Source organism: Peptoniphilus ovalis, from assembly GCF_018919265.1.
GTDB classification, from domain to species: Bacteria; Bacillota; Clostridia; order Tissierellales; family Peptoniphilaceae; genus Peptoniphilus_A; species Peptoniphilus_A ovalis.
In genome coordinates, this window is sequence record NZ_JAHLQO010000001.1 from 346,029 (window position 1) to 403,699 (window position 57,671).

The window sequence follows — 57,671 nt, forward strand, 5'->3', positions numbered from 1 at the left end:
AATAGAGATTTTACCTTTAGCATATTTGCTCCGGCTCTCTTTAGTATAGATGCAGCTTCAAAAGTTCTCACTCCAGTTTGGAAGGAGAAGTTTTTAGTATCTACTACTATACCACTCATAAGTGCATCTGCCTCAAAATGAGTTAGATTTAAATCATCTGACATATAAGTTAGCATCTCAGTGATTAGCTCACAAGTTGATGAAGCATAAGGTTCTACATAAGTTAGTACAGGATTTTCAACAAATTCCTTGCCACGTCTGTGGTGGTCAATTACTACAATTTGACTTGTCTCTTTTAAAAGTTCGGGACATTCAGTAAAGGAAGGTTTGTGGTTGTCCACGATAATTAAAAGAGATGAGTGCTTGATATTATTAATAGCAGTATCTTTTTTTACAACTCTTTTGTATAAATCTGGCTCTTCTTCTTGCATTCTCTCAATCAAATTATCAATTGATGGATTTGACTTTTCAAGAACTATATAACCTTCCTTGCCTCTATTTATTGTGGCTCGCAGACATCCTATGGCTGCACCAATGGCATCCATGTCAGGGTTTTTATGCCCCATAATATATACATCTTCAGATCTGTCAATTAATTGTCTTAAAGCTTCTCCAATGACTCTAGCCTTAACTTTGTTTCTCTTTTCAACGGCCTTTGACTTACCGCCAAAGAATTCGTAGTTGTCATCAACTTTTACAACGGCTTGGTCTCCACCACGACCTAGAGCAAGGTCAAGAGAAGACTCTGCCTCAACATAGGAATCTTTAAAATTAAGCCCATGAGATGAGACACCAATAGAAAGTGTGATAGGAATAGTATTTCCCTTGTTTAAATCTCTTAAATCATCTAAGATATCAAATCTCTTTTCCTTTATAGCAAGTAGAGCCTTGTAAGGCATGATTACAAGATATAATTCATCATCAGCCTTTCTTACAAGAGCGTCGTATTCCTCAAAGTATGATCTAATAGTTGAGTCAATCTCTGCAATTAAAAGAGGTCTAACTTCTTTTGGAGCAGAATCCATAGCTTCAGAGAAGTTGTCAACTTCAATCTTTGCAGTAATAGGTGATTCATCTAAATATTGTTTTTGTAGAGATGAATAAGCAGTGTTATCTACAAAGTATAGCAGCACATTTTTTTCGCTTTCAGTAGAATTTCCATCTACAACATTTGTGTAGACACTGAAATGTCTGCTGTTAATAGTGATTGGAATAGTGTTTTTGCCATCACTGTCGATAATTGTAGAAACCTCAACCTCATCAATTAAATTTTCTAAATCCTTCTCCATAACGCTATCTTCTGAGAAAAGATTGGCAAAAGGAGTGTTGTACCAAATTATCTTTGCCTTTTCATCTGTAACAACAAGTGGAAAGGGCATATCAAAGATGGCTTTTTTCGTAAGAGAATCAAATTTCTCATTTAAATTTTCAATATATTCTACTGTTTTCTTATTTTTATTTTTGATTTTGTCAAAAGTTATATAGAGAATATAGAGCATTACAAGAAGTGCAAGAACACCTACGATTGGCTCCATTACAATTAGGGCTATAACTATTAAAACTGCAAAAATAATATAAGGCAAGAAATCAGTATACTTATAATTATCTTTCATTTAAAACCTCAATTTATTTTTCTAAAATTAAACAATTCATCTAATCCACCTAGAACAATGACTAAAAGTTGAAGTGAAGAAATTGCAAGACATAGACCGATAAATACAAATTGTAAAAACCTCTTAATACCATGTCTAGTCATTAAAAACTTCAAAAGTCCAATTCCATTGGAAAACAATAAAAAATAAATAATATTTAATAAATTTATATTAAAAACTTGTGCCCATTCACCTAAAGTATCGCCTAAAAAGTAAGTAATAGCAAATGTAACAATTGATAATATAATAATTTCTCTAGGAATTTTTAAAAACTCAAGAGAAGATGGTTGCTTGATAAATTTACCACTTGCAAGAAGAGTTCTTCCCACAATTGTATAAGTGAAATAGCTCATTACCACAGATGTGATAATCATAACTGATGGCATAATTTGTAAAAATCTCTTGTAAAAGTATTCGGCAGTTTGTCTAAAAGCCATTATGTCAGTTTCACTCATACCTGCATCAGAAGCAATCTTTCCATAAAAGGAAGTAATACTATTAATAGTTTCTTGTGAGTTTAAAACATTGCTGTCAATACCAAAGGCAAGCATTAGCACAATTATAGATATAAAAAATATAACTGAAGTTGCCATAAAAGTTTGCGAAATTGATTTATTAGTTGTAATCATGTAGTGAAAAATTAAAATCAGTGGGCCAAAAATAGTAAAGACTATTATTGCATTAAGAGGACCAAAGACCATTCCTATTAAAGCTACAACTAAAATTAAAGTCGCCATAACTTGTATTATTCCCTTTTTCACAGCTTCAACGACAAACATTGAAGGGAAAAAGATATATATAAATGGAAAAATCATCCCTACAAAAGAAATCAGCATTGATCTTGTAAAGAGTTTAAAAAGTTCCATAAAATTTGTTTCTTTATTCAATAAATCAACTCCTCCGTTTATTTTATCATAGAATAAAGATTTGATAAAGATTTTAAACTATAAGTAGATTCTAATAAAAAAAGCCCACAGATTAAAACTGCGGGTTTTGATTACTTTTTATAAAATGCAAGTCCAAGTGCACCTGGTCCTGCGTGAGTTCCTATAACTGAACCAATTTGCACATATTCAAGGTTTGCTCTATCTTTCCAAATATTTTCTGTAGCTTGAAGATATTTTTCAATCTTCGATGAATCATTTCCAGTGTAACCAATAACTATTGGTTTATCAAAGTCGACTCCATTTTTTTCAATTTCAGTAACTAATAAATTATTTGCGTTTTTTATTCCACGAGCTTTACCAAGTGGCACAAGTTCTCCATCTTTTATTGTCACTGCAACTTTTACTGATAAAAGCTTTCCAAAAAATGCTGAAGTTTTTGAAATTCTTCCACCTTTTAATAGGTATTCCAAAGTGTCAAGAAGTGCAATTACAACTAAGTTTTTCCTTTCTCTTGTAATTATTTCTTCTATCTCATCAAGTTTTTTTCCTTCATCAATTAATTTTTGAGCAATTTCTACAAGTGCACCCTCACCAATTGATGCAGTTTCTGAGTCAATTACTCTGATTTTATCTTCAAGTCCTTCTGCTGCAATTTTTGCAGAGTTGTAAGTTCCTGATAACTTTGAAGAAATTGTAATTACAATTGCTTCATCTCCTGCATTTATAATCTCTTTATATTTTTCTAAAAATGCATAGGGATTTGGTTGACTAGTAGTTGGAAATTCTCCAGCCTCTAGCTTTTCGTAAAATTCTTTTTTAGTAATGTCAACTGAATCTAAAAAATCATCTTCACCAAAATTTATGTGAAGGGGAACTCTTATTATATTGTCTTCTATATTTTTAATTACATCTGCAGTTGAGCCTGCAATTATTTTAATAGCCATAATACCTCGCTAAATTAATTAAATATTTTTATCTAATTATAATGTGATTATAAAAATATGTCAATTTATAGGATTTGCGAAATGTGTTAAAATTAAATTGATGAGGTGATATTATCAACAGATATTCAAAAATTGAGAACAAGACAAAAAGAGAAATTGTGCTTTTAAAGGCAAAGCCATGTAAATGGGGCAAGTGCACTTTTTGTGATTATATAGATGATAACGAAATTAATGAAGAAAAGATAAATAGAATAAATAGAGATGTGCTTTCAAATGTGACTGGAGAATTTGGAATTCTTGAAGTTATAGATTCGGCATCCGTTTTTGATTTGCCATTAGAAACTCTTGAAATGATAAAAAATGTAGTTGAAGAGAAAAATATTAAGAGATTATTTTTTGAGGCTCACTGGATTTATAGAAATAGACTTGATGAGATTAGAGATTATTTTAAAATTCCAATAACATTTAAAACTGGCATTGAAAGTTTTGACAATGATTTTAGAGAAAAGGTATTAAGAAAAGGTGCAAACTTCACAGATTATAGAGAAGTGAAAAAATATTTTGATTCTCCATGTGTTATGGTTGGAATTAAGGGTCAGACAAAAGAGATGATCGACAGAGATATGGAGATTATAAAAAATTTTTCTCACGCAACTGTAAATATTTTTGAAAATAATAGTACAGATATTAAAAGAGATGAGGAGTTAGTTAAGTGGTTTGTTGAGAAATATAGATATCTGGAAGATGATCCTAAGGTGGATATTTTGTTCGAGATTACTGATTTTGGGGTTGGGGAGTTAGATTAAAATTAAAAAAATAAGTTTTTATTTTGTCCGCATTGTGTTGATAATATATATTAGCTATTGAAGAAGCCAAAATAATTGCAAAGTATGATAGTGTCAAGGGTTTTGATAGCATAGAAGATTTTAGGAATTCTCTTGAAATATGAAATATAGAAAATGAGGACAGCCCTGAAGGGCAGCCCTCTTCAAAAAAAGTCCAGAGAAAAATTCCCATCAAAAAAGACGAGGGTTATTCCTCGCCTTTTCTATTTTCCATGTCAAATTATAACAATGCAGAAATTGTTTCTACAATTAATGGTGCTCCAGGTCCTACTGGCCATCCTAGTAGATACCAAATAGACATTAGAGCTGTCCAAGATACTAAGAAGCACATTGAATATGGAAGCATCATTGAAGTAAGTGTTCCAAGTCCTGCCTTCTTATCGTATTTTTGCATAAATACTACAATCATTGCAAAGTATGACATAAGTGGAGTTATGATATTTGTTGAAGAGTCACCAATTCTATAAGCTACTTGTGTAAGTGCTGGTGAAAGTCCAATTTCATACATCATTGGCACAAATATTGGAGCCATAATTGCCCATTTTGCAGACGCTGATCCCATAAATAGGTTTAAGAATGCTGCAAGTAGTATAAATAGTATTAACAGTGGAAGTCCCTCTAATTTAATAGATTGCAGGAATTCTGCTCCGTTTTTTGCTAAGATTAGTCCAAGATTTGTTTTTTCAAAGTATTTAACGAATTGTGCTGCAAAGAATGCTAGTACTAAATATCCGCCCATACCTTGCATTGCCTTAGTCATTGCTGCTACTAAGTCGTGAGAGTTGTTGATTTTACCAATTGTCTTACCATAAGCAAGCCCTGGAATTAAGAATAGTAGAAGCATTGCAGGGATAAGTCCGTGTCCTAGGAATTCTTTTAAAGTGTATGCATTTTTAGATTCTTCAAAACTTCTAAAAGGTGCATTTGCTGGGAACATTAAAGCAGCCATAATTGCTACAAATATTAATAATGCGATAAGTGCATTTCTAAGTCCCTTTCTTTCAAGGTCAGTTAGCGGAGTTTCATCTGGTTTATAAGATCCATTGTAAACTCCAAGGTTTTTCTCAACTATTTTTGTAGTTACAAGTGTACCAACAATTGTAATTAAAAATGTAGATACTGCTAAGAAGTACCAGTTACAAGTTGCTGCAAGGTGCATGTCAATACCACTAGCTTTCAAAGCTTCGTTTGTGATATTTGTAAGTAGTGGGTCAGTTGTACCAATTGCAAGGTTTGCTGAGAAACCACCACTAACACCTGCGAAAGCTGCCGCTATACCTGCTAGTGGGTGACGGCCTGCATTTGCAAAGATAAGTGCTCCTAATGGAACTACTACAAGATAACCAGCATCTGATGCTATATTTGACATAACTCCTGCAAATACTACTGCAGCAGTTAGTATATATGGTGGGACATTTGATAGAAGTCTTTTTAATGCTGCATTGAAAAGACCACTATTTTCAGCTACACCTACACCTAGCATAGCAACAAGTACAGTTCCAAGTGGAGCAAATCCTGTGAAGTTTTCTGTTGCAGAGTTAAATATGTAATTTAATCCTTCCCAGTTAAGTAGCGAAACTGCTTCCTTTGTAACTTCTTCTCCAGCCTTTGCGTCAAAGTATGTGGCACTGAGTCCTGCTTTTGCTGCAAAATAAGAAACTATAATTACAACGACAGATAAAATTGCAAAAATCATTGCAGGATGTGGTAGTGCATTACCAATTTTCTCGACACCTTTCAGAAAGCCGCCGACATCATTATTGTCTCTAACTTTCTTTTCTTTTGTCATAATTTTCCTCCTATAATAAATTTTACTTATAAAAAATATAAGTAAGACAAATATTTACAATTTAATAATATAGTAATAATGCTATTATATCAAGAGGAAAACAATTTTTTATAAAAATTTATCGTACTTTAAATGCATAAATTTTAGGATTTTATTAAAACAATTTGATTTAAAAATATTTCAAATAATTAATATAATTTATAAACAATAAAAAAATTTAATTTTAACAGTTTAAAGTATAAATTAATAAAGCAAAATATACCGATTTATGCTAAAATAGTCGAAAGGAGGTAAGTAGAGTGAAAGAATACGGTTCCTTTGAAATTTTAGGGCCTATTATGGTTGGGCCATCTTCGTCTCACACAGCAGGTGCTTGTAAGATAGCAAGAGTGGCAGCTAAAATTTGTCCTAAAAATTATAAAAAAGTTGAATTTTATTTACATGGATCCTTTGCATACACATACAAGGGCCATGGTACTGATAGAGCTCTTCTTGGGGGCATAATGGGTTTTGAAACTTATGATGATTCAATAAGATATGCATATGAAATTGCAAATGAAAAAAATATTAATTATGAATTTATACCAACTGATTTAGGTGAAAATTATCATCCAAATACTGTAAAAATTAATTTTATTTACGATGATTATTGTGAATATGTCATTGGTTCTTCAATTGGCGGTGGAAATATGATAATTGTGGATATCAACGGCATTGAAGTAGAATTTGACGGCAAATTCCCTACACTACTATTCCAATACCCTGAGCAAAAGGGAGTTATTGCCACAGTTTCTACAATACTTTCGGACAATGGATACAATATTGAGTCCATTAACACTAAAAAAGATGTGCTCACAAATATAGTCACACTAACTGTTGAACTTGACAGAAAATTAGATGAAGAAGTATCTAAAAGATTACTTGATAATCCTAGATACATGACATCTAAATATGTGGAGGTATAAATGTTTAATACAGCTAATGAAATTATAGAAACTTGTAATAAAGAAGACATTCATATTTATGACTTGGTTTTAAGAGATGAGCTGAAAAATTCTAAATTCACAGAAGTTGAGTTTAAAAATGAACTTAAAAAGATTTTAGATGTAATGAAAAAATCATCTCACAATACTTTAGAAAAAGAATATGAAACTGAATATAAAATGATAGATGGCTTTGCCAAAAAGCTTTACGACTATCAAAATGAAAAAGAGCCCATCACAAGCAAAGAACTTGTAAGGGCAATGGCTATGGCCTTTTCCACATCTGAGACCAATGCCAACATGGGCACAATTGCAGCAGCTCCAACTGCTGGAAGTTCTGGCATTATGCCAGCTGCTCTAATGGCAGTAAAAGACAAATACGGTCTAGATGATGATACTCTTATAAATGGACTATTAACATCCATAGGAATTGGGCAAATAATTGGTAAATATGCGACATTTGCCGGTGCCGAAGGCGGATGTCAAGCAGAATGCGGCTCTGCAAGTGCAATGGCAGCTGCAGCAGTTGTTGAGATGCTTGGCGGTTCTGCAGAAGAGGCACTGCATGCAGCAAGTATTACAATAATAAATGTAATGGGACTGGCTTGCGATCCAATTGCAGGTTTAGTTGAATATCCTTGTACATTTAGAAATGCCTCAGGCGTTATGAATTCTCTTATATCAGCTGATATGTCAATGGCTGGTATCAAATCCATTGTTCCCTTTGACGAAGTTTGTCAAGCAATGGGTGAAGTAGGACATCTACTCCACGAATCTATAAGAGAGACAGGCCTTGGAGGACTTGCTGGAACAAAAACTGGCCAAGAAATTAGAGCCAAGTTTTTGAATCTTAAGGAGGATTAATCAAATGAAAGAAAAGAAAAAAATTGGGCTTATTCCCAAGCTCATTATAGCAATTATATTAGGTACTCTTGTAGGACTTTATTTGCCAGATGTTTTCACAGTAATAGGAATTACTTTCTCTAAAATGTTTGGTGCATTCTTAAACTTCCTAATACCACTAATGATAATAGCATTTGTTGGTAAGGGTATCGCAGATTTATCAGAAGGTGCTGGAAAACTTTTAGGAGTTACAGTTCTTTTAGCTTATGCATCTACATTAGTAGCAGGTTCAGCTTCATATTTTATGTCAAATGCAATATTCCCTAGTTTTATAACAACTGATCTTGTTGACAGAATTCAAGCAGCAACATCTAATGAATTAAAGCCATTATTTGAAATACCTTTATCTGCATTTATAGATGTTACTGCAGCACTTGTACTTGCATTTATGCTTGGACTTTGCGTATCTATTTTAAGAAGTAAGGGCAGCGGAGAAATATTATACAAAGCTCTTGGCGAATTCTCAGAAGTAATTAATTTAGTGCTTGCAAAATTCGTTATACCAATTCTACCATTTTATATTTTTGGAAACTTTACAAATCTTGCAAAATCTGGTTCAGTATTTGCAATTCTTGGAATTTTCGGAAGAATTTTCGTATGTATAATTGGACTTCACTTAATTTATTTAACAATTTTATTTATAATAACTTGTACCTACGCAGGAAAGAATCCATTTAAATCAATTAGACTTGCAGTTCCAGCATATTTAACAGCAGTTGGAACTCAATCTTCAGCAGCTTCTATACCTGTAAATGTAAACTGTAACAAGAATATAGGAGTAACAAAACAAATCAGAGATTTCGTAATTCCTCTTTGTGCAACAGTTCACATGCCAGGTTCAATGATTACTATTACAGGTTGTGTTTATACATTACTTACAATGTTTGATATGCCACATTCTTATGGACTTATGATTAAGTTTATAGCAATTCTTGGTGTAGCAATGGTAGCAGCACCGGGAGCACCTGGTGGAGCAGTAATGAGTGCACTTCCATTCTTACCAGTTGTTGGAGTTGACCCAGCTAGTACAATGGCTACAATTCTAATAACTCTATATATTACACAAGATTCTTTTGGTACAGCGGCCAATGTAACTGGAGATAATGCAATTTCAGTTGCAGTTGAAAAAATCTATTACGATCACATTGTAAAAAGACCAAAACCAACAGAAGAATTTGAATAAAAATTAAAAGCATATTTACCCAAAAAAGCTATGTCATAAGGCATAGCTTTTTTGCGTTAAATTTAGTAAAAAAATATAAGAAACTTCAAAACATTGTAGAAATCATATATAATTAAATTGACCCAATATTTAGAGGTGAAAAATGAAAACAGTACTTATTACAGGATCTTCTAAGGGAATTGGAGCAGCAATTGCAAAGAAACTTTCAGAAGAAGACTACAGAATTATTATAAATTACAATAGCTCAAAAGAAGATGCTATAAATCTTCAAAATGAAATTAGAAGCAGAGGCAAAGACTGTCTTGCAATAAAGGCAGACATTACAAACTCTAAAGAAGTTCAAGAAATGTTTTTAAAAGTCAGCGAAAGATTTAGAGGAGTTGATATTTTAATAAACAATGCAGGAGTATCTTCTTATGGCTTATTTCAAGATATAGATGAACAGACTTGGGACAGAGTATTTGATGTAAATGTAAAGGGAGTTTACAACTGCATCCACGAAGCTCTGCCCTATATGCTAAAAAAACATGACGGGAAAATTTTAAATATGTCATCAATTTGGGGCATAGTTGGAGGCTCAATGGAAAGCCACTACTCCGCCACAAAGGGAGCAATAAATGCACTTACAAAGGCACTTGCACAGGAGCTAGGATACTCTGGAATTACAGTAAATGCCATAGCTCCAGGTGCAGTTGATAGCAATATGACAAATTCCATAGGAGAGAGCAATTTATGTATACTTCAAGATGAGATTCCCATGGGAAGACTGGCAACCAAGGAGGAAATTGCTGAACTTGTGTCCTTTATGATTTCAGAAAAAAATTCATATATGACAGGTCAGATAATTTCGCCTAATGGCGGAATGATTGTTTATTAGGAGGAAAAATGAAAAAGATACTATTGATTTACAATCCAAATGCTGGAGACGAAAAGGGAAACGAATTATTAGAAACTATTGAAAGAAAATTAAAAGAAAATTTTGAAGAAGTACTTATAAAAGAAACAAAAGATGCAGGCCATGCAACAGAACTTGCAAAAGAATACAAAGATATTGAGTCTATCGCAGTTTTTGGTGGAGATGGAACAATTAATGAAGTCTTGCTTGGAATGTATGAAGCAGACTCTCACGCAAAACTATTAATTATACCTGCAGGCACGGGAAATCTACTTGCAAAAAAATTAGACATTCCAGAAAATCCTGAAGAAGCACTAAATGCTTTTAGTTTTAATAAAACTAAGAAAATTGATTTGGGAAAATGTGGCGACAATGTATTTTCAATGTTTGCATCAATTGGAGCAATTCCAGAAGCAATCCACGAAGTAAGCTCTGAAGAAAAATCAAAACTTGGAGGACTTGCATATATTAAAAAATCTGTGGAAAAATTATTAGACTCACATAAATACGAGCTTGAAATAACTTCCGATGGAGGAGAATACTCAGGAGAAGTAGATCACTTAATGGTATGCCTTTCAAATAAAATTGGAAAATTAGAATTTACTAAAGAAAATAAAGATATGGACAATGGACTTGCCCATGTGTTAATCTTAACAGATGATTCTGTAAAAGATAGGCTAGAAGTATTAAGAGCATCAGTTGCAGGAGAAGTTGAAGACGTGGACAAAGTTGTAAACTTTAAAGCAAAGAAAATTTCCATTAAATCACTAGATGGCGATGTAAAAGTAGATATAGACGGAGATGAAGGACCTAAACTTCCAGTGGATATTGAAATAATAAATAAAGCTGTTGAAGTTTATATCCCAGACTTAAATGAGGTGTGAAATGACAAAAATTCTCTATGCTACAGATTATGTAGATAAAAAAACTACAGAAATAAAAGAAAAAATAGACAGCCTAAAAACTGTTCCTGAACTTGCAATTATTAGAGTTGGTGAAGACCCGGGAAGTCTTGCCTATGAAAAGGGGATTAATTCTACTGCAAAAAAGCTTGGAATTGAAGTTAACTCCTTTGTATTTGATAAAGATTCTAAGACAGAAGATTTAGTTAAAAAGATTAAAGAATTAAATGAAGATAAAAAAATCGGTGGCATCTTGGTGTTTAGACCACTTCCTGAAAATATAGACGAAGATGAAATTGCTCTTGCTATAGATGAGGATAAAGACATTGACTGTATGAATCCGATTAATATGGCAAAAGTATACAATGGAGAAGTCGATGGTTTCATTCCACTTGCACCTAAGGCAAGTGTAGAGCTTTTAAAATTTTATGGATATGAACTTAAAGGAGCTGACACTGTAATTATTAACCACTCAAATGTAGTGGGTAAGCCTCTTGCAATGATTTTATTAAAGGAGCTTGCAACTGTTACAATTTGCCATATTGGCACAGAAGATTTAAAAAAGCACACTCAAAATGCAGACATAGTTTTTACTGCAATGGGCAAGGCTGAATTTCTAGATGAAAATTATTTTAATGAAAATTCAACTGTAATTGATATTGGAACTTCTAAAAACAAAGAAGGCAAATACAGAGGAGACCTTGATGAAGAATCTGTAAATGGTAAAATTAAAGCTTTTTCTCCAGTGCCTAAAGGGATTGGAAGCATTACAAATTTACTACTTCTTGAAAATGTAATAAAAAATAAAAACTAATAAGCATAAAATCTCCACTCTATTGAGTCCAGGAGATTTTTTATTTATAATTGAATTGATTGGAAGTGAGACTTTGAAAAAACTAAATTACAAAGAAAAATTTATTCAAATGAATAAAGAAGCAAGAGCAACTTGGATTTTGTTTTTAATAATGCTTTTGTGGTGGATTTTTACAGGAATCTTTTTAAAGGATGTTGATATTAAAATTTTCTACATTCCACTTTGGGCATTTTTATCTACAATTGGCACAATGATTATCTCAACTATTGGGGTTATAATTCTTGTTAAAAAAGTTTTCGTAAATTTTGAACTTGATGAAGATGAAGAAGATTTTATTGAAGAAATGAGTAAAGACCATGAATAATTTTATAACCTTAATTCCTTTAATTGTTTTTATAATTTCAATGATGGGAATTGGATTTTATGTAAATAGAAAAAGACAACTTGATCATGGATTTTCCAAAGACTATTACATCGGTGGCAGAAGTCTTGGAGGATTTACTCTTGCAATGACTCTAATTGCAACTTATGGATCCGTATCAAGTTTTGTCGGCGGACCAGGAATGGCATGGAAAGTTGGATTTGGATGGGTTTATTACTCAAGTATTCAAATTGCTTGTGCCTATCTAGTGCTTGGAGTTTACGGCAAAAAGCTCGCACTTATTGCAAGAAAAATTGATGCAGTTACTATTCCAGATTTAATAAGGCACAGATACAACTCAAATTTTCTTGCCACAGTATCTGCGATTATAATAGTTATATTTTTTATAACTACAATGGTTGCACAGTTTATAGGTGGAGCAAAACTTTTTGAAGCAGCAACTGGTTATTCATATTTAATTGGTTTAATAATTTTTGGAGTTGCAACGATAATCTACACATCAGTTGGAGGATTTAAAGCAGTTGCAATTACAGACACTTGTTGTGCAGTTATTATGATTATTGGCACTTTAATTTTAGCGGCTGGAGTTTTAAATTATGGCGGCGGGCTAGAAAATATAATGAGTTTAATCGAGACAAATTATCCAAATCATCTTCAGCCACTCTCTCATGAAAGTTTAAATATCCCACTATTTATTGGCGGATGGTTTTTAGTAGGATTTTGTCTTCTTGGACTTCCACAGTCAGTTGTGAGATGTTTTTCTTATAAAGATACAAAATCAGTTCACAGAGCCATGATTTATGGAACATTTTGCCTTGGAATTATGGTAATTGGAATGCACATAATAGGAGTGCTTTCAACTGCAGTTATAACAGATACAAGCATTACAGATGTTGACAGTATTATGCCAATGACAATTATGAAGACACTTCCTAAATTTTTGGCAGGAATTGCAATTTGCGGACCACTTTCAGCATCAATGTCAACTGTGTCATCACTTTTAATAGCAGCATCTTCATCAATTGTAAAAGACATCTACCTTCACAAAAAAGAAAGCGAGAAAGATTATATAGACTATTCCAAAGTTTCAATATTTTCCACAATTGTTACATTTCTAATAGGAATAATTGTCTTTGTAATTGCAATAAAACCACCAAGTGTAATAGTTTGGATTAATCTTTTTGCCTTTGGCGGACTTGAAGCAGCATTTTTCTGGGTATTTTATTTTGGAATGTTTTGGAAAGGTGCAAATGAATTTGGAGCAAAGCTTTCAATGATTGGCGGAACAGTTTTGTATTTAGTTTTTGGAGCATTAAAAATAAATATACTTGGACTTCACAACATTGTATGGGCGATAATCTTTGGACTTGTCCTTTTTGTAGTAGGTTCAAAATTTGGCGAAAAACCAAGTAGAGAAATAATGAGAATATATTTTCCAGAAAAAATTTAGGAGAAAAAATGATTACAGACAGAGTATTTTTAGTAAAACCACATAAATTTCAGTTTAATGTAGAGACAGCAGCAGACAATGTATTTCAGTCAAATGATGGAGACTTTTCAGCAGATGAAATACAAAAAAGAGCAGCAGAAGAATTTGAAAATGCAGTAGCACTTTTAAGAGGTGAGGGAATTCACGTTGACGTGTTAGAAGATTTTGATGACACAACACCTGATTCAATCTTTCCAAACAATGTAATAGTAACATTTCCTGGAAAGATTATGATTTGTGAAATGTATTCAGACAATAGAAATCTCGAATATAATAAATTAAAGCCTCAGCTTGAAAAGATTGTAAATTATAAAAAAATAGAAAAATTTGACTTTAGAAATGATGAGAAAAAAGTCCTAGAAGGCACAGGAGCACTTGTACTAGATAGAGAAAATAAAATCGCCTATGCAACACTTTCAAAAAGATGTGACGAAGGTGAGCTTGATAAATTCTGCGAAACCTTTGGATTTAAAAAAGTAGCATTTAAATCAGAACAAGATAATAAGCCAGTCTATCACACAAATGTAATAATGACTTTGGCAGAGAAATTTGTAATGATTGCAGATGAGTTGATAGTTGAAGGTAGAGAAGAAGTTTTAGAAAGCTTAAGAGAAAGTGGAAAAGAAATAATTCACTTGACAGAAGAAGAAATCTTAAACTTTGCAGGAAATTCCATTGAGCTTAAGGGAAGAGATAAAAATATCTTGGTGATTTCAGAAATGGGACTTAATGCACTTAGTGAAGATAAAATAAAAACTATAGAAAAGTATGATAAAATCCTTGCAATTAATGTGGACACAATATCCCATTACGGCGGAGGAGCAATAAGATGCATGATTTGTGAGAATTTTTTATAAAACTAAATTAAATTTGATTTAGTTTCGGACTTTCCTTAGGATTGTCCGTTTTTTAAGAAATATAAGATTATTATTAATATTAAAATTATTTGAAGTATAAAAGTTATAAAAAAAGCCAGACTAATCTGGCTTTTACAAACTTTCATCTATTCCAAAATTTATTTCATAATCTTTTAACACTGTGTCTGTACTAAGTAGACTATATATTGCCTTTTCAGCCTCATCTTGTGCTTCTTCTAGCAGTCCATTTTGTACTGCTTTATTTTCAACTTCTTTTTTCTGATCTTTTGAGAAATTATTGTAATCTTCAATGTCTATTCTATTAAATATTGATTCTCTTTCGTCAAATACTTTTAGCGAGTTCTCATCTATTTCATGTGATAGGATTTCTGCTTTTGGTATTTTTATATCGATTTTCTTATCACTAACCGAAACATTTAATTTATCTAAATCAATACCCGCATGAATTGTACCATCATAAGATACTATAAACTTCTTTGATGTGAAGGGAACTTTGTATCCGTAAAATGTGTTTTGATTTTCAAATTGTCCCATATTTGTGTAGTGATACTTAAGAGTTGTAAGCTCTTTTGCACTTACGATTTTATTTTTTATAAGTGTTGAGCTAATTTCAGGTGTCATTTCTCTTGATTTATATATTGATCCAAATAAAAAGCTAAGAGCTAGTGCGATTATTATAATTATTCCAATTGTCAGGATTTTCTTTACTCTAGTCATTTTTTCCTCCTTTTCACATTTATTATACCCATAAACTTATTTATAAAAAGAAAAGGTAGAAAAAACCTTGTATCTATTGTATTTTTAAGATACTCTTTGATATAATACTCTAAAAGATTAGGAGGAAGATAATAAATGGATGACGGTGCCTTATGGGCTAAGCTCATATTGATTGCAGTACTTACAGGAGTCAATGCTTTTTTTGCGTCGGCGGAAATGGCTATGGTTTCAGTTAACAACAACAAGATTAAAGAACTAGCGGAAGATGGAGATAAAAGAGCTAAGACTCTTATCAATATCTCATCAGACCAAACAAGATTTTTATCAACTATTCAAGTTGCTATTACTCTTGCAGGATTCTTCTCATCTGGTTCTGCAGCGACAAGTATTTCACAGGTTTTTGGAGACTTTTTGAGAGGTTTTGGAATTCCTTATGGTAATACTATTTCTTTTATTTTGGTGACTTTTCTATTGTCATATATCACCCTTGTATTTGGTGAGCTTGTGCCAAAGAGAATTGCACTTCAAAATTCAGAAAAAGTTGCACTTGGTTCTAGTAAGGTAATTGCAGTTGCATCAAAACTTTTTTACCCTTTTGTAAAATTACTTTCTTTTTCAACAGCTCTTGTCCTAAAATTAATGGGCAAATATTCTGAAGATGTTGAAGAGAAAATTTCAGAAGAAGAATTAAAGAGTTATATTAAGGTTTCTACTCAGCAAGGCGTTATTAACTCAGCTGGAGAAGAAATGATTGTAAATATCATGGATTTTGACGACAAACTTGCTTTTGAAATAATGACTCCAAGAACTTCAATTTACATGATTGATTATGATGAGTTTAACACAGATACTGTGACAGAAATTCTTAAAAAAGGTTATTCAAGAATGCCAGTTTATAGAGAAAATACTGACAACATTCTTGGAACAGTTTACATCAAGGATCTTTTCGTTGAATATGCTAAAAATAATTACGAAAGCATTAATCTAGACAATTGTATTAAGTCGCCATACTATGTGCCAGAAACTAAAAAGATTGACATGCTTTTAAAGGAGCTTCAATCTACTAAGAATTATGTGGCAATATTAATTGACGAATACGGTGGTTTCTCAGGAATGGTTACAGTGGAAGATATTGTAGAAGAAATTGTTGGAGAAATCGAAGACGAATACGATGAAGAAAATAGTCAAATCGAAAAGGTAAAGGACAATGAATATATCTTAGATGGGTCAATGGATCTAGAAGATGTAAATGACGAATTAGGGGTATATCTTTACTCTGAAAATCACGAAACTGTCTCTGGTCTAATTATTGAAAAATTAGGATTTATTCCTGAAGAAAGTCAAAAGAAAAAATTAAGCATAAAGACTGCTGGTTGTATACTTACAGAACTTGCAGTTGCTGACAAGAGAATAATTAAGGCTAGTATAAAAATAATTCCTGAAGAACAGGAAGAAGCAAAAAAAGAATATAAAGAATTGAATTCTTAAGATATGGGACTGTCCAGTGGGCAGTCCTTAACTTTTATTTATTAAATATTATAATAATTATGAGGACATATAAGGTGGTTGCCCAATACTATTATTGGGAGGCGTTACAATGACAGATTTTGAAATATTATCACTTGTAATTAATATTTCTATCTTGATTGTAGCCATCCTAACGTTTAATAAAAAATACCAGAGAAAATATAAATTCTCTCTGGTATTTGGTCCAACTTTATGGGGTCACCACAACTGCGCGTGGTAGTTTTTAAGAAATTACCTTAAGGGCAGCCATCTTTAATGGTGTCCTCTTTATATTTATATTAGCATATAAAATTTTGAAATTCAATATAATTAATGACGTGTCCGACTCCTTTGAAAATACTCCCTATTGAAGCCCTAGCACGAAATTTTTAATTTCGTAGCAGGTCTCATGTCAGGAATCTCCAAGAAAACGACCAAAGGGAAGTTTGATTGGAAAGATTCTACGGCCGGTCGTATTTTCTGCAGTCGCTGGATAAGGTTCTTCATCAATTCAGGCTCCTTCCAGTCGCCTTCATTGTGAAGACCGCAAATCTCAAGGCTCGCCTTTCGATTTGCTACCATTAAAAAATGCCGAGATAACTCGGCGTTTTAAGGAAATTAATTAAAAAAGTGTATTAAATAATCTGATATTAGTTTAACATAATAAAATATTAACGTCAAGTTTATTTTTTTATTTATTATCTTTAATTAAATTAGATTTTTAATAATTTATTCTGATTAGTCTTGTGAGTCACAAAAATCATTTATCAATGAAAGAATAGTAACAAGATCACCTAACTTTTTAGAATTCTCAGACTTCAAATCTCCATTTTTTAAATCTTCTAAGTAATTTATATCAAGTTTAGTTAAATAGGAAATTAGTTGTAAGTTAACTTTTTTGTCTATAACTTTATTGAGCATATCTACATATTGTTCTGTTGGAGTTTCTGTATCAGGATAAGAATAATAATGAATAAGATTTAATATATCTAAAGTAATTTCTGAAGGAATTAAAATATTCATGTATTTTTTTCCATTAACATGAATAACCATTTCAAATTTTGAATTTTTTTCGTCCACATATTCCATAAAAGTTCCTCTTATTATAGTTAAAGCACAAAAGATATTTCAACGTTTGGATTGACATAATATTTCTTTCCAGTAATATCTTCAGCATATCCAGTAAGTCTTATTTTATAGCTTACACCTCTTCTCAAGTTGAATCTTCCTAATCCCAAAAAGTCAGAAACCGTACCCTTTCCTTTCTTTATGACGGAGTAGCCGCCTCTATAGAAACCAGTTGAATTAGTATAGACACTGAAATAACCATAAAAAGTATAACTAGTGGTAGTTTTTGGTTTTACAGCCCATTGAATGCTTCCGTTAGATTCCATAAAGTCTAGAGTAGTATAACCAGCATTTCCATAGAAACTAGCATAAGGTGTTATTTCGCTTTTGTTAGGATCATTATAAATCATTTCGAATAAATTTTGATTATTTGAACTCAAATTATCTTCATATGATGACGTGACAGGTTCTGCAGCAAATACATTTGAGATTAAAACTAAACTGACAATAGTGATAAATAAATACTTTTTAATATGTCTCATAAAAACACTTCCTTTCTTTATCTAAATAATAGCATAAATAAATGAATAAATTCAACAAAAATAAAATTCTAAAATAAATTAGCAGAAGACTTGCAAGAGTGCTAAATATATTGTATAATTAAATAGTCAAAGATAGTCAAAAATACCTTTGACCATTACCTGTCGAGGAGGAGAGATATTGAAATATAAAGATTATTATGAAACTCTTGGCGTTTCTAAGGATGCAGATGAAAAGGAGATAAAGAGCGCTTATAGAAAGCTTGCCAAAAAATATCACCCAGATCTACATCAAGGAGACGACGAGGCAGCTGAAAAGTTCAAAGAAATTTCAGAGGCTTACGAGGTTTTATCAGATAAGGACAAGAGACAAAAATACGATACCTTTGGATCAAATTATGATTTCAGTCAAGGATACGACTTTGACCCTTCTCAGTATGGTTACACTTACACTACTGGAGGAAGCGGAGCCGACTTCTCTGACTTTTTCGAAACTATTTTCGGATCATCTAGATCAGGTGGCGGATTCTCTGGTGGTTTTAATATAAATGATATTTTCGGAGATTTAGGTGGCAGAGGTCACAAAAGCTCTAAACAAAATAGAAATAAATTTGAATCAGAGCTATCTATCTCCATTGAAGAGGCCTATAAAGGCACTACAAAAAATGTAAACTTAACTTATAAATCTAAGGAAATTGAAATTCCTGTTAAAATTCCTAAGGGAATTACTAGAGGCAAAAAAGTTAAAGTCAATGGAGATAAATTCGGACTCTCTGGAGATGTCTTATTTAAAATTAATATTAGAGATGAAAAAAATCTAAAGTTAGATGGAATTGATATAGAGAAGACAGAAAATATTTATCCATGGGAAGCAGCTCTTGGAACTGAAAAGACTGTTGAAACCTTAAATGGAAAGATAAAGCTTAAAGTTCCTAAAAACTTTGTAGGAGGAAATAAAATGAGAATTCCTTCTCAAGGTTTCAGAGACTTAAAGGGAAATGTTGGCGACTTATACGTCACATTTAACATAATAAACCCTACGATTCTAAGTGATGAGCAAATTGAGCTTTATAAGAAATTAAATGAAATAAGTAAATGAGGTGTTTAAATGAATTTTGACAAATTTACTCAAAAATCCCTTGAAGCAGTACAAGGAGCATACAATGCTGCAAAGGAATATGGAAATCCTGAGGTAAAAGAAATTCACATAAACTATGCACTTTTAAATGACAATGAAGGACTTGTACCAAGGGTCTTAAATTATATGAATAAAAATCCAGAAATGATTAAGATGGATGTCTTAAAAGTTATTGAAAGACTTCCAAAACAATCTGGTGGAGAAGTTTATGCAGATAATTCCTACAGAGAATTGTTTGACAAAGCTGAAAAATTTAAAAATGAAATGCAAGATGAATATTTATCGGTTGAACATATTTATCTTGGATTACTTTCAATGAAGGGCACTGATTCATCTTCAATCTTTAATAAGCATGGTATTTCAAAAGATGAATTTTTAAATGCTCTTAAAAAAATTAGAGGAAATCAACACGTAACTACGGATAATCCCGAAGGAACTTATGATGCTCTAAAAAAATACGGACAAGATTTAACTGAGCTTGCAAGAGAAGGCAAGCTTGATCCAGTTATTGGTCGTGACGAAGAAGTTAGAAATGTAATTAGAATTCTTTCAAGAAGAACTAAGAACAACCCAGTTCTTATAGGACCTCCTGGAGTTGGTAAAACTGCAATAGCAGGCGGGCTAGCACAAAGAATTGTATCAGAAGATGTGCCTGAAGGACTTAAGAACAAGACAGTTTTCTCACTTGATATGGGTGCACTTATTGCAGGTGCTAAGTACAGAGGAGAATTCGAAGAAAGACTTAAAGCTGTTTTAAACGAAGTTACAAGTTCTAACGGAGATATAATTTTATTTATCGACGAAATTCACAATATCGTTGGTGCAGGTAAAACTGATGGAGCAATGGATGCTTCTAACCTTTTAAAACCAATGCTTGCTCGTGGAGAACTTCACGCAATTGGTGCTACAACTCTTGATGAATATAGAAAATATATTGAAAAAGATCCTGCACTTGAAAGAAGATTCCAAAAAGTTATGGTAAATGAACCAAATGTTGAAGACACAATTGCCATACTTCGTGGACTTAAAGATAAATACGAAATTTATCACGGAATTAGAATTTCTGACTCTGCAGTAATTGCGGCGGCAACTCTTTCAGATAGATATATTACAGATAGATTCTTGCCAGATAAGGCAATCGACTTAATGGATGAATCTTGTGCAATGCTTAGAACTGAAATAGATTCTATGCCAACAGAAATCGATGAAGTTAGAAGAAAAATCTTACAACTTGAAATCGAAAGAGAAGCTTTAAAGAAAGAAACTGATAATGCAAGTAAGGAAAGACTTGAAAAGTTAGAAAAAGAACTTTCTGAAGAAAAATCTGAATTTGACAGATTAAAATCTAAGTGGGAAGCAGAAAAGAAAGAACTTGATGCTACAAAAGACATCAAGAAGAAAATCGAAGATGTAAACCACGAAATTGAAGAAGCCGAAAGAAATTACGACCTTGAAAAATTATCACAATTAAAATACGGCGAACTTCCAAAACTTGAAGAAGAATTAAAGAAGAGAGAATCAACTACAAAAGATGAAAACTCCATGGTTAAGGAAGAAGTTACAGAAGATGAAATCGCCTATGTAGTTAGCCGCTGGACAGGAATACCTGTTGAAAAGCTAAATCAAACTGAAAGAGATAAACTTCTAAACCTTGAAGACATTCTTCACAATAGAGTTATAGGACAAGATGAGGCAATTGAAGTTGTATCAGATGCAGTCCTAAGAGCGAGAGCTGGACTTAAAGATGCAAATAAGCCAATTGGATCCTTTATATTCCTAGGACCTACTGGTGTTGGTAAGACTGAAACAGCAAAGGCACTTACTGAAACATTATTCGACGATGAAAGAAATTTAATTAGAATAGATATGTCCGAATACATGGAAAAACACTCAGTGTCTAGACTTGTTGGTTCACCTCCAGGATATGTAGGCTATGATGAAGGCGGTCAATTAACTGAAGCAGTTAGAAGAAAACCATATTCTGTAATACTTTTCGACGAAATTGAAAAGGCCCATCCAGATGTGTTTAATATCTTGCTTCAAGTTTTAGATGACGGAAGACTTACAGACAACCAAGGAAGAACGGTGGACTTTAAAAATACAGTAATAATCATGACATCAAATATAGGAAGCCACTTCTTAATTGATGGCATTGGCGACAATGGTGAAATAACTGAAGATGCAAGAGAAAATGTAATGAAAGACCTTAGAGCATCCTTTAGACCAGAATTCTTAAATAGAGTTGATGAAATAGTATTATTTAAACCACTTCAAAGAGGAGAAATCTTTAGAATTATCGAACAATCAGTTGGAGAAGTTGAAAAGAAACTTGAAGATAGAAATATAAAAATTGAAATCACTGAACCTGCAGAAGAATTTATCCTTAACGCATCCTTTAGCCCACAATACGGGGCAAGACCAGTTAAGAGATATATCTCACAAACTTTAGAAACAGATATCTCTAAGATGATTATTAGAGGCGATGTTTCAGAAGGAGATACAATTCTTGTAGATATAGGAGCAGATGATTTACAAGTTAGTGTAAAATAATATAAAGATTAGAGAAGACTTGCTTAGGCAGGTCTTTTTTATTCTTTAATTTTCTGTTGACAAAAACAATTAGCGTATATATAATTTATATACAGAGAAAATAATTTTTGTATCATATATGTAATTATAATGGATTTCTAGATAATACGTTATTAATTACAGTACATAAGGAGGAATTATGAAAAAGGATTTAAAGGTTTTTCTAGCAGTATCATTTATCATTCCATTTATAATGGATTTTTTAATATATTACTGCAAATTAAAGGGAATTGGATATGATATTTATCCACTCATTCAAATGTTTTTTCCTTTTCTAGGCGCAATGGCAGTTATGAAAAGTGAGAGGAAAGATATTTTAAAGTTATCTATTTTTAAGATATATTCCTTAATTGTGATTATAAATATATTTCTTGGTATTTTTAATCTATTTAATGATGATATAATAAATTTATTGAGTTCATTTTTGGTTTTAATTGGATCTGTAGTTACGTTAATTTTATTACTTTTAATGGATAAAGAAAAAAGAGTTGAGTTATCATTAAATAATCCAAATATAAAAATCACTTTAGTTTTTTGTGTTTATTTTATTATTTCATATTTTTTAAGAGGTTTTATATCTTTTGCTGTTGAAGGAAAAATTTCTGATTTTATAGAAATTCTAAGTGCTGATAATCTATTTAAGCCGATTGGTTTTATTTTGACTTCTTTTTTAGTTTTTCTTCCTTTTATTGGCGAAGAGTATGGATGGAGAGCTTATTTAACCCCAAGGTTAAATGAGATTTATGGTCACAAGAAGGCTCTATTTATATCAGGTTTTATTTGGGGAATATGGCATCTTCCACTTAATTTATTTTATTATTCTGAGAGTGTTTTATCGTCTCAAATTTTATCAATTTTTAATCAAATAGGTTTTTGTATTTTTCTAGGAATTTTCCTATCATATGCTTACAATAGAACTGGTTCTATTTGGACTGCTGTTATTATTCACCTTTTAAATAATAACATGGCTGTTATTTATTCAAACACTAACTCTTCTAATGTTATTAGAAATAACCATTATGATCTAAAAAGTACTGTGACCTCTATTATTCTTGCTGCAATATTTTATGGGATTTTTATCTTTTCTAGATATATTAAGAACGAACATATGTGGCAATCATCTATATACGAAGATATTAATTCAGATTAATGAATAAGGCTAAACTTTTAAAGTCTAGCCTTATTTTATTGATAACAAAGGCTCTTTAGGTTAAAATCATATTAAAGAGGTGATATTATGATGGCTTTATCAACAATATTTATGAGTTTAGCTCTTGTTGTTGTTTCAATTTTTGGAGCACTTGGAGAAAATATTAAGAGCATGGACTTTCGAAATGCACAAATTGAAATTTCTGGCGAGAATATTTCAACACTTGATGGTGAAGAGACTAAGGATAATTTTAGAATAGCAGGAATTAAAGAGGGAAAGAATTCAAACTTTAACTTAAAGACAAAATCTTATGATTTAAATTATTTTTATGACGGAGAAAATACATATTTTAATAGAGAAGCAGTTCTAAAAAATGCAGGAAATAGAGCTGATGATTCTCTTAAAGAAGTAAAAGAAGATTATATTAAAATTAAAGGAGATGAAGCCTTTGGCTTTGAAGAAAAATATAATTTAGGATTTATTCCAAAAGCATTTGATTTATTAGAAGATGAAAAATTTGTAGATTCAGTTATTAAAATTTCACAGTTTATTGCAAAATCAGATGAATTACCGAAGGCGGAAGGAAACTCTTATAAATTTGACATTGCAGAATTACTCCAAAATGAAAATTTAAATTCATACATTTCTAAGAATTACAAAGAAGTGGAAGATGAATTAATTTATATCTTAAATAAAGTTTCCGGAGATGAAAAACTTGATAAAAAATTCTTAGAAGAAGCTTTTAAAGAAATTAATCCAAAGGATATTAAGGAAATAGCAAAAGTTTTTAAAGGCTCTTATATTGTTTTCAAGGTTAATGATTCTAAAGGACTTGATTTTGATGTAGAAATTAAATTTTCACTTAATGGAGAAAATGAAAAAGAATCTATGAGTTATTTAATTAAGGCAAATGTGAAGGTCGATGAAAGCTCTGCAAAGGTTGAATTCCCAAAGAGTTTTAAAGAAGTTAGGTCCAATGAATTCAGTGATTTCTTCCTATCTACTTATTCAGATTTAGCAGTAATTAATTTAAATATTAATGGTGAAAATAAAAATATTTCTTATAAAAAGGATTCTCATCCAATTTTAACAGACGATTCAATTTATGTTGATAGACATGTCATAGACCAAATAATTCCAAAAGATTTTAAAGATGTGGAATTTAAAGAAGACTCTATAAAAATAAAAGATAAAGAAATTAAGATGAAAGATGGACTTTATCCACTAAGAAAAATAGCAGAAGCTTTAGGATATAATGTGGAATACACTATGGGCGATGCTCCGAGATTTTATGTTGATTTAAATAAAGAGGAGAAATTATGAAAAAGAAAATTTTAGTCATAGCAAGTGTTTTAACTCTTGCACCAGCCACTATTTTTGCAAATGGTATTAAGATTTGGGTTAATGGAAATATTGTAAAATCTGATGTAAGTCCATACATTAAAAATAGTAGGACTATGGTACCGATTAGGGTAATTTCTGAAAGTTTAGGAAAAGAAGTTAAGTGGAATGGCGATGAGAAAAAAGTAAACATCAAAGACAGTAAGGGAAATGAAATTTCACTAGTTATTGGCGAAAAATTTATTAAAGACGAGTCAAACAATGTAGACAGAAAATTTGAATTAGACTCACCAGCAGTTATAAAAGATGACAGGACTTTTGTGCCAATTAGAGCAATTGCAGAAGCCTTTGGAGAAAAGGTAGACTGGGATAAAGACAACAGAACTGTAATTATTGGAAAAGGATATAAGAAACCTGAACCAGTAAGGGCTGAAAAGACTACTCATCCACTTGGACTTGATTATCTCTATAATAAGGAAATGATAAATAAATCAGATGAAGAAAAAACAGTCTATGAAAGAAAGATGAGAGAAGAAGAGTCTAAGTTATTTCCAGGACATAAAAATAGAGAAGTAGAAGCAGCTTTAGCTTGGCTGTCCTTTGCAAAGTCAAATAAATTCTTTCAAGACGAAGTTAATAAAGATACTTTTTCTTATACTTCTAAAAATGAAATTTATTACGGAATTGATCCTAGAGGGTCAGCTATGAGTTGGTTTGAAGATGAATCTAAAGAAGAATATACAACTAGAGATTTTATGTCTGTTAATGCAGGACCAAGCATGGCAGAACTTGAACACTTTGATTATTATTTAAACTATGATGGAACTTTTAACTCTTTTAGAATGCCTCTACATTATCACGACACTCCAGAGGAAATGTTAAAACAGGTAAAAAAAATAATTTCAAATCCAGAAAAAGTAAAATTTATAGATGCAAATAAGAGTGATATTGAAAGGCTATTAAAGAATTTTAGTCCCGAAAATGAAAAATATATTGAATATTAAATAAGAAAAACCAGGAGAAAAATCCTGGTTTTTTAAAGCATTAAATTAAAATAATATATAAAGAATAGGCATTGTTATTACTATACTTAAGATTACTCTTTCTATCCAAATAATGATATAATCAGAGAATTTAAGAGGAATTTCAGTACCCATCATAACTGGGATTGAAGCTGAGAAGAAAAGAATTTCTGATACTGAAACTACAGCTACTAGCATCTTCGCAATAATTCCAAGACCTGCATTTGCGACAATTGGTGCTGGTAGAAGCATTTCAGCTATACTCATTCCAAGAGCTTGAGCAACCATTAGAGGTTCTTCAACTCTAGTGATTAGTGTAAATGGATAGAAAATATATCCAAGAATGTCAAAGATTGGAGTGTATTCTGCAAGAAGAAGTCCAACCATACCTACTCCAAGTAAAGATGGAGCGATATTAAGGGACATTTTAAATCCATCTACAAAGTTATCTTTAATAACTGTGAATAGATTGTCAGATTTTTTGTAAGCTGCCATACCTGCGTCAGCTGCATCTTTAAAAGTAACTTTTTTCTTAGGTTCAGGAATATATTGTTTTCCAGAATAATATTCTTGCGGTTTTTTGCTAAGTGGATAAATTCTAGCAGTTATTGCTGTGACGATGAAAGTAACAAATAAAGTTACCCAGAAATAAACTAGCCAGTAATCCATCAAGTCAAGAGTATTAGCAACTATAATCATAAATGTTGCAGATACTGTAGAAAAACCAGTTGCGATAATTGCAGCTTCTTTCTTAGTATAAGTGTCTTCCATATAAACTCTATTAGTTATTAAAAGTGCAAGTGAGTAAGAACCTACAAAAGATGCTACGGCATCTACTGCAGATTTACCTGGAGTTTTAAAAACTGGTCTCATAACAGGTTCCATGAAAACTCCGATAAATTCCATAAGTCCAAATCCAGTTAAGAATGCAAGGAAAACTGATCCAATTGGTACAATTGTAGTAACTGATACCATGATTGAGTTCCAAATAAGTGGAAGCATGTCCTTGTCAAATATTCTTGCAGGTCCAATATTTGTCACATACATAAATACAAAAACCAAACTCACTAGTTTAAGTGCAAAGAAAACCATGTGAAGTTTACTTTTTTGCCAAGATTTTGATTTAATAGCGTATAAAATTCCTGATATTACAATGAAAACACCAAATATTAAATTATAATAAGGAATTTTCTTTACAAGGTTTGTGATATGGTCGATTGGAATAGTGTTTGCACCCATTAAATTTATTGGTATAAAGAACATAAATATACCAAATAGGGCATAAAGAATAAAAACGACAACGTCCATGGTATTATATTTTTTAGAATCCATAATTAACCCCCTTAAATTATAAAAAATACAAATAAAGTATTTAAGTATTTATTAAAGCAAAAACAATTTATCACTTTAATTCGATTAAATACTTTAGGCTAATTATACCCAAAAGACATACTTATAAAAACTTTTTTTTAAAATTTATCAAAAAATTTATTTATAACAATATAAGAAAAAACTTGCCAAGCTTGGCAAGTTTAATTAAAATCAACTTCTATTATATTGTCCTTTTTCTTATCAGTCCCGTAATAATCATAAAGTGCTTGACCAAATTTTGTTATCTTTAGATAAATTTTTTCCTCTAAAATATCTAAATCAATTAAAATTTGAATTACAGGTATATATGCTTCTTGATAATCAGAAAGTCTAACATCTTCACCTGATAGCAATTTTTCAAATAATTCTAGCACTAAATCTTTATAGATTTCATAATTATCACCAAGGGCAGGTTTTAAAAAGTCCTCCTTAGAAAGAGAGTCTATCCAAATGGAATATTTTTTAAGTTCATCAAAGCTCATGTAATCATCGGCTTCATCTGTTAAAATTATTTCTTGAACTTCGCCAGGATTATATAGATAAGTCAAACTCTTTATAATTGTGAAAAATAAATAAAGCTCAATTTGTGGGAAGTGTTTATTTTTATAGATTTTTACATACTTTGTAGGTAAAATCTCTGCATCTTCAACAAATCCTCTTAACATTGCAGGAGATAAATCTCCAGACTTCAATAAATTTACATAATTAATATCTAAAAATGTGAGAAAATTGTCGTAGTTTTCTATAAATTTATTTGCAGCATAATTAGGATTATTTTTAACTATTAAATCAGGAAGTCTATCATCGTAGTAAAATCCACCTATGCTTTCATCGAGCATTTTTATAAAATCAAAAATAGATTTTTTAACTTTTTGTAGTGATTCTATTGGTTTTTTAACTTCTCTTCCCATTTTTGAAAGTTTTTTGTAAAAAGCTAAAACAAGTTCAACAGATTCAATTAATTGATTTTGGTCGCTGAAGTCTCCTCCGTTGCATAGATTAGCAAAGATTTTGAAATAATCTAAATCATAATCTTTAAAAGATTTTTCATCTCCTTCTAGATATTTTTCATAAATCTTTGAGAATGTATAATCGAAAAATGCAAGGATGTATTCTTCGTCATTTTCAGAAAGAGCCCTTTTAAAATCTTTCAAATCATTAAGAGCATAGAGGTCTTCCTTATAAAAGGCAGATTTAAGATCCTCATCAGTAAATTCGAATTCATCATCATAAGGATTCCCATAAAGCCCCCAGTTTGTAACTTCGCTAACTGATAAGAAGTTTAATAAATTTGCCTTTAAAAATTCCTTGTCAATTTTAAGCGTTTTTTCTTTATATTTTAACTCTTTAAAAACTTTTAAAAGATTGGAGTGAAATGTAAAGTACTCAGTTTCAACCATTGTCCTAATTCTTTGAAGCACTATCTTTTTCTTATTAGGTCCAAAGATTCTAAAAATACCCCACTTATTTGACACATTTGCAAGGGCTGAAGTGTATTCTATAGTGTAATTTTTATCTAAGATTAAGTCGTGGAATTTATAATCTTCTCCATCTTTTTTTATTTCAAAAAGAGAGACGTAAGAATCTCTTAATATTTCTATAAGTTCAAAGGACTCATCTTTATCTATATTTTGAATTTCTAAAAATGAATATATAAGATCTATTGCATCTTCTTTAAAATCTTCATAGTCAAGCAAGACCCATGCTGCAATTTCTTCCAAAGGTCTTTTCATTAAATATTCATTGTCTAGTATTGAATTAAAATAACTGTTTTCTAGAAATTCATCAAAACCTATGACGGCATGTTTTAGAAAAATTCTTCCAATGTCATAGAGTTCGCTATTAGCGTATTTCATCTTTTTTCACCTACCAAAACTTTGAGTTCGTCTAAATATTTTAAAATGTATTTAATGTGATAATTGTACACACTGTCGACTTCAGTTGGTGTTCTAAAGCCATTATCTAAATAAAATCTATCTTCAATTTCTTCGGCGTCCTCGTTGCCATATCTGTCTTCAATCTCCTCGATGATTTCATTTTTTAAAATTTTTGCGCTCATATTATTAACCACTTCAAGACGCACAGAAATACTTTCGAGTAGGGACATTATTTCCTTTTCCTTTACAAGAGAATGTTCGTGATGAAATGGAGTCTTAACTTCTTCAAGTAAAAGTTTATATAAAGTGTTGCAACTTTCTAAATTTTCGTTAAATTCAGCTAGACCATCACTTTCATCAACTAAGATTGATTTTAAAGCTCTATTTGCATTGATATATGCCTTCTTAGAAGCTGCGAGAAAATCATTCCATATATCAGGTGATGAAACCAAATAATTTACTAAAACTGCAACTAAAATTCCTATAAATGTACCTATAACTCTATTAAAAGCATAGACTGCCTTGTCAGAATCTGAACAAAAAGAAGCAACAAAAACTATACAGGATAGCTGAGTCATGTCCCTCATTTTTACAACAGAAAGAATATAAATAGTAATTAAAATGCCAATTCCTGCAATTAATGGCTCCACAAAGAGAGGTACAGAAATTTTAGAGCTTAGATATCCAAGAATTACACCAAAGACCGAAGTGAAAAGTCTCTTTCTAGTATCTTGAAGAGATTCTGAAATTGATGGCTTCATTGAAGACACTGCAGCAATGGATACAAATATTGGAGAGTCTAAGTTAAGTAATTCAGAAATATACAGACCAACTACAACTGCAAGGGCAGTTTTAATAGCTCTCATTCCTATTCTATATTTGTAATTAAATCTCTTTTTTAATTTCATATAATACTCCATTCACAAATATTAATTCAATTATATCAATAAAAAATACAAATGTACATTTACAAGAATAATGGGTTAATTGATATAAATTGTAAATTTGGGGTAAATATTTTATAAATAAAGGAGAGTGACATTTATGTTAATGAATTTTGTTGGAAAAAACATTGAGCTTACAGATTCTCTTAAAGATGTAGCGGAAAAGAAATTTTCTAAATTAGATAAATACTTTTCAGAAGAAGTAGAAGCAAGAGTTGTATTCTCTACAATTAGAGAAGAACAAACAGTTGAAGTTACAATATTTTTGCCAAAGACCATTATAAGAGCAGAAGAAACTACAGATGATATGTACTCTTCAATGGATAGAGCAGTAGATGCCCTTGCAAGACAAATTAGAAAACACAAGACAAAACTTAAAAAAAGATATCAAAATAACGAAACAATTAGATTTGATGAAATAATTGAAAAAGAAAGTCCAAAAGAAGAACCAAAAATCGTAAAGAGAAAGAAATTCGAATTAAATCCAATGAGTGAAGAAGAAGCAATTCTTCAAATGGAACTTCTTAATCACAAATTCTTTGTTTTCTTAGATGCAAGTACTGAAAAAGTTGAAATATTATATAAGAGAAATGATGGAAATTACGGAATAATAGAAGTTTAAAAATAAGGCGGGGTACTTCTCGCCTTTTTATTGTCGAGGTATTTATGAAAAAATTAATATTTATTATAGCGATAATTTTTCTAGTTGGATGTAGTTCTAATAAAATTTATGATTTAAGAACTGACATATCTGACACAGAAGGAGTAGAAAAATTAATACATAATCTTGATTGGGATAATAATGAGATAACAAAAATTGTCGCAAGAAATAATGTTGTAAAAATTTATTTTGGAGAAGATACAAATATAAATAAATTGAAAAATTTTAAAAAACTTTTTGATAATGGAATTATTTTAATTGCACTTACTGGTGCAGAAAAAGTTTTATATCAAGATGCCCGAAATAATTTTAGTGAAATTGATAGAGAAAGTTATGAACTATTTTCAGAAGGATTAAAATTAAAAGACTCCGAAGTTTATCAAAAGGACAAGGGAGAATTTAATAAGTTACTTAGGAATTTAAAAAAGATGAAAATTGATAAAGAAGATGGCTTTAATTTCAATTTTAATTTTAGATTAAATTTTTAAAAATTTAATTTTTTTATAATAAGATAAATTTTTGATTTTGGGACTGTACTATTTAGAGCAGTCCCATTTTTAATTATTATGAACTTTTTAATAATTCTTCATAAATATCTATAATTTCATTAGGAATTACAAAGTCGAAATATGTGCCTGATTTTGATAAAAATAAATACATAAGTCCAAGGGAGGTAAATTTTTTCATATTTACATATACATTTTCATCTGAATAGTCCACAGCACCGTTGTAAAAATCATAAAAACTCTTATGCTCTTTCTCATCAAAGGAAAGAAGATTTTCTTTAAATTTATTTAAAATTGTATTATTTAGTATGGCAATTTTTTCGTCATGACTTAAATGTTCTAAATCTAGATTGTAAGTCTTTTCGATTAACTCTAGATGATCATTTTCTATATTTTCTAAAATAGGGTATAATCTATCCATAGGCAGTGTATTAATTGTTTCAACTGCAAATAATTTTAGTAAGAAATCGTTCATTTTTTCACCTCGTTTTAATTATACATGAAATGAGGAAAAGGAGGAAATATGTCGGAGATTAAAAAATTACAGGATGGAATTTATTGTAAAATAATTCCTCTTAAGGGCAATCCCTTAAAGAGCATTAATATTTATATGGTTAAATCCAAGGGCGAAGCAATGATTATTGACACTGGATTTGACACAGAAGAAATAAGAAAAGAAATGATGGACTATATTAAAGATATGGACATCGATTTAAATAAAACAATTTTATACTTAACTCACCTTCACTCTGACCACACAGGTCTTAGTTCATGGTTTGCAGAAGACCTTGGAGTTGATGTCTATATCAGCGATGTTGATTATCAAATGGTAAGTGCCATGGCATCAGCTGATTCCAAGAGATGGAAAGATGTTATGGAAATTGCACATATGCAAGGACTTGATGAAGACAATTTAAAAATCGAAGAGCATTCTGGATATAGATATAGACCTAAGAGGGACTTTAAACATAAGTCTCTTAATCCTGGAGATATTTTAAAGGTTGGAGACTTTACATTTAAGGGACTTGATTTTGCTGGGCACACTCCTGGAATGGTTGGTCTTTATGAAGAAGATAAAAAGATTTTATTCTGCGGCGATCATATTTTAAAAAAGATTACTCCAAATATTACTTTTTGGAACTTTGAAACGGGCGACAGCTTAGGTACTTATCTTAAAAATATAGAAAAGCTAAGAGACCTACAAATCGAGCATCTCTATTCATCTCACAGAGAATTAATAGATGATGTTCCTGCAAGAATTGATGAGCTTAAAAGGCATCATGCACATAGAATAGATGAGGCTCTAAAAACTTTAGAGAAACATAATGAATGCACAGTAAGAGATGTTGCAGTGGGAATGCACTGGGATATTTCTGCAAGAGGATTTAATGATTTTCCAAACACTCAAAAGTTTTTTGCAGCGGGAGAAGCTCACGCTCACCTAGAGCATCTTAGAGCAATTGGAAAAGCTGATTTTAGAAAAGATGAAAATGGAGTTTTAAAATACTTTAAAATTTAATGGGAGATAAAAATGGAAAATTTAATTTGTAAATACAAAGATAAAGAACTTGTAAGCGGAAAGGAAACAATTCTATGTGGAATTGTAAATGTTACACCTGATTCCTTCTCTGATGGTGGAAAATGGTTTGGAGTAGATAAAGCCGTAGAACATGCAAAAGATTTAATTAAAAATGGTGCTACAATGCTAGATATTGGTGGCGAATCTACTAGACCTGGCTCAACTTATGTAGAAATCGAAGAAGAAATAAATAGAGTAGTTCCAGTAATTAAAAGATTAAAAGAAGAAGTTGATGTGCCAATTTCAATAGACACGTGGAAGGCTGATGTTGCAAAAGCTGCAATTGAAGCAGGAGTTGATTTTATAAACGACATCACAGGATTTTTAGGTGATCCAAAAATGGCCGAAGTTGTCGGTAAATCTGATGTAGGAGCAATTTTAATGTTTAACCCTAAAATTGCAAGACCAAATCATAAGAGCAGCCAAAACTTCCCATCCTTTGGCGGCGAAGGAGTCTTCACAGAAGAAGAATTAAAATCTTTTGAAAAAATGGATATCACAGAATTAATGGTAAAATATTTAGAAAAATCCATTGAGTATGCAGAAAGGGAAGGCATCTCAAAAGAAAGAATAATGCTCGACCCAGGTATTGGATTTGCCCTTACTAAAAAAGAAAATCTACAATTAATTAACGATATAAATGTATTAAAAGAAATGGGATACTTCACTTTCCTTGGAGTTTCAAGAAAGAGATTTATCACAAATATTCTTTCAGAAAATAATATCGACTCAAGTGGAGAAACTGAAGAAGGCTTTGAAAATAGAGACGAAGCGTCAGCAGTTTTAACAGCAATAGCTGCTTTTAGAGGAGTAGAAGTCCTAAGAATTCACACAACTAAACATCACAGAATTTCTCAACTAATTGCAGATTCAGTTAGACTTAATAAAATCCAAGAAGATTTAGATTTAAAACCATACAGTCTTTAAAAAATTTTATTTTAGAGATATAATAATGTTGAAGGTATATAAACTGTAATAAGGGGGAAATTATGGCATTAATAGAAAAATTAAAAGCTAAAGTTAGAGAAACAAAACCAGAAATCATTTTTCCAGAAGGAAATGATGTTAGAATTTTAAGAGCAGCAATTAGACTTAATAATGATGGAGATATTAAACCTATCTTACTAGGAGAAAAATCTGAATTAGAAGAAATTGCTAAATCTGAAGGTGTTGAACTAGGAAGCTTAGAAATTTTAAACCCAGCCGAATACGAAGGATTTGATGAAGTAGTATCTAAATTTGTTGAAAGAAGAAAGGGCAAAGTTACAGAAGAAGATGCTCGTGAAATCTTAAAAGACAATAACTATTTTGGAACAATGCTAGTTTACATGGGAAAAGCAAAGGGACTTGTATCTGGAGCAGCTCACACAACTGCAGATACTGTAAGACCAGCACTTCAAATTATAAAAACTAAACCTGAATACAAGAGATGCTCTGGAGCATTTATCATGATTAGAGATGAAGAACTTTACCTAATGGCTGACTGTGCAATTAACACAGACTTAGATGCAGAAGGACTAGCAGAAGTTGCAGTAGTTTCAAATGAAACAGCTAGACAATTTGGCATCGATCCAAAGATTGCAATGCTTTCATTCTCAACACATGGCTCAGCAAAACACGATAGAGTAACTATGGTTAATGAAGCAGCAAAAATGGCAAAAGAAAAAAATCCTGATATGGCAGTAGATGGAGAACTTCAATTTGACGCAGCTTTTATCGAAAGAGTCGCAGCAAAGAAAGCTCCAGAATCTAAAGTAGCAGGACATGCAAATGTATTTATCTTCCCTAACATTGAAGCAGGTAATATAGGATACAAACTTGCTCAATACTTCGGTGGATTCAAAGCAGTTGGACCAATACTTCAAGGACTTAACGCACCAGTTAACGACTTATCTCGTGGATGTGTAGAAGACGAAGTATATTCACTTGCTATTATCACAGCAGCACAAGCAGTACTTTAATTAGCATTTTAAAGACTTCCTTAGGGGAGTCTTTTTTAATTTGTAAATAAATATGATAGAAAGTTGTGAAAAGTTCTAGTATTATATTCATAAAATAATATTTAATTTGAAAGGATTAAAGTGAAAGAGAAAAATCAAAATTATCAAAAAATATCAATCTTGGCACTTTCATTAATAGTTGGCACGACTTATTCAATAGCACCTGCACTTCCAGGCTTAGCAAGAGATATGGAAGAAGTAACTCTCACGCAACTTGAAACACTTACAACTATTCCGGCTATTGCTGCAATTGTAATGATGTTTTTTGCAGATAAATTACAAAAAATATTTTCAGATAAAATCTTAGTGAGCTTTTCACTTATATTTGCAACAATAAGTGGAGTGATGCCTTTCTTTCTAGAAAATTTTTATTCAATACTTATAGCAAGACTCTTTTTTGGACTTGGACTTGGAATTTTAAATTCATTGGCAGTTAGCTTAGTTGGGAAATATTTCGAAGGCAAGACTCGTGCAAATCTAATGGGAGTAAGATCTGCCATTGAAAGCATTGGATCAACTATTGCAATATTTATTGCTGGAAGACTTCTATTAATCGCACCAAAATATGTATTCTTTGTCTATTTATTGGTCCTTGGAATTTTTATAGTATTTATATTATTTTTTAGAGAAGATAAAAATATAGTAGATACTGGAAATCTCAACATAGTCAAAAGGTCAAATAAAATATCAAGAGAAATACTTGTGATGGCAGGAATTTGTTTCTTGCTTGTAATGGGTTCAGTTGGAGTAAATATTGAGACTTCCATAATAGTCACTGAAAATAAATTGGGAACAATGACTGATGCAAGTAATATCTTAAGCATTATGACAGTTTTTGGAATGATAGGCGGAATAATATTTGGAAAAGTTTTTGAAAAATTAAAAGAAAGTATCTTTATAATATTTTTAACGTCTTATACACTTTTTATGCTACTTTACACATTTGCATGGAATCTGTGGATACTTTTAATAGCAGCAATAGGAATTGGATTTTCATATTCAATGATAATTGCCTACCTATTTCAAAGAATACCCAGAGATTCAAATAAAGGCGCCGAAGTTTTCTCTACTTCAATAGTCCTAATAGGTTGCAATATTGGAGGACTTCTTGCCCCACATGTACTAAACCTTTTTAAAAAAATTCTTCCAATAGATACAACACAAAAATCTTTTATAGTTATTGTGGTATTTTACGTGCTTATAATTTTATTTGAATTTAAAAAAAATTTTAAAAGGGGTGATTTTTTTGGAAAATAAAAGATGGAAAATATTTCTAATAGAGGACGATAAAATCATCTCTAATGAAATAAAATCTCACATGAACACATGGGGATTTAATGTAAAATTAGTAAATGATTTTACAAAAATATTTGATGAGTTTATAGATTATAATCCTGAATTAGTCTTAATGGATGTGACTCTTCCATATTATAACGGTTATTATTGGACAGAGAGGATAAGAAAAGTTTCAAAGGTTCCAATTATATTTATATCAGCAGCAGATGAAAATTTAAATTTAATAATGGCTATGAATTTAGGTGCTGATGATTATTTAACTAAGCCCTTTGAACTAGAGGTTTTGCAGGCAAAAATTAATGCAATTCTAAGAAGGAGTTATGAATATACAGATTTTTCAAAAGACTTATACTATAAAGATGTGATTTTAAAAAGAGATTTAATGATTTTAAATTATAAAGATAGAGATATCGAACTTACTAAAAATGAGTTTAAGATTTTAGAAATACTTTTAGAAAAACCTGGAAAAATTTATTCAAGAGAAGATATAATGAATAAAATTTGGCAGTCAGATGTTTACATAAACGACAATACACTAACTGTAAATATTTTAAGACTTAGAAAAAAATTAGAAGACAATTCTCTATTTGGTTTTATAAAGACGAAAAAGGGCGTAGGTTACTATGTATAGATTATCTATTAGTGATTTTATAAAAAAAGAAAAATATATAATATCCTTTGGATTTGCAGTATTTATATACATATTTTTATTTTCTCTTTTTCTAATGAATAGTATAAATTTAAGTATTTACATGAGCCTTTGCTATTTAATTTTATTATTTATTTTTTTAATATTTTTATATAATGAGAAAAATAAAATACATAATGAAGAGATAACTTGGCTAAATAGAAAAGAATTTGACGAAGATTTACCTAATGCAGATTCTAAATTAGTTGATGAAATTAAAAGACTAAATAAAAAGATTATTGATTTTAAAAATTTAGAAAAGACTAATAATTATAAAATAAAGGATTATTTAACTGTGTGGACTCATCAGATAAAGTCGCCAATCTTTGCATTAAGGCTACTATTAAAACAAGATGAAATAAATATAAGTGAATGTAATAAAAAAATATTTGAAATTGAAGAATACATTTCAAATATACTTGGTTATGTAAGGCTAAATTCAAATAGCACTGATTATGTATTTGACAAGATTTCACTTGATGAAATAATTAGAGATGTAATAAGAAAATATTCAATTCAGTTTATTGGTAAAAATAATAGTGTAGAGTTTAAAGAAACTAATAAATTAATTCTTACAGATGCAAAGTGGTTTAGCTTCTTGCTTGAACAGATTATTTCGAATTCTTGTAAGTATACAGAAAATGGTGAAATTTCAATATATATAGAAGATGATGAATTAGTTATAGAAGACAGTGGCATTGGAATAATAAAAGAAGATATCCCAAGAATTTTTGATCAAGGTTATACAGGATACAATGGAAGGCTTATGAAAAAATCAACAGGCCTTGGACTAAATCTTGCAAAAGAAATAGGAAAATCTCTTAGATTAAATTTAAGATGCGAATCGGAAGTAAATAAATTTACAAAAATATATATTGATTTAAAAAATGTTATGGAGTGATTAATTTCACTCTGAGCTTGTAGATAAACCCACTATAACGCTCACCGGATTTCGCTTTCTACAAATTCTAATTCTTAACTCTCTGAAAAACGCAAACTCGCTGACGCTCAAACAGTGCGTTTTTCGGGCGCTCGTTCTCGAATTGAATTAGTATAGAAAGCTCAATATGGTTTGCTTATATAGTGGGTTTTTATTTTGTCTACAGTCTGAGAGTGATTAATTTCACTCTTTTTTTAATGTTACATAAATGTCACATTAGAATCTTAAATGTAATTTAATATAAGGGATTTTTATTTATTATTGGAATATAATTATTTTAGAATAAAAAGTAGGTGAAATTTTGAGAAAGTTTATAAAAGGTTTTTTAATTTTTATTTTATCAGTTTTTGTGCTAATAGCAGTGGCAGATTTTTTATGGATTAACATACCAAAAGTACAAGCTAGAAAAAACATAGATGACATCAATTTATATGCAAGAGATATTGATGAAATAAATTTAGATGAGAATGTAAAAATAGTTGGGCTTGGAGAGGCAACTCACGGCAATTCTGATTTTCAAGATTTAAAATTAGAAGTTTTAAAAACTTTAGTAGAGAAAAACAATCTCAAAAGTTTTGCAATAGAAGCAGACTTCGGTGAAGGCATGGTTATTAATGACTACATTCATGGGGACAAGAAAGATGAAAATATTTCAAAAGTTTTTTCTTTTAATATTTATCATACAAAAGAGATGAACGATTTAATAAACTGGATGTTTGATTATAATCAAAATGCAAAAGATGAAGACAAAATATCTTTCTATGGATTTGACATGCAAAATCCAGAAAAATCAATTTCTTTGATTTTAAAATTTGCAAAGGAAAATAATATTCTTAAAGATAAAAACTTAGACGAGAGATTTAGTTTTATAACAGAAGAAAAATATAGCATAGAAAAACTAAAAGAAAATGAAGAAATTTTAAAAGAAATTAAATCAAATGTAGATACACTTTCATCAAATGATGCAAGACTTATTTCAAGAGCTATTACAAATGTATTGGACAGCATTAAATATTATGGAATTGACTTTAATGATTATGTAAAAGCAAATAATTTTAGAGATAAATATATGGCTGAAAATGTAAATTGGATAGGTGATTTTGAAAAATCAAAGGGCAATAATCTCATAATGATTTCTGGACACAATGGTCACATTGGGAAAAAATCAAATTTCTACAAAACTATGGGTGCTAATCTAAAAGACATCTATAAAGATGATTATTTTATAATTGGAACTGATTTTTATAAAACAATTGTAAATATAAATGAAATAGTTGAAGGAAGAAGTCGTTCAAATCACAGTTTTACTTCAGCAGATCCTCTTGCTTATAGTGCCAGAAAATTTAACGGAAAATATTATTTAGATTTTTCTAATGTAAAAGAAGGAGATACTCACAAAATAATAAATTCAAAAATCAATATGGGTTCTTTAGGCGAAGGATATTCTTGGGTGATGAAGCTAATGCCCACAAGCTATAGAATTAAGGAAAAGCCAGCGGATTTATATGATGCTATGATTTTTATATATTATGCAAAGCCAATTAATGTAATTGAGCAAAAGGGTGATTAAATGTTAGAAGTACAAAATATAGGGAAAATTTATAAATCAAGATTTGGAACAAATGAAGTTCACGCTCTAAAAGATATTAACTTCACAGTAGAAGAAGGAGAATACATTGCAATAATGGGCGAGTCTGGAAGTGGAAAGACAACTCTATTAAATATCCTGGCATTATTAGATAAACCAACTAAGGGAAGCGTAATATTAAGGAATAAAGACTTATCAACTATAAAAGATAGTGAGATAGCAAAGTTTAGAAGAGAAAACTTAGGTTTTGTATTTCAAGAATTTAATCTCTTAGATACCTTTACCTTAAAGGACAATATATTACTTCCTCTAGTACTTGCAGGAGAAAATATATCTTCAATGGAGTTAAAATTAAAAGAAATTGCAAGTAAGTTAAATATAGAAGAGATACTATCTCATTATCCTTACGAGGTTAGTGGAGGGCAAAAGCAAAGGGCGGCAATAGCAAGAGCATTAATCACTGGTCCCGATATACTCCTTGCAGATGAGCCAACAGGTGCACTTGACAGCAATAGCTCAAGAGAATTATTAAAAGTTTTTGAAAAATTAAATAAAAGTGGTCAGACAATACTAATGGTAACACATTCAGTAATGGCAGCATCAGAAGCTGAAAGAGTTTTGTTTATAAAAGATGGAAAGATTTATCATCAACTTTACAAGGGAAATATGGAATTATTTGAAATGCAAAAGAAAATTTCTGAAACAATGCAGATGCTTCAAAGGAGTTAGTTATGAAATCACTTTATAAAAAGCTTGCACTTTCTCAAATCAAAAGAAATAAAAATATATTTATACCTTTTATAGGGACAATTATTTTTCTTATGATTTTAAATTCCATTTGTCTTAGCATAAGCATGGACAATACAATTTCAGGACAAAGTGGAATGGAGACAATGAAAATATTTATGCAAATGGGTGTTTTTATACTTTCTATATTTTCTATAATAATGCTCTCGTCAGTTTATTCCTTTATACAAAAGAGAAAATTAAAAGAGTCTGGCATATATTTAGTATTGGGGCTTGAAAAGAAACATCTCAAATTAATTTTATTTTGGGAAATGATTTATATAATGATTTTCTCAATTATACCTGGATTAATACTGAGTATAATTTTATACAAGATTTCACTTGCTGTTTTTGTAAAAGTTGTGAGCTTAGAAATAAATATTTTTGCAAATGGAATATTTAACAATATACTACCCTCCCTATGCATTGCTCTTATATTTATAATTATTTTAATATTAGTATTAATAATTCAAATACTAAAACTAAGTAGTTACACACCAATTAGACTTATAAATGAATCAAAAGCAGGAGATAAAAAAGGTAAATTCAGACCATTAATTGCTTTAATAGGAATAATTGCAATTGCATCGGGATACTTTATAAGCATAACGACGAAAAATCCAATGGGAGCTTTTAAAAATTTTTTCGTGGCAGTGCTACTTGTAATAATTGGAACGTACTGTGCATTTTCTGTAATAGTAAGTATTATATTAGAATTTGCAAAAAATAAAAAAAGTTACTATAAAAAAGAAAATTTCTTTGCAATATCAGGACTTTTATATAGAGTTAGGAGAAACTCAAAATCGTTATCTAATATAACAATACTATCAACAGCATTTATAATAGTTTTGACTTCAGGACTTAGCCTATACTTTGGCATAGGCGATGCAGTTAATAGAATGTTCCCGTCAAACTTAAATATAAAGACTGATAACTTTATCTCAAGTGAACAAGAATTAGATAAATATAGAAAGAATATAGAAGAAATAGCTAAGAGTAATAAATCCAAAAGTAAAATGGCTACCACTGCAACTTGGAGTGTTCCAATCTTTATTGAAAATAATAAAATCAGAAAAATTAGCAAAGAAGAAATAAATTCAATGCTTTTCGAAAATAAATTTATGGTGTTGAATATAATTTATACAAAAGATACAAATCTAAAATTCAATGAAGCCGATTTAATCTATATAAAAGATGGAACTGTTGAAAATTTTATAGATAATTTAGGATTCAAATCCACTGGAATAAATAAAGAAGACAATGACATTCCAATGGAAAATGTCCTAACAATATTTAAAAATAGCAAAATAATTGTAAAAGATTATAAAATTGCAGATGAAATAGCAAATAAATATGCACCCATAAATGGTAATTGGAAAGTTGACAAACCAGTAGTAGAGACAATGATAAATGAAAACAATGAAAGTCTTGAAAATAATCTAAGAGTAAATATAGAAAATTTAAAAATTAATCCAAAGCAAAAAATTGAGATTATAAATAGAGAAAAAACAAAAGTAGAATTTTTAAGAACTTACGGAATCATATTCTTTGTAGGAACAATACTTGGAATAGCATTTTTATCATCAATGGCACTAGCAATATATTACAAGGAATTAACAGAAGCCTACGAAGATGCACCGAGATTTAACATAATGAAAAAACTTGGCTTGACTGATGAAGAAGCAAAGAAAACAATAAAAAAACAAATGAGAACACTTTTAATCTTGCCAATAATCTTTGCATCAGCACACACAGCATTTGCCTTTCCAATACTAAAAAAATTTCTAGTTTTGATGGGACTAATGAATGTGAAACTCTTTATATTAGTAATGGTTGGAGTTATAGCTTTATATATAATTATTTATCTAATAATATTAAAAATTTCCAGTAGAGCATATACAAAAATAGTTCTCTATAATTAAACAAAAATTTAAATCCCTGGCTTTAACGCTAGGGATTTATTTTAAATAAAACTCAATAATTTGTGTAAAATTCATTCTTTATAGTATAATAAAATAAGTGAATTACAAGTATTGTAAAAACTTGTAGATTTTATTAATAAAGTTTATAATACTTTTAGCAAAAAATTGGAGGTTTTATGAGACTATCTAAACTTTACATGCCTACTCTTAGAGAAGATCCTCAAGATGCTGAAATTGCATCACATAAATTTCTATTAAGAGCTGGTATGATTAGAAAATCAGCAAGTGGTGTTTATACATACTTGCCTCTTGGATATAGAGCGATTAAAAAAATTGAAAATATAGTAAGAGAAGAAATGGATAATGCAGGCGCTATGGAAATTTTAATGTCTGCTATTCAGCCTGCAGAAATTTGGAAGGAATCTGGCAGATGGGAAAAGTTTGGTCCTGAAATGTTTAAGCTTCGTGACAGAAACGACAGAGAGTTCTGCCTTGGACCAACTGCTGAAGAATATTTTACTACTCTTGTAAGAGATGAGGTTAAATCCTACAAGGATCTTCCTCTAAATTTATATCAAATTCAAACTAAGTATAGAGACGAAAAGAGACCGAGATTTGGTATAAATAGGGCGAGAGAATTCTTGATGAAAGATGCCTATACTTTCGATACAAATCCAGAAACTTTACATGAGGCATACATGAATATGTATAGAGCTTATGAAAAGATTTTTGACAGACTTCACCTTGATTACAAAATCGTTGAAGGCGACAATGGTGCCATGGGTGGAAGCGGCTCTCACGAATTTATTGCGCTTTCTGAAACTGGAGAAGGCGTAATTGTTTATTCTGAAAATGGAAAATTTGGAGCAACTGAAGAAAAGGCTCCAGTTGAATACATCCTACCTGAAGAACAAGAAAGAAAAGATTTAGAAAAGGTACACACTCCAGGTGCAAAGACTATTGAAGAGGTTTCTAATTTCTTAAATGTTGACAAGAAGAGATGTGCCAAAGCTGTTGATTTAGTTATGGCTGGCGAAAGAGTTATTGTATTTATTCCAGGCGACAGAGAACTAAATATGGCAAAATTAATTTCATACACTGGTGTTGCAGAACACGATATCGAAATGATGTCAGAAGAAGACATAAAAGCAATCGGCTCCTTTGCTGGTTACACTGGTCCAATTGGTCTTGATGCAAGAATTATAGTTGATAAATCAATTACAGAAATAAATAACCTTGTAGTAGGTGCAAATGAAGAAGAGTACCATTATATTAACGCAAATTATGGAAGAGATTTCGAAGGAGAAGTTGTTGAAGACTTACTTCTTGTTGAAGAAGGTGACAAAGTTCCAGGAACTGATGATGAATATAAATTTGCAAGAGGTATTGAAGTTGGTAATATCTTCAAACTTGGCACTAAATATTCTAAATCATTAAATGCAACTTATCTTGATGAAAATGGCAAGGCAAACTACTTCTACATGGGTTCTTACGGTGTTGGTGTTACAAGATCTGTGACTGCAGTTATTGAACAAAACCACGATGACAACGGAATTATTTGGCCAATTGCAGTTGCTCCTTATGAAGCAATTGTGACTATCCTAAATATCAAAGATGATAAGCAAGTTGAACTTGGCGAAAAGATTTATGAAGAATTGAAATCTAAGGGGATTGAAGTTTTACTTGATGACAGAAAGGAAAGAGCTGGAGTTAAGTTTAAGGATAGAGATTTAATTGGTATTCCTCTTAGAATTACATGCGGAAAGAAATCTTCTGATGGTCTTGTTGAATACTCAACTAGAAGAGAAATGGAAAATTCTGAAATTTCTTATGAAGATGCAATTAATAATATATTAGAAGAAGTTTCTAATAAATAAATATAAATGAGGAGAATTATGGCTGATTTTAAATTTGAAATTGTAGAACATCTAGGCGTTTTGTCTGAAAGTGCTAAGGGCTGGACTAAGGAACTTAACAAAGTTAGCTTTAACGACAGACCTGCAAAGTACGATTTAAGAGAATGGGACCCAGATCATATTAAAATGTCTAAGGGCGTAACACTAAATGATGAAGAAATTGAAATACTCTCTAAAATCCTAAAGGACAGAGGTATTTAATATATTTTTAAAAAAACTTATGTTATAATAGAGAAATGTACTAAGAGAGCGAGGAGATTGTAATGGAAATTAAAAAGAAAGAAAATAATAAAGTCTTTTTTGACATTGTTCTTAAAAGAGAAGATATAGATAAAGCTGAATCTGAAGTATATAAGAAAAATAAAAAACACTTCCAAATGCCAGGATTTAGAAAAGGTCATGTGCCTAGAAAGATGATCGAAAACATGTATGGCAAGGATGTGTTCTTTGAAGATGCAATTAATGAACTTCTTCCAGCTGAATATGAAAAAGCTGTAAGAGAACTTGACCTTAAAGTTGTTGATCAACCAGATATGGATATAGATGAAGAAACTTTAGAAAAAGACGAAGTATTATTTAATGTTTCTGTAGATGTTAGACCAGAAGTTGAAATTAAAGACTACAAGGGACTTGAAGTTGAAGACCCAACTATTGAAGTAACTGATGAATTAATCGATAACGAAATTGAAAACGAAAGAAGAATGAATGCAAGAATCGTAAATGTTGACGACAGAGAAGTTAAAGAAGGCGACAAAGTAAATATCGACTTCAAAGGTTCTGTTGACGGCGAATATTTTGACGGTGGATCTGCTGAAAACCAAGATCTTGAAATTGGTTCAAACACATTTATTCCAGGATTTGAAGAAGAAATCATTGGTCACAATATTGGCGAAGAATTTGACATCAATGTTAAATTCCCAGAAGATTATCACCAAAAAGACCTTGCAGGAAAAGATGCTAAATTTGAAATCAAATTAAACAGCATTTCTTACGAAGAACTTCCAGAGCTTGATGATGAATTTGTAAAAGACATTTCTGAATTTGACACAATTGATGAATACAAAGCTGACATCAGAGCTAAAAAAGAAGAAGAATTTAAAATTACTTCTCAAATGGAAAAAGAAAGAAGAGTTATTGACAAGCTTGGAGAATTAGTAGATGCTGAAATTCCTGAAGCTATGATTAACAATCAAATCGAAGATACAATTAGAAATTATGACCAAACTTTAAGAGCTCAAGGAATTAGCTTCGAAGATTATATTAAAATGATTGGTCAAAGTCTTGATGAATTCAAAAAGACTATGAGACCAGAAGCTGAAAAAACTGTTAAAAACGACCTAGCTATTGAAGCTCTTGTAAAAGCTGAAAATATTGAAATTACTGATGAAGAAATCGAAAAAGAAGTAAACAAAGTTGTAGAAGATTACTTCAAAGATGACAAAGAGCATATGGAAAAAATGAGAGAATATATGCTTAATGAAAACAAAGAAGTTGTAAGAGAAGACCTTGCAAAGAGAAAAGCTGTTGAAAAATTAGTAGAAGAAACAAAATTTGTTGAACCTAAAGAATTAACAGAAGAAGAAATTAAAGAAGAAGCTGAAAATTCAGATAAATAAGGATGTGATTAAATGGCTTTAGTGCCAATGGTAGTCGAACAAACTAATAGAGGAGAAAGGTCCTATGACATTTATTCAAGACTTTTAAAAGATAGAATTATCTTTGCAAGTGGAGAAGTTAATGATGTCATGGCAGATTTAATAGTTGCTCAACTTTTATTTTTAGAATCAGAAGATCCAAACAAAGACATTCAACTTTATATTAATTCACCAGGAGGATCTGTAAGTGCTGGTTTTGCAATTTATGACACAATGAATTATATAAAGCCTGATGTTTCTACAATTTGTATAGGTATGGCTGCATCAATGGGAGCATTTTTACTTTCATCAGGTGCAAAGGGCAAGAGATTTGCACTTCCAAATGCAGATATTATGATTCACCAACCATCTGGTGGCGCACAAGGTCAAGCTTCCGACATTCAAATAAATGCAGAAAAGATTTTAAAAATTAGACATAAATTAAATGAAATCTTAGCTAAAAATACTGGCCAACCTCTTGAAAAAATCGAAAGAGATACAGATAGAGATTACTGGCTAAGTTCAGAAGAAGCCGTAGAGTACGGTTTAATAGACAAAGTAATTGAAAACAGAAATTGATTTAGGGGTGAGACATGTCAAAAACAGATGAAATTTTAAGATGTTCATTCTGTGGCAAAACACAAAATCAAGTCAGTAGATTAATAGCAGGACCTAATGTTAATATTTGTAACGAATGTGTTGATAGATGCGCTAAAGTATTGGGAGACGAAGTAGTTCCTGAATTATCTCATGATTTTGAACTTAAAAAGCCTGCCGAAATCAAAGAAATTCTAGATCTATATGCAGTTAAGCAAGAAGAAGCAAAAAGAGCATTATCTGTTGCAGTTTACAATCACTACAAGAGAATTAACTCTACAAGAAAAGCTGACAGTGACATTGAGCTGCAAAAGTCAAATATTTTGATGATTGGACCAACAGGGTCAGGTAAAACTCTACTTGCTCAAACTTTGGCAAAACTTTTAAATGTTCCCTTCGCCATAGCAGATGCCACAACTTTAACAGAAGCCGGCTATGTTGGTGAAGACGTAGAAAATATTATTTTAAAGCTAATTCAAAATGCTGACTATGATATAGAAAGAGCAGAAAAGGGAATAATCTATATAGATGAAATAGATAAGATTGCTAGAAAATCTGAAAATGTGTCTATCACTAGAGATGTAAGTGGTGAAGGTGTGCAACAAGCACTTCTAAAAATTATAGAAGGAACTATTGCAAATGTGCCACCTCAAGGAGGCAGAAAGCATCCATCACAAGAATTTATCCAAGTTGATACATCTAATATTTTATTTATAGTAGGTGGAGCCTTTGACGGAATTGACAAAATTATAGAAAATAGAATCTCTAAGTCATCAATGGGATTTGGTGCAGAGATTGTTGATAAAAATAAAGCAAAAGAAAACATCTTGACAAAAGTTGAGACAGAAGACCTTCTAAAATTTGGACTTATTCCAGAACTAATAGGAAGACTTCCTGTCACAATAACTCTTGAAGAGCTTGATGAAGATGCCTTAGTTGAAATCTTAACAAAGCCTAAGAATGCACTTGTTAAGCAATACAAAGAGCTTTTAAAATACGATGATGTGGAACTTAGATTCACAGATGAAGCTCTAAGACGCATTGCAAAACTTGCAATCGACAAAAAAGCTGGAGCAAGAGGTTTAAGAGGTGTAATTGAAAATACAATTATGGATATAATGTATGAAATACCATCTCGTGACGATATAAAAGCTGTCGAGATTACAAAAGAATCAGTAGAGGGCAAGTCCCCTGCAAAATTAATTAAAAAATAAAATGCCGTGGTTTCCACGGCTTTTTTAGAAAGTATTTAGAAGGTGAATATGGAAAAATTGAAACTACCTCTAATACCTCTTAGAAACTTAGTAATATTTCCACATATGGTTACACATTTTGATTGCGGAAGAGATATTTCTGTAAAGGCTGTGGAAGAAGCCGAAATGGCAGATTCTAAAATCTTTTTAGTAGCTCAAAAAGATGTAGAAATAGAAGAGCCAAAGAGAGAAGATTTATTTGATGTTGGAACAATTGCAACAATCAAGCAGATTTTAAAACTTCCCGGAGGTATAGTAAGAGTATTAGTTGAAGGAGAAAAAAGAGCCGAGATAGACGAAGTTGATTTTGGCGAAGAATTAATAGAAGCAATTGTAGAAGTCTATGAAGAAGAGGAAAATATAAAAGGTCGCGAAGAAAAAATTGAAGCTGCACTTCGTCTTGCATTTGCAGACATTGAGGCATATGTAGCACTTGATGACAAAATGATTCCAGGACTTTTATCAAATGTTGTAGATACAGATGATCCTTCGAGATTTTTAGATACAGTTGTAGGATATTTAAATTTTAAATTAGAAGATTATCAAAGAATCCTTGAAACTTACGATATATACGAAAGATTTGTAGCTTTTCATGAAATTATGAAAAGAGAAATCGAATTAATGTCCATTGAAAAGAAAATTAATGACGAAGTTAAAAGCAAAATGGACAAGCTTCAAAAGGATTATTTCTTAAAGGAACAGCTTAAAGTAATTCACAAGGAGCTTGGCGATACAGAAGACGAAGCAGATATTATTTCAAATTACAGAGAAAAAATAGAGGAGAAAGAACTTCCAGAAGAAGTTAGAGAAAAAGCACTAAGTGAGGTTAAAAAACTAAGCAGCTTAAACTCACAGTCTCCCGATTACTCACTTCTCATAAATTATCTCGACTGGATAATTGACCTTCCATGGATGGAAAGTGGAGAAGATGAAGTAAATATAAAATCTGCAAGAAATATTTTAAACAATGAACATTATGGACTTAAAACAGTAAAAGAAAGAATTTTAGAATTTATTGCAGTTAGAAAACTTGCAGGCAAGGAGCAAAAGGGACCAATACTATGTCTTGTAGGACCTCCAGGAGTGGGTAAAACTTCCATCGCAAGATCAATTGCATCATCTCTTGATAAAGAATTTGTGAGAATGAGCCTTGGCGGAATCACAGATGAAGCTGAAATCAGAGGACATAGAAGGACTTATATTGGAGCTCTTCCCGGTAGAATTATTTCCCTCTTAAAAAAAGCTGGCACAAATGACCCAGTATTTTTATTTGATGAAATAGATAAAGTCGGCAAAGACTTTAAAGGAGACCCAGCATCAGCACTACTTGAAGTACTTGACCCTGAGCAAAATAATTCCTTTACAGATAGATATTTAGAACTTCCCTTTGATTTATCAAATGTGTTTTTTATAGCAACAGCAAACACCACGCAGACTATTCCAAGACCACTTCTTGACAGAATGGAAGTAATTGAAATTGGAGGATACACTCCAAATGAAAAACTAAATATAGCAAAGAAATATTTAGTGCCAAAGCAAATTACAGAAAATGGATTAAAATCTGAAAATATAAATATTTCTGAAAGAGCATTAAAGGACATCATCGATTATTACACAAGAGAGTCTGGAGTTAGAGGCCTTGAAAAGCAAATTTCAAAAATTGCTAGAAAGGCAGCACTTAAAATTGTGGAAGAAAATGTAGAAAAAGTTTCTGTAAGCACTAGTAATATAACAGATTTTCTTGGCGAAAAAATATTTACAATTGACGAAAAAGAAAAAGAAGACCAAATAGGAGCAGTTAATGGACTAGCTTGGACTCAAGTTGGAGGAACAACTTTAAGCATTGAAGCGACTGTAATGAAGGGCAAGGGTGCTCTAACACTTACAGGAAGCCTTGGAGATGTAATGAAAGAATCAGCAATTGCCGCAATCTCTCACATTGCAGCAAATGCAGAACAATATGGACTTGATCCAGAATTTAGAAAAACAAGAGACATACACATTCACGTGCCTGAAGGAGCAACACCAAAGGACGGACCATCTGCAGGAATTTCCATTGCAACATCAGTCTTATCAGCACTTACACAAAAGCCAGTGAGAAGTGATGTGGCAATGACTGGAGAGATTACTCTTAGAGGAAAGGTTCTTCCAATAGGTGGACTTAAAGAAAAACTTCTTGCTGCCGAAAGATTTGGCGTAAAAACTGTAATAATTCCTGAAGAAAACAAGAGAGACTTAAAGGAAATTGAAGAAGAAGCAGTGAAAAAACTTGAAATCAAAACAGTTTCTAATTTCTCAGAAGTTGTAAAGATTGCGATAGGTGATATTTTTGAAAATAAGTAAAGCAGATTTAGAAAAAGTCGCAGTAGAAGAAAAACAGTATCCAAGTGAAAATCTTCCAGAATTTGCCTTTGCAGGAAGATCCAATGTGGGTAAATCTTCCTTTATAAATGCAATGTTAAATAGAAAAAATTTAGCAAGGACATCTAGCACACCTGGAAAAACAAGGACGATTAACTTTTACAATGTAAATGACGAACTAAGACTTGTAGACCTTCCAGGGTATGGATATGCAAAAGTTGCAAAATCAGAAAAGGGCAAGTGGGCAGGAATAATAAATAGATATCTTGAAACTCGTGAAAATATCCTAGAGACAATACTTCTTGTAGACATTAGACATGAGCCAACAGAACTTGATAAACAAATGTATGACTATATAATTGAGTCAGGATTTTCTGGAATAGTAATTGCAACAAAAAAAGACAAAATAAAAAAATCACAACTTCAAAAACACATCTCAGCCATTGCAAAAAAATTAAATATAGAACAAAAGGAAAATATAATTCCCTTCTCTTCAGAAAAAAGAGATGAAGTAGAAGAAATGTGGGAAATATTTGAAGATATGATAGCATTTCACGGAGCAAGCGATGAATAATATAAATGCAGGAAAACTTTTAGCAGCCATAACATTTATAATAGTCTTTGTACTTGGAAAAATAAATAATATATCAACATCAGGAGCAAATGCGGTATTCCTCGCATTAATAGTAGGAGATGTATTTAAAGAACTTAAAAATAGTACAAGCAAACTAGAAAAATATTCAAACTATTTAATATTTTTTGGCGGAATAGTTTTATTAATAGCAAATATATTTGATTTTATATAGAAGTCTAGAAATAGACTTCTTTTTTATTATTTTAGTGGAATTAAAACCTAGCAGGCTTTTAGGGCTGTCTGCTTTTTTACGCCGTTTTATGCTATAATAAAAAAGTTAAATTTCACATAAATTTTAAATAGAATTCATATATGAATGTTATTATTTAGAAAATGGAGGGATATTATGAGATTTAAAAATAAAGTGGCGGCGGTTTTACTTGCTGCGACATTAATTCCAAGTGCAGTTTTTGCCAAAGGAAGCACAATTATAACTCTAGGTTCTGACCTTAGAGAATCGCAAAAAAGCGAAATGCTAAGAGAAATGAATGCTGATGAAAATACAGAAATTATAGAAGTTACTAATAAAGAGGAATACCAATACTTAGGTGATATACTTACTTCTAAAGAAATTGGAAATAAAGCTCTTTCAGCTGCAAAGATTAATTTTAAAGACAAGGGCTATGGTCTTGAGATTAATTTATCGCCCAATATTAGAATTGTAACTGCAGAGGCAATTAAAAACGCCCTTAACACAGTTGGTGTTGAAGATGCTGAAATTTATGTAACTGCACCTGGAAAGGTGAGTGGTACTGCTGCTCTTACAGGTATTTTAAAGGCTTATGAAGCTAACACTGGCAAGAATTTATCTGAAGATCTTAAAAAAGTTGCAAACGAAGAACTCGTTGTGCAAACTAAATTATCTGAAGAAGTTGGAGATGATAAGGCCAACGACATAATTTATCAAATCAAAGATGCAATGGCTGAAAATATGCCAAAGAATGAATCAGAAGTTAGAAATATAATTCAAAATGTAACTAATAATTACAACATAAATTTAACTGAAAGCCAAGAAAATAAATTGGTTTCTCTTTTTAACAATATGAAAAATGCCGATGTTGATTGGAATAGAGTTGCAGACACTGCAAAGAAATACAAAGACAAGGCCGGTGCATTTTTAAATTCGCCAGAGGGAGAAAAGGCAGTAGAAGATACTAAAAATATTCTAGAAAAAATAATTGATTTTATTGTTTCACTTTTTAAATAAAATTAGGACGCACGAGGCGTCCTTTTTTTATGATACTTTATTTGGATAATTTATTTATTATCACATTTATTTCTTCAATTTTTTCGTCTATTTCATCTTCACTCTTGTTGTAAGAGTCTCTTACACAACCTCTTAAATGTGCAGTTAAGACGTCTTTATTTATATTTTTAAGGATTGATATTGATGCCATGAGTTGGTTTGAGATATCTAGACAATATCTATTATCTTCAACCATTTTTATCAGCCCATCTATTTGACCTCTAACTGTTTTTAGTTTTCGAAGTTGTGTGTCTTTATCAGCTTTCATTATTTTACTTTAGCAGTAAATCCTGCATCTTCAACTGCTTTTTCAAGCACATCGTTAGACACTTCTTTATCCATTTCAACTACTGCTTTTTTGTCATCAAGTGAAACATCAGCTTTCTTAACTCCTTCAACTCCTTCAAGAGCCTTTGTAACTGAAGCTACACAGTGATTGCAATTCATTCCTTCTACATTTAAGATTTTTTCCATTTCATTTCCTCCTATATTTTCTTTTAAATTATATCCAGCAGTTTCAACTGCATTTCTAACTTCTTCTTTACTTATTCCAAGGTCGTCAAATTCTACAACACCAGTCAAATGATCTGCATGAGCATTTTTTGCTTTGCCAGTGTTATTTATCGCATCTTGCACTCTCTTTTCGCAGTGCTCGCAAGTCATGTCATCTACAATTATTCTATTTTTATTAATTTCTTCTTTAACTTCTTTTTTCTCACTCTTTGTGCCGAAGCTCTTTGGTTTAAATCTTCTTAGCCTTAGTGCATTATTTACTACAAAGACTGAACTTAAACTCATTGCAAAGGCTCCAAACATTGGAGAAAGTTTTAATCCAAAGGGTATAAAGAAAAGCCCCGCAGCAATTGGTATTCCAATTGTGTTGTAGAAAAATGCCCAGAATAAATTTTCTCTTATATTTTTAATAGTTGCCTTTGAAAGCTCTATTGCTGAAACTACATCGATTAGGTCATCACGCATTAGGACAACATCTGATGATTCAATTGCCACATCAGTTCCGCTTCCTATTGCCATTCCAATATCAGCCTTGGCAAGTGATGGGGCGTCGTTTATTCCGTCTCCTATCATTAAAACTTTTCTTCCTTCATTTTGAAGCTTTTCAATGATTTTATTTTTATCTTGTGGCAAAAGTCCTGCAAAAGTTCTATTAAGTCCCATTTCTCTATTGATTGCAGCTGCAGTTTTTTCGTTGTCTCCAGTTAGCATTATAACTTCTTTATCCATGTCTTGAAGAAGTTTTACAGTTTTCTTGGAATTTTCTTTTGGAAGGTCTTTAACTGAAATTATTCCTATAACTTTTTTACTATCTGCAAAATACATTGATGTATTTCCCTTTTCTGAAAGCTCATCTGCTTTTTTATCATATCCATTTAGAGAAATTTTTTCTTCTTCCATGTATTCTCTATTTCCCGTGAAATACTTTTTGCCATCTAGCTCTGCAACAATTCCTCTACCACTTACTGAGTGGAAGTTTTCTGTGTTTTCAAGTTGTATATTTTTTTCTTCAGCAAAATTAATAATCGCATTTGCAAGTGGATGTTGTGAAGATTTTTCTATTGATGCTGCAATTTTTATAAATTCATCTTCATCTAGCTCAGTTACAACATCTGTCACGACTGGCTTTCCTTCAGTGATTGTACCAGTCTTATCCATTACAACTGTGTCAATCTTGTGAAGATTTTCTAAGATTTCTGCATTTTTAAACAAAAGTCCAAAGTCTGCACTTTTTCCAGTAGCAACCATTATTGATACTGGAGTGGCAAGTCCTAGTGCACATGGGCAAGAGATTACAAGTACTGATATTGCAAAGTTTAGTGCCATTTCAAATCCGTATCCAAGTGCAAGCCAAGCCACAAAAGTTACAATAGCAATTCCAATTACAGCTGGCACGAAAATACCTGATATTTTGTCTGCAAGTTTTGCAATTGGTGCCTTTGACTGATTTGCCTCATCTACAAGAGAGATGATTTGAGAAATTGTAGTGTCTTCTCCAACTTTTTGCGCAACGAATTTAAATGATCCCGTTGTGTTAATTGAAGCAGAAATTACTTTATCGCCCACAGTTTTTGAAACTGGAATTGACTCGCCAGTAACTGCTGATTCATCAACTGATGATGCACCTTCAATGACTTCGCCATCAACTGCAACTGACTCGCCTGGTCTAACTAATATTACATCTCCAAGTGCTACATCTTCTATATTTTTTACGATTTCCTTGCCATCTTCAATTACAGTTGCCATCTTTGGGGCAAGGTCCATTAATTTAGAAAGAGAATTTCTAGTTTTATTTTTAGATTTTTCTTCTAGATATTTCCCTACTGTGATTAGCGTTAAAATCATTGCAGCAGATTCAAAGTATAAATTTTCTCTGTATCTGTCTACGATTTCTAAATTTCCTATTCCAAATCCATAAGCCATCATGTAAATTGCAAAGATTCCATAAATCATTGCAGCGGCCGAACCAAGGGCAACTAATGTGTCCATGTTTGGTGCTCTATTTTTAAGTCCCTTAAATCCTGAAATATAAAAATCTCGGTTGATATAAATTACAGGAAGGGCTAAAAGAAACTGCGTAAATGCAAAAATTATCGCTCCACTTGTACCCATGAAAATGTGTGGAATAGGAAGGTGAACCATGTGTCCCATTGCCACATACATTAGGATTAGCATAAAAATTGTGGAATAAATTAGCCTTTGTTTTAAATGCTCTTCTCTATCATCTGTATTTATTTCGGAAGTTTTCTCGCCTGGCACATTTGCACTGTAGCCAACTTTTTCTACAGCAGCTATAATTTCTTTATCAGTCAATTTATCTTCGTCGAAGTCGACTTTCATGGAGTTAGTCATAAGATTGACGTTGACATCATTAACTCCATCAAGCTTTTCAACTGCCTTAGTCACATTGGCAACACAAGATGCACAGGTCATACCTCCAACATCATATTTTTTATCCATAATTCCTCCCATCAATACCCCCAGGGGGGTGTCACTGATTTCAGTGTAACACTAATTAGAAATTTATTCAAGTGGGTATTGAGATTAAAATTAAGAACATACGAACACATCGAGCACATTGGTATAAAAAAGACGAGCCCTCGCTCGCCTTAATATTCCTTAATACTTTGTAATTCTTTTTCTTCAATGAATTTAAATAATTCTTCTTGTTCTCCATCTTTTCCAAACTTATCTAGGACTTCGTAATACCTTGCTCTTTCAGAAGCAAGAATAATTATGGGAAGATAGTTATTTTTTAGAAGCACGAAATTCATGATAAGTCTTGCACATCTTCCATTGCCATCTACAAAGGGATGAATTCTTATAAACTCTCCATGCACCCATGCTGCTAAGTTTACTGGATGAAGCACTTTTGATTTATTTTTATATTCATCAATAAAAAATTTCATCTCATCTCTAACTTTATCCCAAGATGGAGTAGAGAAACTAGCACCAGTTATCCTCACATTCTCAGTTCTATAAATTCCTACTTGAAAAATATTATCTAATAAAATCTCATGAATATCTTTGATTAATTCTTCTGACAAATCCCTTTTTTCTTCAATAGATTTAAAAACATAATTAAAAGCTTTCTCATGATTAATTACTTCAAAGATTTCTCTTAAATCTTTTCCACCAACTGCAACTTTATCAACAAGAACTTGTTTAACTTCATAAATAGTTAGAGTATTTCCCTCAATTTTAGTTGATTCATGGGTAAATCTTATATTTAAATCTTCTCTAATTCTATCAAGAGTTTCTTTTGAAATTTTATTTTCTTTTTCCTTAATTTCTTTGATTAGTTTATCTATTTCATTTAACATAATGTCCTCTTAAATTTTAATACTTTAAACTTCCATCGAAATTCTTATATGAAACCCAGCCATCACCAGTGTTTAACCAAAGTATTCCCTTAGAATTAACTGTGTATGAAGCTACATAAACTCCGTCGCCCTTATAAATTGTATAAAGATTTGTATATTCTGTACCAGGTCCTGATCTTATATTTGCAGTTTGTGCTGAAACATAGATGGTCTTGCCAACAAGTCCTGCACCAATGTCTGTTAAAGATTTTTTATTGGCATTTTGTTTAGCCTTTCTTTCTTGTGCTTTCTTTTCTGCTTCTTGCTTTTGAACTTCTGCATTATGTGCAGCTTCAGCATCATTTACTGATTGAAGAAGATTTTTAAAATTTTCATTTTCTGGCTCAATACTTAAAAGATTGTTAAGAAGTGTAGCCGATGCTCTATATTCTCCACTTTCATTATTACTAGTGATTTGTGAATTTAATCTATTCACAAGCTTTTTTCTTAGATTTGAGACTTCGGTTTCATTTACTTCTTCAGCCGATTCCATATCTTTTAAAGCGAGTAGTGCATCTTCAAAATTATTGTTTTCAATTGAATCTTTTGTATTTTGTAAATTTTCTTCGCTTTCTTTTATAGAATTTATTCTCTCAATTTCTGATAAGTATTTTTTATCTCCAGTTAAATCATAAAGTTCTTTATTTAGAGATTTCATCGATTCGTAATTTTTGTTAAGAGTTTCCACTTCAAGGGAAGATTCCAGTTTTTTAATTTCCTTATTTTTCATTCCATTAAAAACAAAGAAAATTCCAGCCGCTATAATTACTCCAATTAAAACTATTATTGCTATAATTTTTCCTGCATTTGACTTTTTCTTTGCTGGGTAGGAATTTTCGATTTCGTTATAAGTATTATTTAATTTGCTTCCACAATTTTCACAAAAACTTGCAGTGTCTAGGTTTTCGTAACCACAATTATTGCACCTCATTAAAGCCTCCTTTTTCTTTATATTATATATTTAGTTAAAGCTTTAAGCAATTACAAAAGGATATAGGCTCTTTTTTTCTTTTTTATATCATTTTATAATTCCTTCTTATCCTGGAGAGAGGTGGCTATTATTAAAAATTGAGAATTAATTAATAATATAAATTATTAAACATTAGTAAATTATTCTTAAAAGCCAGTATTAAAATTTAGGAAAATTTAAAAGGACTTATATAAGTCCTTTTAATCAAATCTCACATTTTAAACAAAATCTCATTTTCAATAAATATATGTCTTCTCGTATCCACATCAAGTGTTTCCATTAATTTATTGAGTTCAAGCACTTCCTCTTCTTCTGCATTCATCTTGTAATCTCTTGTTAGATATTTAATTCTATCGAAAAGTCCAATTGTCTTTTCGTGTTCTGCAAGTAAGTTTTCAAAGTCCACATCTTTTCCAGCTAGTAAATCTTTAAATTCGTATTCTTCTTCACTTGCAAAGTGTGATACTAGCTCAGCCTTTATTAAAAGTAGAACTTCGTAGATTACAAATAATTGCTCTCCTCTTTCTCTATAGTATTTCTTGATTGCTTTTCTAAATAATTCATCAATTTGTTCAACTAAGTCAAGCTCATATGGGTGAATTTCATTTACTATATAATTCACGATTTCTTCTGCATTCATCTTGTAAATTCTATCCATGTCTTCAAACTGAACTTCTCCAATTGATTCTAAAAATTCGTCAAAGTCAATGTTTTCAGATTCTAACACTGCTCCCAATTCTTCAAGTGCTATAAAATCATACTCAACTCCAAGTTCAACAAGTCTACTCATTACCTTTGGATTTTCCCTAACTGCTTCTTCTACAATCATATTTTTCTTTAACATAATTTCCTCCTAAATTAAACTTTCTAAAAATCCCCTTATATCATCATCGCTTGTCTTGTAATCAGTGACAAGCCTAATTATTGACTTCTCTTCATTTTCTATTTCAAATTCATTATCTACTTTTAATTTTTCAATTTCTTCTGGACTTGATTTGATAAAAATTTGATTGGACTCTGCAAAAACTATTTCGCGATTTTTCTTTTGAAGTCCTTGTTTTAAAAGTCTTGATGCTTCATAAGCCTTCTTGGCATTTTTGTAATATAAATTGTCTGTGAAAAGCACCTTAAAGGATAGTCCAATTAAAAATGACTTTGCCATCATTGCACCTTTTTGCTTTAAATAATATCTGAAATTTTCTTTCATATCATCATTTACAAGAATCATAGCTTCACCAAAGATTGCACCATTTTTTGTGCCGCCAATTGTAAACACATCACAAATTTCTGCGTAGTCTTTAATCTTTGTGCCATTTGCAGCCATTGCATGGGCAAGTCTTGCACCGTCAATGTATAGATATAAATTATTTTCTCTACAAACTTTATAAATTTCTCTAATCTCATCAAGGCT

At 31.2% G+C, this 57,671-nt stretch carries 54 protein-coding genes (2 of these 54 cut by a window edge); 37 read left to right on the forward strand and 17 right to left on the reverse strand.

The genetic code is table 11. The features are described 5' to 3' along the window. The 3 genes from KQI68_RS01605 to KQI68_RS01615 form a co-directional block, all read right to left on the reverse strand. Nucleotides 1–1,613, reverse strand: the 5' portion of a protein-coding gene (locus KQI68_RS01605; RefSeq protein WP_216548312.1) for a DHH family phosphoesterase. It extends 388 nt beyond the left edge of the window; the window shows 1,613 of its 2,001 coding nt (coding positions 1–1,613); the start codon lies at nucleotides 1,611–1,613; the stop codon falls past the left edge of the window. 8 nt (nucleotides 1,614–1,621) lie between these two features. Next, complete coding sequence (locus tag KQI68_RS01610; RefSeq protein WP_216548313.1) at nucleotides 1,622–2,539, reverse strand: DUF2232 domain-containing protein; 918 nt, start codon at nucleotides 2,537–2,539, stop codon at nucleotides 1,622–1,624. A 110-nt stretch (nucleotides 2,540–2,649) separates the two neighbouring features. Beyond that, nucleotides 2,650–3,483 carry a DegV family protein gene (locus KQI68_RS01615; protein WP_216548314.1) on the reverse strand — a complete coding sequence of 278 codons (834 nt, stop codon included), beginning with the start codon at nucleotides 3,481–3,483 and terminating at the stop codon, nucleotides 2,650–2,652. A 113-nt stretch (nucleotides 3,484–3,596) separates the two neighbouring features. Here KQI68_RS01615 and KQI68_RS01620 point away from each other — a divergent pair, with 113 nt between their 5' ends. After that, complete coding sequence (locus KQI68_RS01620; protein WP_216548518.1) at nucleotides 3,597–4,289, forward strand: radical SAM protein; 693 nt, start codon at nucleotides 3,597–3,599, stop codon at nucleotides 4,287–4,289. Nucleotides 4,290–4,548: 259 nt separating this feature from the next. Here the strand turns inward: KQI68_RS01620 and KQI68_RS01625 are convergent, their stop codons facing one another. Next, nucleotides 4,549–6,117 (reverse strand): AbgT family transporter, encoded by a 1,569-nt coding sequence (locus KQI68_RS01625; RefSeq protein WP_246541205.1) that lies wholly within the window; start codon nucleotides 6,115–6,117, stop codon nucleotides 4,549–4,551. A 299-nt stretch (nucleotides 6,118–6,416) separates the two neighbouring features. On the opposite strand from KQI68_RS01625, the gene sdaAB reads away from it, so the two are divergent. From sdaAB to KQI68_RS01670, 9 genes are all read left to right on the forward strand, one after another. After that, nucleotides 6,417–7,082 carry an L-serine ammonia-lyase, iron-sulfur-dependent subunit beta gene (sdaAB, locus tag KQI68_RS01630; protein ID WP_216548315.1) on the forward strand — a complete coding sequence of 222 codons (666 nt, stop codon included), beginning with the start codon at nucleotides 6,417–6,419 and terminating at the stop codon, nucleotides 7,080–7,082. Continuing rightward, the gene (gene sdaAA, locus KQI68_RS01635) at nucleotides 7,083–7,964 is read left to right on the forward strand and encodes an L-serine ammonia-lyase, iron-sulfur-dependent, subunit alpha (protein WP_216548317.1); all 882 of its coding nucleotides are present in this window, start codon (nucleotides 7,083–7,085) and stop codon (nucleotides 7,962–7,964) included. A gap of 4 nt (nucleotides 7,965–7,968) precedes the next feature. Next, nucleotides 7,969–9,186, forward strand: a complete 1,218-nt coding sequence (locus tag KQI68_RS01640) for a dicarboxylate/amino acid:cation symporter (RefSeq protein ID WP_216548319.1) — start codon at nucleotides 7,969–7,971, stop codon at nucleotides 9,184–9,186. 142 nt (nucleotides 9,187–9,328) lie between these two features. Further along, nucleotides 9,329–10,063, forward strand: a complete 735-nt coding sequence (gene ymfI / locus KQI68_RS01645) for an elongation factor P 5-aminopentanone reductase (RefSeq protein ID WP_216548321.1) — start codon at nucleotides 9,329–9,331, stop codon at nucleotides 10,061–10,063. A gap of 8 nt (nucleotides 10,064–10,071) precedes the next feature. Continuing rightward, entirely contained in the window at nucleotides 10,072–10,965 is an 894-nt protein-coding gene (locus KQI68_RS01650) for a diacylglycerol/lipid kinase family protein (RefSeq protein WP_216548323.1), read from the forward strand. 1 nt (nucleotide 10,966) lies between these two features. Beyond that, a complete protein-coding gene (locus KQI68_RS01655) occupies nucleotides 10,967–11,797 on the forward strand; it encodes a bifunctional 5,10-methylenetetrahydrofolate dehydrogenase/5,10-methenyltetrahydrofolate cyclohydrolase (protein ID WP_216548325.1) in 831 nt (276 codons plus the stop codon). 73 nt (nucleotides 11,798–11,870) lie between these two features. Further along, nucleotides 11,871–12,161 (forward strand): YhdT family protein, encoded by a 291-nt coding sequence (locus KQI68_RS01660; protein WP_216548327.1) that lies wholly within the window; start codon nucleotides 11,871–11,873, stop codon nucleotides 12,159–12,161. Further along, entirely contained in the window at nucleotides 12,154–13,629 is a 1,476-nt protein-coding gene (gene panF, locus KQI68_RS01665) for a sodium/pantothenate symporter (protein ID WP_216548329.1), read from the forward strand. Before KQI68_RS01660 ends, panF begins: the two co-directional genes overlap by 8 nt. 8 nt (nucleotides 13,630–13,637) lie before the next feature. Further along, nucleotides 13,638–14,525 (forward strand): arginine deiminase-related protein, encoded by an 888-nt coding sequence (locus KQI68_RS01670; protein ID WP_216548330.1) that lies wholly within the window; start codon nucleotides 13,638–13,640, stop codon nucleotides 14,523–14,525. 132 nt (nucleotides 14,526–14,657) lie between these two features. On the opposite strand, the gene KQI68_RS01675 is transcribed toward KQI68_RS01670, so the two are convergent. After that, nucleotides 14,658–15,263 carry a DUF4230 domain-containing protein gene (locus tag KQI68_RS01675; protein ID WP_216548331.1) on the reverse strand — a complete coding sequence of 202 codons (606 nt, stop codon included), beginning with the start codon at nucleotides 15,261–15,263 and terminating at the stop codon, nucleotides 14,658–14,660. A gap of 135 nt (nucleotides 15,264–15,398) precedes the next feature. Between KQI68_RS01675 and KQI68_RS01680 the strand changes: the two genes are divergently transcribed. Both KQI68_RS01680 and KQI68_RS01685 read left to right on the forward strand, forming a co-directional pair. Further along, nucleotides 15,399–16,751: a hemolysin family protein gene (locus tag KQI68_RS01680; RefSeq protein ID WP_216548332.1), complete on the forward strand. Its 1,353-nt coding sequence runs from the start codon at nucleotides 15,399–15,401 to the stop codon at nucleotides 16,749–16,751. A gap of 109 nt (nucleotides 16,752–16,860) precedes the next feature. Next, nucleotides 16,861–17,010 carry a hypothetical protein gene (locus KQI68_RS01685; protein WP_216548333.1) on the forward strand — a complete coding sequence of 50 codons (150 nt, stop codon included), beginning with the start codon at nucleotides 16,861–16,863 and terminating at the stop codon, nucleotides 17,008–17,010. 497 nt (nucleotides 17,011–17,507) lie between these two features. On the opposite strand, the gene KQI68_RS01690 is transcribed toward KQI68_RS01685, so the two are convergent. After that, on the reverse strand, nucleotides 17,508–17,858 hold the full coding sequence (locus tag KQI68_RS01690; protein WP_216548334.1) for a hypothetical protein: 351 nt from the start codon (nucleotides 17,856–17,858) through the stop codon (nucleotides 17,508–17,510). A 20-nt stretch (nucleotides 17,859–17,878) separates the two neighbouring features. Further along, entirely contained in the window at nucleotides 17,879–18,379 is a 501-nt protein-coding gene (locus KQI68_RS01695; RefSeq protein WP_216548335.1) for a hypothetical protein, read from the reverse strand. 178 nt (nucleotides 18,380–18,557) lie between these two features. On the opposite strand from KQI68_RS01695, the gene KQI68_RS01700 reads away from it, so the two are divergent. The 5 genes from KQI68_RS01700 (at nucleotide 18,558) to KQI68_RS01720 (ending at nucleotide 25,598) form a co-directional block, all read left to right on the forward strand. Continuing rightward, nucleotides 18,558–19,475 carry a DnaJ C-terminal domain-containing protein gene (locus KQI68_RS01700; protein WP_216548337.1) on the forward strand — a complete coding sequence of 306 codons (918 nt, stop codon included), beginning with the start codon at nucleotides 18,558–18,560 and terminating at the stop codon, nucleotides 19,473–19,475. A 9-nt stretch (nucleotides 19,476–19,484) separates the two neighbouring features. Continuing rightward, the gene (gene clpB / locus KQI68_RS01705; protein ID WP_216548338.1) at nucleotides 19,485–22,064 is read left to right on the forward strand and encodes an ATP-dependent chaperone ClpB; all 2,580 of its coding nucleotides are present in this window, start codon (nucleotides 19,485–19,487) and stop codon (nucleotides 22,062–22,064) included. Nucleotides 22,065–22,242: 178 nt separating this feature from the next. Then, entirely contained in the window at nucleotides 22,243–23,253 is a 1,011-nt protein-coding gene (locus tag KQI68_RS01710; protein ID WP_216548339.1) for a CPBP family intramembrane glutamic endopeptidase, read from the forward strand. A gap of 87 nt (nucleotides 23,254–23,340) precedes the next feature. Then, complete coding sequence (locus tag KQI68_RS01715; RefSeq protein ID WP_216548340.1) at nucleotides 23,341–24,576, forward strand: hypothetical protein; 1,236 nt, start codon at nucleotides 23,341–23,343, stop codon at nucleotides 24,574–24,576. Beyond that, nucleotides 24,573–25,598 carry a copper amine oxidase N-terminal domain-containing protein gene (locus KQI68_RS01720; protein WP_216548341.1) on the forward strand — a complete coding sequence of 342 codons (1,026 nt, stop codon included), beginning with the start codon at nucleotides 24,573–24,575 and terminating at the stop codon, nucleotides 25,596–25,598. The genes KQI68_RS01715 and KQI68_RS01720 overlap by 4 nt, the downstream gene beginning before the upstream one ends. A 45-nt stretch (nucleotides 25,599–25,643) precedes the next feature. On the opposite strand, the gene KQI68_RS01725 is transcribed toward KQI68_RS01720, so the two are convergent. The 3 genes from KQI68_RS01725 to KQI68_RS01735 all read right to left on the reverse strand — a co-directional run bounded on the left by KQI68_RS01725 (nucleotide 25,644) and on the right by KQI68_RS01735 (nucleotide 29,772). Next, the gene (locus KQI68_RS01725) at nucleotides 25,644–26,948 is read right to left on the reverse strand and encodes a YjiH family protein (protein ID WP_216548342.1); all 1,305 of its coding nucleotides are present in this window, start codon (nucleotides 26,946–26,948) and stop codon (nucleotides 25,644–25,646) included. A gap of 200 nt (nucleotides 26,949–27,148) precedes the next feature. Continuing rightward, nucleotides 27,149–28,843 (reverse strand): hypothetical protein, encoded by a 1,695-nt coding sequence (locus KQI68_RS01730; RefSeq protein ID WP_216548343.1) that lies wholly within the window; start codon nucleotides 28,841–28,843, stop codon nucleotides 27,149–27,151. After that, nucleotides 28,840–29,772: an FUSC family protein gene (locus tag KQI68_RS01735; protein ID WP_216548344.1), complete on the reverse strand. Its 933-nt coding sequence runs from the start codon at nucleotides 29,770–29,772 to the stop codon at nucleotides 28,840–28,842. Before KQI68_RS01735 ends, KQI68_RS01730 begins: the two co-directional genes overlap by 4 nt. Nucleotides 29,773–29,908: 136 nt before the next feature. On the opposite strand from KQI68_RS01735, the gene hpf reads away from it, so the two are divergent. Both hpf and KQI68_RS01745 read left to right on the forward strand, forming a co-directional pair. Then, entirely contained in the window at nucleotides 29,909–30,430 is a 522-nt protein-coding gene (gene hpf, locus KQI68_RS01740) for a ribosome hibernation-promoting factor, HPF/YfiA family (protein ID WP_216548345.1), read from the forward strand. Between the two features lie 44 nt (nucleotides 30,431–30,474). Then, nucleotides 30,475–30,957 (forward strand): hypothetical protein, encoded by a 483-nt coding sequence (locus tag KQI68_RS01745; RefSeq protein ID WP_216548346.1) that lies wholly within the window; start codon nucleotides 30,475–30,477, stop codon nucleotides 30,955–30,957. Nucleotides 30,958–31,033: 76 nt separating this feature from the next. Here KQI68_RS01745 and KQI68_RS01750 read toward each other — a convergent pair whose 3' ends face one another. Next, nucleotides 31,034–31,450 (reverse strand): hypothetical protein, encoded by a 417-nt coding sequence (locus tag KQI68_RS01750; protein ID WP_216548348.1) that lies wholly within the window; start codon nucleotides 31,448–31,450, stop codon nucleotides 31,034–31,036. A gap of 48 nt (nucleotides 31,451–31,498) precedes the next feature. On the opposite strand from KQI68_RS01750, the gene KQI68_RS01755 reads away from it, so the two are divergent. From KQI68_RS01755 to KQI68_RS01840, 18 genes are all read left to right on the forward strand, one after another. Beyond that, a complete protein-coding gene (locus tag KQI68_RS01755) occupies nucleotides 31,499–32,494 on the forward strand; it encodes an MBL fold metallo-hydrolase (protein WP_216548349.1) in 996 nt (331 codons plus the stop codon). Nucleotides 32,495–32,506: 12 nt separating this feature from the next. Further along, the gene (folP, locus tag KQI68_RS01760; protein WP_216548350.1) at nucleotides 32,507–33,481 is read left to right on the forward strand and encodes a dihydropteroate synthase; all 975 of its coding nucleotides are present in this window, start codon (nucleotides 32,507–32,509) and stop codon (nucleotides 33,479–33,481) included. 62 nt (nucleotides 33,482–33,543) lie between these two features. Then, on the forward strand, nucleotides 33,544–34,515 hold the full coding sequence (gene pta, locus KQI68_RS01765; RefSeq protein ID WP_216548351.1) for a phosphate acetyltransferase: 972 nt from the start codon (nucleotides 33,544–33,546) through the stop codon (nucleotides 34,513–34,515). A gap of 120 nt (nucleotides 34,516–34,635) precedes the next feature. Beyond that, nucleotides 34,636–35,811: an MFS transporter gene (locus KQI68_RS01770; protein ID WP_216548352.1), complete on the forward strand. Its 1,176-nt coding sequence runs from the start codon at nucleotides 34,636–34,638 to the stop codon at nucleotides 35,809–35,811. Further along, the gene (locus KQI68_RS01775; protein WP_216548354.1) at nucleotides 35,801–36,481 is read left to right on the forward strand and encodes a response regulator transcription factor; all 681 of its coding nucleotides are present in this window, start codon (nucleotides 35,801–35,803) and stop codon (nucleotides 36,479–36,481) included. Before KQI68_RS01770 ends, KQI68_RS01775 begins: the two co-directional genes overlap by 11 nt. Next, the gene (locus KQI68_RS01780) at nucleotides 36,474–37,439 is read left to right on the forward strand and encodes a sensor histidine kinase (protein WP_216548356.1); all 966 of its coding nucleotides are present in this window, start codon (nucleotides 36,474–36,476) and stop codon (nucleotides 37,437–37,439) included. Before KQI68_RS01775 ends, KQI68_RS01780 begins: the two co-directional genes overlap by 8 nt. A gap of 340 nt (nucleotides 37,440–37,779) precedes the next feature. Next, on the forward strand, nucleotides 37,780–39,048 hold the full coding sequence (locus KQI68_RS01785) for an erythromycin esterase family protein (RefSeq protein WP_246541206.1): 1,269 nt from the start codon (nucleotides 37,780–37,782) through the stop codon (nucleotides 39,046–39,048). Next, complete coding sequence (locus KQI68_RS01790) at nucleotides 39,049–39,795, forward strand: ABC transporter ATP-binding protein (RefSeq protein ID WP_216548357.1); 747 nt, start codon at nucleotides 39,049–39,051, stop codon at nucleotides 39,793–39,795. 2 nt (nucleotides 39,796–39,797) lie between these two features. Further along, nucleotides 39,798–41,774: an ABC transporter permease family protein gene (locus tag KQI68_RS01795; protein WP_216548359.1), complete on the forward strand. Its 1,977-nt coding sequence runs from the start codon at nucleotides 39,798–39,800 to the stop codon at nucleotides 41,772–41,774. Between the two features lie 176 nt (nucleotides 41,775–41,950). Continuing rightward, entirely contained in the window at nucleotides 41,951–43,651 is a 1,701-nt protein-coding gene (locus tag KQI68_RS01800) for a proline--tRNA ligase (protein WP_216548361.1), read from the forward strand. Nucleotides 43,652–43,669: 18 nt separating this feature from the next. Next, nucleotides 43,670–43,891: a YdbC family protein gene (locus KQI68_RS01805; RefSeq protein ID WP_216548363.1), complete on the forward strand. Its 222-nt coding sequence runs from the start codon at nucleotides 43,670–43,672 to the stop codon at nucleotides 43,889–43,891. 62 nt (nucleotides 43,892–43,953) lie between these two features. Continuing rightward, entirely contained in the window at nucleotides 43,954–45,306 is a 1,353-nt protein-coding gene (gene tig, locus KQI68_RS01810; protein WP_216548365.1) for a trigger factor, read from the forward strand. 12 nt (nucleotides 45,307–45,318) lie between these two features. Beyond that, nucleotides 45,319–45,903, forward strand: coding sequence for an ATP-dependent Clp endopeptidase proteolytic subunit ClpP (gene clpP / locus KQI68_RS01815; protein WP_216548367.1), 585 nt, complete (start codon nucleotides 45,319–45,321; stop codon nucleotides 45,901–45,903). Nucleotides 45,904–45,917: 14 nt separating this feature from the next. Next, the gene (clpX, locus tag KQI68_RS01820) at nucleotides 45,918–47,135 is read left to right on the forward strand and encodes an ATP-dependent Clp protease ATP-binding subunit ClpX (protein WP_216548369.1); all 1,218 of its coding nucleotides are present in this window, start codon (nucleotides 45,918–45,920) and stop codon (nucleotides 47,133–47,135) included. A gap of 48 nt (nucleotides 47,136–47,183) precedes the next feature. After that, nucleotides 47,184–49,517 (forward strand): endopeptidase La, encoded by a 2,334-nt coding sequence (lon, locus tag KQI68_RS01825; RefSeq protein ID WP_216548371.1) that lies wholly within the window; start codon nucleotides 47,184–47,186, stop codon nucleotides 49,515–49,517. Then, complete coding sequence (yihA, locus tag KQI68_RS01830) at nucleotides 49,504–50,109, forward strand: ribosome biogenesis GTP-binding protein YihA/YsxC (protein WP_216548373.1); 606 nt, start codon at nucleotides 49,504–49,506, stop codon at nucleotides 50,107–50,109. The genes lon and yihA overlap by 14 nt, the downstream gene beginning before the upstream one ends. Beyond that, nucleotides 50,102–50,341 (forward strand): hypothetical protein, encoded by a 240-nt coding sequence (locus KQI68_RS01835; RefSeq protein ID WP_216548374.1) that lies wholly within the window; start codon nucleotides 50,102–50,104, stop codon nucleotides 50,339–50,341. The genes yihA and KQI68_RS01835 overlap by 8 nt, the downstream gene beginning before the upstream one ends. Before the next feature lie 174 nt (nucleotides 50,342–50,515). Further along, nucleotides 50,516–51,376 carry a DUF1002 domain-containing protein gene (locus KQI68_RS01840; protein WP_216548376.1) on the forward strand — a complete coding sequence of 287 codons (861 nt, stop codon included), beginning with the start codon at nucleotides 50,516–50,518 and terminating at the stop codon, nucleotides 51,374–51,376. 37 nt (nucleotides 51,377–51,413) lie between these two features. On the opposite strand, the gene KQI68_RS01845 is transcribed toward KQI68_RS01840, so the two are convergent. The 6 genes from KQI68_RS01845 to KQI68_RS01870 all read right to left on the reverse strand — a co-directional run. Beyond that, nucleotides 51,414–51,683, reverse strand: a complete 270-nt coding sequence (locus tag KQI68_RS01845) for a metal-sensing transcriptional repressor (RefSeq protein WP_216548378.1) — start codon at nucleotides 51,681–51,683, stop codon at nucleotides 51,414–51,416. Then, nucleotides 51,683–54,388, reverse strand: coding sequence for a heavy metal translocating P-type ATPase (locus tag KQI68_RS01850; protein ID WP_216548379.1), 2,706 nt, complete (start codon nucleotides 54,386–54,388; stop codon nucleotides 51,683–51,685). Before KQI68_RS01850 ends, KQI68_RS01845 begins: the two co-directional genes overlap by 1 nt. Before the next feature lie 149 nt (nucleotides 54,389–54,537). Further along, a complete protein-coding gene (locus tag KQI68_RS01855) occupies nucleotides 54,538–55,251 on the reverse strand; it encodes a Fic family protein (protein ID WP_216548381.1) in 714 nt (237 codons plus the stop codon). 16 nt (nucleotides 55,252–55,267) lie between these two features. Further along, the gene (locus KQI68_RS01860; RefSeq protein ID WP_216548383.1) at nucleotides 55,268–56,221 is read right to left on the reverse strand and encodes a zinc-ribbon domain-containing protein; all 954 of its coding nucleotides are present in this window, start codon (nucleotides 56,219–56,221) and stop codon (nucleotides 55,268–55,270) included. A gap of 250 nt (nucleotides 56,222–56,471) precedes the next feature. Further along, nucleotides 56,472–57,104 (reverse strand): hemerythrin domain-containing protein, encoded by a 633-nt coding sequence (locus tag KQI68_RS01865; RefSeq protein WP_216548385.1) that lies wholly within the window; start codon nucleotides 57,102–57,104, stop codon nucleotides 56,472–56,474. A 9-nt stretch (nucleotides 57,105–57,113) separates the two neighbouring features. Beyond that, nucleotides 57,114–57,671: the 3' portion of a threonine aldolase family protein gene (locus tag KQI68_RS01870; RefSeq protein ID WP_216548386.1), read on the reverse strand. 438 nt of this gene lie beyond the right edge of the window; 558 of the gene's 996 nt are visible here — the last part of the coding sequence; its start codon lies off the right edge, out of view; it ends in the stop codon at nucleotides 57,114–57,116.

Excerpts from the sequence above, each read along its gene's own strand:
- KQI68_RS01800 (WP_216548361.1), top strand. The coding sequence starts at position 41,951 with ATGAGACTATCTAAACTTTACATGCCTACTCTTAGAGAAGATCCTCAA.
- KQI68_RS01640 (WP_216548319.1), top strand. The coding sequence starts at position 7,969 with ATGAAAGAAAAGAAAAAAATTGGGCTTATTCCCAAGCTCATTATAGCA.
- KQI68_RS01675 (WP_216548331.1), bottom strand. The coding sequence starts at position 15,263 with ATGACTAGAGTAAAGAAAATCCTGACAATTGGAATAATTATAATAATC.
- KQI68_RS01750 (WP_216548348.1), bottom strand. The coding sequence starts at position 31,450 with ATGAACGATTTCTTACTAAAATTATTTGCAGTTGAAACAATTAATACA.
- lon (WP_216548371.1), top strand. The coding sequence starts at position 47,184 with ATGGAAAAATTGAAACTACCTCTAATACCTCTTAGAAACTTAGTAATA.
- KQI68_RS01855 (WP_216548381.1), bottom strand. The coding sequence starts at position 55,251 with ATGTTAAATGAAATAGATAAACTAATCAAAGAAATTAAGGAAAAAGAA.
- KQI68_RS01780 (WP_216548356.1), top strand. The coding sequence starts at position 36,474 with ATGTATAGATTATCTATTAGTGATTTTATAAAAAAAGAAAAATATATA.
- KQI68_RS01655 (WP_216548325.1), top strand. The coding sequence starts at position 10,967 with ATGACAAAAATTCTCTATGCTACAGATTATGTAGATAAAAAAACTACA.
- KQI68_RS01680 (WP_216548332.1), top strand. The coding sequence starts at position 15,399 with ATGGATGACGGTGCCTTATGGGCTAAGCTCATATTGATTGCAGTACTT.
- KQI68_RS01720 (WP_216548341.1), top strand. The coding sequence starts at position 24,573 with ATGAAAAAGAAAATTTTAGTCATAGCAAGTGTTTTAACTCTTGCACCA.
- pta (WP_216548351.1), top strand. The coding sequence starts at position 33,544 with ATGGCATTAATAGAAAAATTAAAAGCTAAAGTTAGAGAAACAAAACCA.
- KQI68_RS01735 (WP_216548344.1), bottom strand. The coding sequence starts at position 29,772 with ATGAAATTAAAAAAGAGATTTAATTACAAATATAGAATAGGAATGAGA.
- KQI68_RS01695 (WP_216548335.1), bottom strand. The coding sequence starts at position 18,379 with ATGAGACATATTAAAAAGTATTTATTTATCACTATTGTCAGTTTAGTT.
- KQI68_RS01795 (WP_216548359.1), top strand. The coding sequence starts at position 39,798 with ATGAAATCACTTTATAAAAAGCTTGCACTTTCTCAAATCAAAAGAAAT.
- KQI68_RS01840 (WP_216548376.1), top strand. The coding sequence starts at position 50,516 with ATGAGATTTAAAAATAAAGTGGCGGCGGTTTTACTTGCTGCGACATTA.
- clpP (WP_216548367.1), top strand. The coding sequence starts at position 45,319 with ATGGCTTTAGTGCCAATGGTAGTCGAACAAACTAATAGAGGAGAAAGG.
- KQI68_RS01670 (WP_216548330.1), top strand. The coding sequence starts at position 13,638 with ATGATTACAGACAGAGTATTTTTAGTAAAACCACATAAATTTCAGTTT.
- KQI68_RS01730 (WP_216548343.1), bottom strand. The coding sequence starts at position 28,843 with ATGAAATACGCTAATAGCGAACTCTATGACATTGGAAGAATTTTTCTA.
- tig (WP_216548365.1), top strand. The coding sequence starts at position 43,954 with ATGGAAATTAAAAAGAAAGAAAATAATAAAGTCTTTTTTGACATTGTT.
- ymfI (WP_216548321.1), top strand. The coding sequence starts at position 9,329 with ATGAAAACAGTACTTATTACAGGATCTTCTAAGGGAATTGGAGCAGCA.
- KQI68_RS01725 (WP_216548342.1), bottom strand. The coding sequence starts at position 26,948 with ATGGATTCTAAAAAATATAATACCATGGACGTTGTCGTTTTTATTCTT.
- KQI68_RS01845 (WP_216548378.1), bottom strand. The coding sequence starts at position 51,683 with ATGAAAGCTGATAAAGACACACAACTTCGAAAACTAAAAACAGTTAGA.
- hpf (WP_216548345.1), top strand. The coding sequence starts at position 29,909 with ATGTTAATGAATTTTGTTGGAAAAAACATTGAGCTTACAGATTCTCTT.
- clpX (WP_216548369.1), top strand. The coding sequence starts at position 45,918 with ATGTCAAAAACAGATGAAATTTTAAGATGTTCATTCTGTGGCAAAACA.
- clpB (WP_216548338.1), top strand. The coding sequence starts at position 19,485 with ATGAATTTTGACAAATTTACTCAAAAATCCCTTGAAGCAGTACAAGGA.
- KQI68_RS01790 (WP_216548357.1), top strand. The coding sequence starts at position 39,049 with ATGTTAGAAGTACAAAATATAGGGAAAATTTATAAATCAAGATTTGGA.
- KQI68_RS01805 (WP_216548363.1), top strand. The coding sequence starts at position 43,670 with ATGGCTGATTTTAAATTTGAAATTGTAGAACATCTAGGCGTTTTGTCT.
- KQI68_RS01650 (WP_216548323.1), top strand. The coding sequence starts at position 10,072 with ATGAAAAAGATACTATTGATTTACAATCCAAATGCTGGAGACGAAAAG.
- KQI68_RS01710 (WP_216548339.1), top strand. The coding sequence starts at position 22,243 with ATGAAAAAGGATTTAAAGGTTTTTCTAGCAGTATCATTTATCATTCCA.
- KQI68_RS01625 (WP_246541205.1), bottom strand. The coding sequence starts at position 6,117 with ATGACAAAAGAAAAGAAAGTTAGAGACAATAATGATGTCGGCGGCTTT.
- KQI68_RS01755 (WP_216548349.1), top strand. The coding sequence starts at position 31,499 with ATGTCGGAGATTAAAAAATTACAGGATGGAATTTATTGTAAAATAATT.
- KQI68_RS01715 (WP_216548340.1), top strand. The coding sequence starts at position 23,341 with ATGATGGCTTTATCAACAATATTTATGAGTTTAGCTCTTGTTGTTGTT.
- panF (WP_216548329.1), top strand. The coding sequence starts at position 12,154 with ATGAATAATTTTATAACCTTAATTCCTTTAATTGTTTTTATAATTTCA.
- KQI68_RS01860 (WP_216548383.1), bottom strand. The coding sequence starts at position 56,221 with ATGAGGTGCAATAATTGTGGTTACGAAAACCTAGACACTGCAAGTTTT.
- KQI68_RS01865 (WP_216548385.1), bottom strand. The coding sequence starts at position 57,104 with ATGTTAAAGAAAAATATGATTGTAGAAGAAGCAGTTAGGGAAAATCCA.
- KQI68_RS01690 (WP_216548334.1), bottom strand. The coding sequence starts at position 17,858 with ATGGAATATGTGGACGAAAAAAATTCAAAATTTGAAATGGTTATTCAT.
- folP (WP_216548350.1), top strand. The coding sequence starts at position 32,507 with ATGGAAAATTTAATTTGTAAATACAAAGATAAAGAACTTGTAAGCGGA.
- KQI68_RS01850 (WP_216548379.1), bottom strand. The coding sequence starts at position 54,388 with ATGGATAAAAAATATGATGTTGGAGGTATGACCTGTGCATCTTGTGTT.
- KQI68_RS01835 (WP_216548374.1), top strand. The coding sequence starts at position 50,102 with ATGAATAATATAAATGCAGGAAAACTTTTAGCAGCCATAACATTTATA.
- KQI68_RS01615 (WP_216548314.1), bottom strand. The coding sequence starts at position 3,483 with ATGGCTATTAAAATAATTGCAGGCTCAACTGCAGATGTAATTAAAAAT.
- KQI68_RS01745 (WP_216548346.1), top strand. The coding sequence starts at position 30,475 with ATGAAAAAATTAATATTTATTATAGCGATAATTTTTCTAGTTGGATGT.
- sdaAA (WP_216548317.1), top strand. The coding sequence starts at position 7,083 with ATGTTTAATACAGCTAATGAAATTATAGAAACTTGTAATAAAGAAGAC.
- KQI68_RS01685 (WP_216548333.1), top strand. The coding sequence starts at position 16,861 with ATGACAGATTTTGAAATATTATCACTTGTAATTAATATTTCTATCTTG.